This window comes from Allokutzneria sp. A3M-2-11 16, from assembly GCF_024213555.1.
Classification (GTDB): domain Bacteria; phylum Actinomycetota; class Actinomycetes; order Mycobacteriales; family Pseudonocardiaceae; genus Allokutzneria.
In genome coordinates this window covers 787,553-845,223 of sequence record NZ_JANAVO010000001.1, presented here as the reverse complement: position 1 = coordinate 845,223, position 57,671 = coordinate 787,553, and the positions used below count along the sequence as shown (strand labels likewise).

The window sequence follows — 57,671 nt, the reverse complement described above, 5'->3', positions numbered from 1 at the left end:
GATTCGGTGCCCCACCGGGGCAGGATGTGGTTGCGCAGGATGCTGCGGTAGTTCGTTTCCGTGCGGATGTCGACGTCGATCGTGTCGATCCAGACCGCGGCCCACTTAGTGACGGTGGTCTTGGCGTCGTCGGGGTCGTACCGCCGGCCTCGGCGCTTGTCTGCCTCGAGATCATCGGCGTAGTTGCGGGCTTCCCTCGCGCCCCGGAACCCTGCAACTGAGCCGATCCGGCCGTCCTTCTTCATGTAGCGGACCCGCCAGGAGTTCTTTCCGATCTTCTCTGTCCAGGCCATGGTGTCCTCCAGGATCAGGAGTGGTGTCTGGTGGGGGCAGACCTGTTATGCGCCCCCTCGGCGACAACCGCAATTCGATGTTTCTTGCTCGGAGCGGGTGATATCTGACGGGCGCGACTATGTAGAAGTTGTTGGTCTTACTTGATTTAAATGCTGAGATGTCGGCTTTCGCTTATTGTGGTGGGCGGCTACTTGTCGGACTTCGCTTGCTCGAAGTCAGTTCTAAGATTGCTGGTACCTTGACTTGGGTCTGAAGGTGATAACAATTCCAATTATTTCTATTCGAAGGAGCGCTGTTATTCACTGGGGCAGCGTCGGCTTCAGGGGTTGGTCAGGCTTGAGGCCGGCACTGCATGCCACGGCCTCCGTGGCAGTACTGGCGCTTGGGCTGGCGAGGATTACGGCAGCGAACTCGTTGATGTCCTACGTGAGGGGCGGCAGTCCTGGGTTGTGTGGACTGGTGGGAGCGCAACAATGCTCCGAATGTGGTTGCACAGCATGACGAGACTGGCGGGGCCGTCCCCTTGTGTTGGTGTGGATCGTGGCTTCCTTGCAACCGTCGGTGCTGCTCCGAGGATCGGCGCCGCTTCCTTGGTTGGCTTCTCGTAAAATTTGTTGCTTTCGCCGCCCAGGGGGCGATCTTAGATTTGCCTAGGCAGCAAAGATGGCCCCCAGGTCATTTCGAATGAACTGTTGAACATTTTGTCGCCCAATCGGGCAATGAAGGGCTGCTCCATTCAGGTGAGATTGGGTAGTTCCTGTGATTGGTGCTCGATTGACCTTCTTTTTGTTGGTCTTGCATAGTAAGACCTGGCGCATGGCGTTGGGCGAAAGTGCTTCTGGGTGTCTGTGGGCGCATAGCGGAAACAAGGCTGGGCATTGGCACGGCCTGGTGGACCATTTGCTCGGCGTAGCTCGGCAGGCTCAGAAGTTTGGTGAAGCGTTCGGTGCTGGCGCGTTGGCCTGGTGGCTGGGTTTGCTGCATGACCTCGGAAAGGCCTCCGAGGTGTGGCAGCTGGCGCTTCGTGCTGTGGCGGGCACGGGCAGTCCTGTGGGGGTGGACCACAAGGCTGCGGGTGCCCGGTTGGCTGTTCAGCTCGGGTTGTGGCGGTTGGCGATGGCGGTTCATGGCCATCACGGCGGCTTGACCAGTCCGGCGGACTTTCACCAGTTTCTGACCAGCTCAGAGCGGGATCGCGCAGTGGAGGCGGAGGCTGTTCAGCGGTTGGCGTCGTTGGTGCCGCAGTTGCGCCAACCGCAAGCTCCGGAGCTGCCGTCGTGGGTGCATGTGGATTCGTTGGCGGGGGAGATGCTGCTGCGGATGGTGTTCTCGGCGTTGGTAGATGCCGACTACCTGGACACTGCAGAGCACTTCGGCCGCTGTGATTCAGCGTGGCTGAGGGAATCGCTGGGGATGGCGGTGTTGCTTGACCGGTTTGAGGCTGGGCGAGGTGAGAACCTGGCGAATCGCCCCCCTTCGCCGCGTATCGATGGTGTGCGGCAACAGGTCTACGAAGCAGCGGTAGAGGCCGCACGTCGCGACCAGGGGTTCTTTCGCTTGGATGCGCCGACCGGGACGGGCAAGACATACGCGATGGCAGGGTTCGCGCTGCACCACGCCAAAGCGCATGCGCTGCGCCGGGTGATCGTGGCAGTTCCCTACCTGTCGGTGACCGATCAGAACGCCAAGGTGTACCGGGATCTTCTGGATCCAGACCGGACTGGTCAGGTGGTGTTGGAGCACCACAGCGCGATCGACGTGGAGGCGGTGCGACGCCGCACAGTGCGGGGCGAGCGCGGCCGGTCGGTGCGGTGGCAGCGATTCGCGGCCGAGAACTGGGACGCCGAGTTCATCGTGACGACCACCGTGCAGCTGTTCGAATCGCTGCACGCTCGGCAGCCGAGCAGGATGCGCAAGCTGCACCGACTAGCGAACTCGGTGATCGTCCTGGACGAAGTGCAGGCGATCCCGGTGCATGTGCTGGAGCCGGTGCTGTTGGTGCTGCGGCAGTTGGTCAAGCGTTTCGGTGTGACCGTGCTGCTCGCTTCGGCCACCCAGCCGGAGTTCTGGGAGCTGCCGGTGCTGAAGGGCGTCCGGCCGGTGAAGGTGGTGGAGGACGTCGAGGAGTTGCACTCGGCGTTGCGTCGGGTGCGTTACCGGTGGTGGATTCAGCCGCGGCCGTCGCTGGCGGAGGTGGCACGGGAATCAGCTACGCATCAGCAAGCGCTGGTGGTGGTCAACACGACCGATCACGCGCGTCAGGTGTATCGGCAGTGGACGGCCATGCAGGAGTCCGGCGTCATTGGGTCCACAGTGGAGCTCCGGCATCTGTCGACGCGCATGTGCTCGCGGCATCGCTTGGACACCATCGAATGGATCCGCCAGTTGCAGTCCCGCAAGGCAGCCAGCGACGAAGTGAATCTGCTGGTGGTGTCCACGCAGCTCATCGAAGCTGGCGTCGACGTGGACTTTCCCGTGCTGTATCGGGCAATGGCGCCGGCGGAGGCACTACTGCAGGCAGCCGGACGCTGCAACCGCGAGGGGCTCCTTGGCATCGAGGGCGGCCTGGTGGTGGTCTTCGAGCCGCACGAGCAGGGGCGGCCACCCAGTTATGAGGTGCCGTTGCATGAAACGCGCCGTCGGTTCGGGCCTCGGCGAGCAGCGCCAGACGAGCTGACGGCGTTGGCGGCCTACTACCCGGCCCTGTATGCCACGCTCGGCCCGGAAGCTCTCGGCTCTGCTGTAGTGCAAGCACGCCGAGAGTGGGACTTCATACGCACGGCCGAACTCTTCCGGATGATCCCCGAGAACAGCGTGCCGGTGCTGGTCGATTACATCCCTGTCGGTGAGCCCGCCCTGCGCGCCACAGCCGATCGCGTTGTAGATGAACTCCGCCGCGGCAACCCATTGGGGCCCAACGGTCTGCGCCACCTGCAGCCCTTCCTAGCGACTCTGCCCCGCGCAACGGCAGCACGTATGCCTAAGCAATTGCTATCACCACTGATCGGTGACCTGCATGTGTGGAGCGGCCCCTACGACTTGCACTGCGGCATCGACCTAACGTTGGAGGACAAGTGAATCGCCCCCTCAAACCAGCGACCACGGATATGCCAGTCGTCCTGGACGTCTACGGCGACTATGCGTGCTTCACCCGACCGGAGTCGAAAGCCGAGCGGATCAGCTACCCGGTCATGACGCCAAGTGCTGCGGTCGGGGTGCTGGAGTCGGTGTTCTGGAAGCCAGAGTTCGACTACCTGGTCCGTCGCATTGAGGTGTTGTGTCCGATCAGCTGGTTTCGCATCCGCCGGAACGAGACCTCCACGCCCCCCACCTTGTCCACCATTCTCAAGCAGGGCAACACGTTTCACTACGACACCGCCGAGGATCGAGATCAGCGGTTCACGCTGGGCCTGCGAGATGTCGGCTACCGGATTCGGGCCGACATGCAGCTCCGTCCACATGCGACAGCGAGCCTGGGTAAGTACCTGGCGCAGTTCCAGAAGCGTATCGACCGCGGCGCCTGCTTCAGCCATCCCTATCTGGGGTGCCGGGAATTCTCCGCACGCGACTTCGGGCCACCAGATCTCACTCAGCCTTCGGTCCATGGGGACGAAGAACTGGAAGAGCTGGGCGTGATGTTCCTGCGCATGGACCGCAGCACAGGCGCTCCTCGCTCGCTGTGGTTCACCGCGCAGCTGCACAGCGGTGTGCTGCACGTGCCGACCCAGGGGATCCACGACCCGGCACGTGACGCCCTCACTAACCGTGTCGGCAACGAGTCTGTCGCCGACGCTGTATTGCGGGATTGAGCGGTGTACCTCAAGCGTCTTCGAGATTTCGCGGAGAGCAGCGGCGAGATGCCGCCACCCTTTCACACGTGGTCCCCGGTGCGATGGCTGCTCGATCTCGACCCTCAGGGCAACCCGATCGGAGAGCTCGTCGACCTGGCAGTGCCCGATGAACCGTCCCGCCGCAATGGCAAACGGGAGCTCGTACCCAAGCTGCAGCGCTCCGGTACCGCGCCGCAACCTCTCCTTGCCTGTGACAATCTGCAGAACGCCCTCGGTTGGACCGACTCGTCACCGCGTACGCAGGCCGATGCGGACAAACAGGCGGCACGAGCCGAGCGGTGTTATCAGGCATTCACTGCCCTTGTCGCTGCTTGGATCGAGCAACACTCACATGACCACGCGGCCCAGGCATTGCACGCTTTCCTCGGCAACGGAGGGCCGCAGCGCTTGCCGCGCCCGGAGAAGTACCGGGCGAGCGACCTGGTGATGTTCCGTGTCAACGAAACCTTTGTACACCTGTCGCCTACGGCCCGCGACTTCTGGACGAACGTGGCGAGGGAACGCAAGAGCAGCAGCGGCAGGTGCGGGGTCTGCCTGGTTTGCGGACAGCGCGGCGACTTGGTCGACACCTTCCCGCGGCAAGTAACTGCTGGCCTGATTCCCGCACTCGGATACGACCCCGACAGCCGCTCTAAGAACCGCCCGCAGCCGTCGGCAGTCACATTGGCGAGCATGAACAAGCCCGCGCTGGGCTACGAACTCACCACTCAACTCGAACACGCACCCATCTGCGGCACGTGTGCCGAGTGGACAGTGGCAGCACTGGACCACCTACTTCGCAGTCGTGACCACCGACGGACCATCGGCGACACCGCTGTGACCTGGTGGCTGTTGGGAACACCAGAAGGAACTGTCGCGCCGATTCAACTTGTATTCGATCCCGACGAAGCCGCCATCGACGAGCTGCTGGCCGAACTCCCCCGTGACACCGGCCAACAGGTGGCACCGGACCCACAGCAACTGGTCAAGACCGTCGGCTCCATGCTCGACAGCCCCAAACAAGGCCGCGAGTCCGGTGAGATCGACACCGGCACCTTCTGCGCTGCCGCCGTCACGTCCAACAAGACCCGCCTGATCCTGCGCGACTGGATCGACGTGTCCCTGCCCGCCGCCAAGCAAGCCGTCACGTGCTGGTTCAGCGACCACGCAGTACTCGACCCCTGGACCGGGCGAATCCAACGCTTCTCCCTGTATCGACTCCTACTAGCCCTCGGCCGTTGGGACCGTCGAACCAATACCTACTTGCCCTTGGGAGATCCCCGCGCGCACCGGCCGATCTCCGCCCAACGAGACCTGTTCACCGCGGCGCTGCGCACGACACCGCTGCCACCCAGCATCGCTTTTCACTTAGTGCAGCGGCTGCGCGCCGACCGACATCTCGACGGCCCGCGTCTGGCGCTACTGCGTCTGCTGACCACACGAACCTTCAACACCACAGGAAGGACCACCCCATTGGCCCTCGACGACTCCGACGATGACCTCGGCTACCTGTCAGGCCGCCTGTTCGCAGTACTGGAGTCCCTGCAGTACGCCGCGACCAAGGTCGACAACAAGAAACTCAACACCACCCTCACCGACCGCTACCTCCCGGCCGCCTCCACAAGCCCTGCACGCGTGATGCCCGACCTGCTGCGTGGATCCCAGGCCCACCTGAAGAAACTGGCCAACCGCAAACGCGACAGCACTGCCACTGCGTACGCCAAGCTGCGTGACGAGCTGTGCGGGCGCCTCAAACCCTTTCCGCTCACTCTTGACCTGGCGCAGCAGTGCTCCTGGTTCAACGGCTATGCCGACCAGCGCAACCACCATTTCGCCAAGATCGCGGCCCATAAGAAGTCCGCTGAGCCCGGACTCGGCGCCCCTGAAGCAGACCCGATCCCAACTGACATCAGCTGATAAGCAAGGAGAAGCCGTGACCGACGCGCACCTCGACCCCAACCGACGCCACGACGCCGTCCTGCTCTTCGACGTCCTCGACGGCAACCCCAATGGCGACCCAGACGCAGGCAACCAGCCCCGCGTCGATGTCGAAACCGGCCAAGGCTTGGTCACGGACGTCAGCCTGAAGCGCAAGGTCCGTGACCAGATCCCCCTGATCCGTCCCGACGAGCCCCGCTACAAGATCTTCGTCGAAGCCGACACCGCCCTCAACACCAACATCATCCGAGCTTTCACCGCCACCGGTACACCGGTCAGCAAGAAGACCACGCCCGACCAGCGCCGCATCGTCCAAGAATGGCTATGCAACGAGTTCTTCGACGTACGGATGTTCGGTGGCGTCGTCGGCACCGGCGACGGCAACGCCGGACGCATCCGCGGCCCCCTCCAGATCACCTTCGCCCGCAGCATCGATCGTGTCCTCGTCCAAGGCCACGGCATCACCCGCATCACACAAACCACCGAAAAGGACATCTCCGAAGGCGGCGAGTCCACCGAGATGGGCAGCAAATGGACCGTCCACTATGGACTTTACCGGGCTCATATCCACTACAGCGCATCTCGAGGAATCCAGACCGGCGTCACATCAGAAGACCTTGCCATTTTCTGGCAAACCTTGACCAACCTCTTCGAACACAACCGCGCCAGTGGCCGTGGCGAAATGGACACCAAAGGTCTCTACGCCTTCACGCACGACGACGTCTACGGTCGTGCCCGCGCAAGCCAACTGTTCAATCGCATCACCATCAAGCCGCTCACCACCACGCCACGTACCATTAACGACTACAAGATCGATGTAGTGGAAGCCGAGTACTCTGGAGTCACCCTTACGACTCTCGTTGGATAGCGACATAACGCGCGCCTCGCCAAGCCTATCCATGGTCGGCCTTCAGCACCGCTGAGGATCGCAAGTTGATGAGGACGAGTTCGGTGCCGTTGGAGCTGTGCAGCACTGGCTCCCCGGGGACTGGTGAGGATCGCAACGGAGACGGTGTGCTGCGCACCGCCAATGTGATGGCAGCGCCGGCGGTGAGGATCGCAACCACCTCGCCTACCTCGCGGAGGAGTTGCCGCGTGTCGCGCAGCACCGGCCCTCGCGAACCGGTGAGGATCACAACCTGAACTACCGCATCGACGGGGCTGTAGCGGTCGCCCAGCACCATGGGCCTACCTGGAGCGGTGAGGATCGCAACAACGGCTCGGCGCCCTTCACCTCGCCGCCCGCCCTGGCATCACCAGGCCCTTTGTGACGGATGAGGATCGCAACATGGACAACTCGACCGTGGCGGCTGCCTGCCGCCTCAGGCAGCCCCGGCCCTCCCCGGGCCAAGGGGATCGTAACTCCGGAACCTATAGCTCATCGAAGACAGAGCTCAGGTAGGGCCTGAGGATCGCAAAAGCGTCGCGAAGACCGTCAGGATCGTCAAAACCCAGGCAGCACAGGCTCATCGGGACCGGTGAGGATCACAACGCCGTCACCTCCGGTACGGTGCACCCGCCGCAGCAGCAGGTGAGAATCGCAACGCGTGGCTGGATACCGCAGGGCTCGTCGCCTGGTCGCAGCTGCACCTGTCCTCCAGGGCCGGTGAGGATTGCAACTCGGCGAGGTACGCGGCAAACGCGGCCTGGATCTGGCAGCACCAGATCTTCAGGAGTGGTGAGGGTCGCAACAGTCAGAACGGAAGCTCGCGCTGGTCCGGCGGCAAGCAGCACTGGTCTTCCGGGACCGGCGAGGATCGCAACTACGCGGATGCAGCGCACTGGCAGGACTACGTGGACGCAGCACCGGCCTTCTGGGACCGGTGAGGATCGCAACACCATCCCAGCCAACAAGGTCCACCCGATCCTGCTGGTGGCACCGGCCGTCCGGGACCGGTGAGGATCGCAACGAGATCGACCCGGAGGAAGAGCAGCGGGCCGTCGGCAGCGTCGGCCCTCTGGGATCGGTGAGGATTGCAACTTGTGGCGCAACCGGTACAGCGGCCCCAACATCAGAAGTAGCACCGGTCCACCTGACCGGTGAGAATCGCAACACCGCCTGGGCAGGCGCCACCGGCGTACTGCTCGCCCAGCAGCACTGGCCTTCTGGGGCCGGTGAGGATCGCAACCTGCTCGGCGAGCGAAGCCACAGTCGTCATGTCCGCGCAGCACCGGCCCTCCGGGAACCCGGTGCGGATCGCAACGCCTGGATCTACAGTCTCGGCGGCACCCACGACCAGCAGCACCGGCTCTTCGGGGCCGGTGAGGATCGCAACGTCAAGGCGGTGCTGGATGCGTCGAAGGCAGCGGGAGGCGCCGGCCTTCCGCTGCCGGCAGGGATCGCAACATGCGCCACATGCGAGGCAGCAGCTTCGGCGACGGCTGCACTGGTCTTATGAGACCGGTGAGAGGCACAACAACCAGCTGCTCGGGCAAGCGATCTGAGCGCAAAAGGTCCGTGAGGCAACACCGGCCCTTCCGGATCGGCGAGAATCACAACGACGGCATCCGACACGCTGCGCTGGTGAACTACAGCACCAAGTAGCACCGACCCTTCGGGGCCGGTGAGGATCGGAACCACGACGCCGAAGACGACGCACACAAAGACGCCTGCGGCAGCACCGATCCTTTGAGGCCGGTGAGGATCGCAACCTGGTGGTCGCCGACCTCATCGCCTTCGCCCTCGACAGGCAGCACTGGCCCTTCAGGACCGGCGAGGATCGCAACGCCTTCACGCTGCCTGGCATGATCACCGTCGGCAACTGCACCGGCCCTCGGGGTCGGGGGAGGAACGCAACACCCCCATAGTCCATGACCAACCCGGGAAGAGGTGGGCAGCACCGGACCCGGGGCTGGCGAGGATTGCAACGATTGGCAGGAAGCCCGGACGGCTTGGACTACAAGGCAGCGCTGGCCCTCCGAGACCGGTAAGGATCGCAACATCGCGTTCTATGTCGGCCACATAGGGGGCGACCACTGGCAGCACCGGCCCTCTGAGACCGGTGAGGATCGCAACGGGGACCTCAAGCCGAGCACGTGTTCTGGCCCTAGCAGCACCGGTCCTCCAGAATCGGTGAGGATCGCAATATCAAGGGTGTGTGGGACGGCATCAAGAAGATCGCCGCAGCACCGACCCTCTGGGACCAGTGAGGATCGCAAAGGCTATGGGATTCGCCGGTCGGCGGGTGACGATGGGCAGCACCGGCCCTCCAGGGACCGGTGTGGATCGCAGCCGGAAGTTCGTCGGCGGTCCCGACTTCACCGCCGCGGCAGCACCGGTCCTCGGGACCGGTGAGGATCGCAACATCCAAGGCGAGTGGTGCCTCGCCGAAGGCGCCGTCTGCAGCACCGGCCCTCTGGAACCGGTGAGGATTCGTAACAACGGCTCGGCGCCCTTCACCTCGCCACCTGCACTGGAAGCACCGGTCCTCCGGGTGTCGACAAGGATCACAACGGCGGGACAGCGGCGCGGTCCTGCAACACGCGTACGGGCAGCACTGGCCCCTCTGGGACCGGTGAGCATCGTAACGAGGCGGGGATCGATGGCCAGAACCGGCTGAACCGCAGCACCGGCTCTCCGGGGCCGGTGAGAATCGCAATGGTCTGCGCGAAGCCGCGCACCGCAGCGCCATGTTTGCAGCGCCGGCCCTTCAGGTCCGGTGAGGATCGCAACCGGGCACACCACCGCGACGGGATGCCCTACCCGAGCAGTACCGGTCCTTGGGACCGGTGAGGATCGCAACGCCCAGTCGAAAGGGATCAGCTCGAGGATGCTTGGCAGCACCGGCCTTCGCGGGCTGGTGAGGATCGCAATCTGCGCCTGGGAATTGACCCAGACGTGAAGGTCGTGGAGCACCGCCAGCCCCTGGGCCGGTAAGGATCGCAACGTCAAGCTGTCCGGCCCGGCCCTGGGCGTGTGGGCGGCAGCACTGGCCCTCCGGGGCCAGTGAGGATTGCAATTCGATCCCGGCGAGCCCACCGGACCAGGTCGATACGCAGCACCGGCCCTGTGGGCCGGGGAGGGTCGCAACAGGATCAGCAGCTCCAGCTGCGTCGGCGTTAGTCACAGCTCCGACTATCCATCCGGGACTGGTGAGAATCGCAATGGAGAGCACCTGGAGGCCTAGAGCAAGCAACAAGAGAGCAGCACCGGCCCTCTGGGGACCGGTGAGGATCGCAACTTCCCGATCTTCCCGCTCACGCTGTCCAGTTCCGAGGGCAGCGCCGGCCTTCCGGGACCGGTGAGGATCGCAACGACTGCTCCAGCCTCGTGCGCTACGCCTACCACCAAGCAGCACCGGCCCTCTGGGACCGGTGAGGATCGCAACCGCGAGCAGCACGAGGGCGCCGCCAACGCCTATAAGCAGCACCGGCCCTCCGGGACCGGTGAGGATCGCAACAACTTCGCCCACGGCGGCATGATCGGCGCCACCAAGCGACACCGGCCCTCCGGGACTGGTGAGGATCGCAACCTCATCGACTGCTGGGAAAAGCCAGCAGGGCCGCGTGCAGCACCGGCCCCAGGGGACCGGTGAGGATCGCAACATGGCTCAACAGTGGGCAAAGGCCGCCCCGGTCGCGGAGTAGCACTGGCCCTCCAGGGGTCGGTGAGGATCGCACTTGATGACGAACATCGGTCGTTAAGCCCCCATCGCGCCAGCACCGGGACCGGTGAGGATCGCAACGAGCAGGACCAGCTGGCGGACTGGATGGACACGGCGGCAGCAACGACTTTCTGGGGCCGGTGAGGATCGCAACCCGCTGCTTGAGTCCTTCGAAATGACGGACACGAGCAGCACCGACCTTCGGGGACCGGTGAGGATCGCAACTGGAGGAACCGGCCGGACTCGAACGGGCCGATGAGGCAGCACCGGCCCTGCGGGACCGGTGAGGATCGAAACGACCTGATGCGTGAGGTCCTGTCCGCACTCGGCATCGGCTGTGGCAGCCGCGTTTGTTCGATGCGCCTGCGGGCTGTGCAAGGATCTTCGCTAGCCGCCCAGCAAGACATGTCTTCAGGGGTACGCGTAAGGGATGCCTTGTTCGCAGGGGCTGCATCGCGACTGTCTCAGGAGTACTCTCGAGACTGGTGACTGCCGCGCACTGCGCGGAGCGCTGTTTCACGCGGCAACAGGTGGAGCGAAACCGGAGCACGGGGACGCGTTGAACCGCATTGGACTGCGGTGAACGGTAGTCTTTGGAACCGGTTCCGCCTGCAGCGCAAGGGTTTCCGCTGGTGAGTGTCCTGTGTGGACTGTCCTGGCAGTGTGGGGGTCAGGGGTTCGAATCCCCTCAGCTCCACTTTGGAGAATGAGACCGGGTGATCTGCTCAGGCAGGTCACCCGGTTTCTTTTTGTCCATTGTGGACGATTCACTGTGGACTTCCCGTGTTGGCGGTGGGCGGCTAACTGGAGCAGATCGCCGAAATCGGCGAAATGGGGTCAGACTCTCTGCTCCGACCCATGTGAGGATGCCCAGATGTCAGCTCGTGCGCGTGTCGTGGATTCTGGTCGCCTTGCCCGGTGGTGCGTGGAGCATCTGGGCAGCCCGCCAGCGGAGGAGCTGTTCAGCTCCGGGCATCTGTCTGCCGTGATCGGGCTTCGGCTGGCGGACGGCCGTGAGGTCGTGGTCAAGGTTCGCCCGGACTCGCCGCGGATGGCGGCATGTGTGGACGTCCAGCGCCGCATGTTCGAGGCGGGTTATCCGTGTCCACGGCCGCTCACCGGCGCAGTTGCATTCGGCGGCGACGTCGCGACGGCGGAGGAATACGTTCCCGGCGGCGCGGTGCTCCCGAGCGCGGACCGCGCGGCTACGGCCTTCGCGGAGGCGTTCGCGCAGCTGATCCGACTGGCCCCCTCGCCGGACGAGGTGTCCACGCTCGACCCGGCACCGTCGTGGGCGGCCTGGAACCAGGGCGAGGACGGACTATGGCCGTGTCCGGAGGAGCGTGATGTCGACCTCAACGAGGTGCCCGGCGCGGAGTGGATCGACGAGGCCGGGCGCCGTGCCCGTGACCGGCTGCGAGGCAGCGGGTCGGACGCCGTGATCGGCCACTGCGACTGGCTTGCCGGCAACCTGCGCTGGAGCGGAGACGAGCTGCTGGTGGTGCACGACTGGGACAGCGTGATCGCCGAGAGCGAAGCCGTCCTGGTCGGCTTCGCTGCCGCGCTGTATTCGACCGTCAGTGCGGATGAGCTGGCCACCGTCGAGGACACGGAGCGGTTCCTCGTTGCGTATTGCCGTGCGCGTGGCCGGGAGTTCAGCGCGGACGAACTCCAACGGTCGTGGGCGGCTGGCGTCTGGACCAGGGCCTACGACGCCAAGTATCAGCACGCGGTCGGGCAGCCCATTACTTCACTGTCGGAGGATGAGGCCCGAGAGCGTCTCCGTCGTACTGGCACCGGCTCGCGGAGGCCATGACTTACAGCCACCTGCACTGGGGGGTGACATTGGTGTCGACGTACTCGGACCAGCGGATATTGATCGCGGCTCCGAGCCAGGTGTTGCTGAACGCTTTCACGCATCCGTAATCGTGGCCGCCGCTCGTGTAGTAGACGCGAATTCTGATCGAAGTGGGGCCGCAATGTCCGTAATAGGCGGAACCGTTTTCCTGGTGGTGTCCGCAGGAGGAAGCTGTGGCCGCGGACTGCGGATGCGGTGCGGCGTTCGCTGTCGTGGACGGAATTGTTCCCGCTGCGACGGCGGTCACGATCGTCAGGGCGGCCCGCAGGTTTCTGTTCATGAAAATCTTTCTTCCGACTAGTGGTTCATGCCGGACGGCACGCTATAGATAACCTTGAAGCGGCCGCAGCGACTTCATACCTGCCTGAAGCTGCTGTTTGCCGGCTCCAACCGGTTTCAGCGGGGGTGGCCGGGTAGCGCTGCCATACTGCACGGTCGACGGACCGTCACGTGGGGGAACCATGGGTAACGAGACGACCAGGACCGGACGCAGGGGGCGAGTGGCCAAGGCGCCCCAGGGTGATGCCCCGGCAGCGGTCTTCGCCCGGCAGCTGTGGGATCTCAAGCAGCACGCGGGGGACCCGTCCTACGACGTCATGCGCCAGGAACACGGCGCGCTGGCGTCGAAATCGGCGTTATCGGCGGCGGCGCGCGGCGCTCAGTTGCCTTCCTGGGACACGACCTGGGAGTTCGTCCGGTCGCTGGCGGTCGGCGTGCTCGGTCAGGACGAGCACCGCGTTCACGCGCAGTGGCGCCAGCGGTGGGATCAGGCGACGGCCGCGGTGCTGGCCCAACCCGCTCCCGCGCAACGTCCTCCGGCGTCTCCCCGGCCCAGGCGGCGCGGGTGGTGGGTGCTGGGCGCGGTCGCCGCGATCGGGGTGCTGCCGGTCGCCGTGCTGTGGCCGCGGCAGGAGCGGCCGGTGCTCGGCACGGTCGCCGAGCCGTGTGAGGCGACGTGGTTGTGCCTGTACCGGAACATCGGCTTTGACGACATGAATTTCCGGACCCAGCGGCAGAACGCGTGCTGGCGTCTTGCCGACTACAACTTGCAGGACGCGGTCTTCTCGTACGACAACAATCTTCCCGTCGCCGGTCATTTCTACGACGCGGCGAAAACACCTCTCGGGACCGTTCGTGCCGGTGACAGCAGCCAGGACAGCTCGGCCCTGCCCGGCGCACACTGGTTCTGCACCGGCTCCGCCAGGCCGTGACATGGCCGGACGGCTCCGCTGGGCAAAGCGCTGACCTGCGGATATGTTGGCGATTTGGCCATGGTCAAAGTGTGGCCGGAAGTGCGCTTCCCCTGTCGACGTAGCGCTTCCTACGGTTTCCCGGTCAGAAGTTCTGGCGATAAGGGGATAACCGTTGAAGATATCGTCTGTCGTGCTCAGTGTCTTGTTGCTCGGAGTGGTCGCCCCGGAGGCGATCGCGAACACCGCCACCCACGTCGAGTTCACGCCGCAATCGGTGCTCGCGCCGAAGGTGCCCGACAGGGAGCCGGGGCAGCCGGTCAAGTTCGACCAGGAGGTCAAGGCGCTGGGCAGCGTGCAGCTGGAGATGTCGGCGACGCAGACCGCCTACGTCCGATCGGTGATGCGCGGGAACTCGGCCACCTACCGCTCGCTGTTCGACAACGAGGTGCGGTGCACCTGGCCCGGTGGCGAACAGAGTTTCGTGACGGGGCAGAACATCCTGCAGAAGGGGGCGTCCCTGGAGCCGGACAAGGAAGACGTCCAGCTCACCACCCGCTTCCTGGTTCACCCGGGAGTCGCGACGAAGGTCACCTGCACCGCCTACGTCCGCGCCGCCACGTTGCGGGACAAGCTCGACGCCAAGTTCCAGTTGCACAGCGGGTTCATCGAGTTCGCGGCCACGTCCGTGGCCAACACCACGGCCGGTGTGCCCGCCCAGCGCTCCACTCCTCGTGGCCTCGTGCGTGTCGGGCCTGACCCCAAGGTCGTGGCGCGCGAGCCCGCGCTGCCGTTCTTCACCCTCGCGCCGGGCTTCACGAAGCTCAGTGTCTTCGCCGACACCGAGTACAAGACGTGCTACCCGGGGCAGAACAAGGACTGCAACAAGCCACCGACCTCGACGGCCACCTTCACGCTCTTCGTCAACCAGTGGAACGGCGACAAGCTCTGCCAGACCAACAGCGCCACCACGGAAACCCGTGAGATGTCGTACTCGGTGCACCACCACTACGTGCCGCTGCACCTGCCGGACTTCAAGGTCCGGGCCGACTGCGAACAGCGGTTCAACGCCTACGTCCTGGTGAAGTACAAGGGCGGCATGGACGGTGGGGTACAGGGCACCGCGGTGGGCCTGCCGGACTCGCGCGGGTCGACCAAGACCCACAACTCCGATATGAGCCACGTCTTCGTCGTCCCGCTCAAGAGCTGACGAGCTCCGCCTGCTCGGGGGGTGGTCGCCGACCGGCACTGGCCCGGTCGGCGACCACGCACGACGTCACCCGCAGCCCGCGGACCACGAAGTTGTACTGGTGTACCCGTCGACCCGGTAATGCTCTCGTCCCAGGATCGAGTTCAGGATGCGTGCGCTGCGCCATGCGGACAGGCTGAGGTTGGGATCGGAGACGCCGTGGGAGTGCTCAGCGAAGTTCTGCACGTAGATGCGCAGATTCGGCGGACCGTCCCAGTTCAGGGAATAGTCCGCGCGCACTTCGAAACCGTCCGCGGTGGTGGCGATGCGCTCACGCAGTGGTTCCAGGTAATCGGGGAAACGGCTGCGATACCCGGTGCAGAAGATCACCACGTCCACAGCACAATGCTCCGGACGGCTCCGATCCGCGTCGTGCAGGCCGACCGCCAATTGGTCGCCGTTCCGCCGCAAGTCGACCACACGTCGGTTGGCGACGAGCCGATGGCGTAGCCGTCCACCGCCGATGTCCAACTGGTACAGGCGCCGGTAGATCTTCCGCAGTAGCGACTCGGAAACGCCGTCACTCGCCAAGCGCTGATGCCCGAGCATGAACGAGCGACGCTCCGAGGACAGGGACTGGAAGTGGTCGACGTACTCCGGTACGAACCACTCGTTCGTAAAGGGCGAATCGTCGATCGGCTGGAACCCGGGTCGGCTGGAGACCCATGTCAGGGATTCCGGCAGGGCCGCGTCGTCGGAGATGAGGAAATTGACGACCTCGGCACCACTCTGCCCGGCGCCCACGACCATCACACGTCGACCACTCGTAGCGGGCCGGACCTGCAACAGTTCGCTGCTGTGGAGGACCTGATCACCCTTCAGCGTCGCGGCGAAATCCGGGACATGCGGTTCCTGTCCGGACCCGAGGGTGAGGGTGGTCGTCCTGGCGGCGTCCCCGCACTCGCAGGCGACCTCGAAGTGGTCCTCGACCAATGTCACCGACTTCACGCGCTGCCCCCAGCGGATTGAAGGGAGCTGTTCGGCGACCCACCGGTAGTACTGCTCGAACTCCTGACGCGAGGAGCTCAGACCGTTCGCGATCAATGCCCGGAAGATGCGGCCTTCATGATGGAGGAAGTTCAGGTACGAATAGGGGCTGGTCGGGTCGATGAGCGTGACCAGGTCTTTCAGGAAGGAAACCTGAAGTTCGGCCTCCGGGAGCATGAGCCCCGGATGCCACTCGAACCGCGGCTTGATCTCGTAGAAGCGTGATGTGAGTTCGTTGGCCGACTGTGCGAGCGCCGCGAGGCTCAGGTTGGAGGGACCCACTCCGATCCCGATCAGGTCGTAGCTCTGCATTGAAGGTTCCGGCCCGGTCATGGTGTCGGTTCTCCGCTCAGGATGCGGGTGGCGCGGGCTGCCACGGCTTCCACTGCCTGGAGCCAGCACTCGGCCAGCTCGCGGACCGCGTCTTCGGACAGCACGCCGACGGGCCAGAACCAGTGGGTCGACAGCTCCGGACCGTCCGCCCGGTCCTCGGTCACCGCGGCCACGCTCAGGGCACGGCCCTTGGGCATCGGTGGCTCCACGCCGAGGTCGGCCACGTTCTCCCCCAGCGCCGACCAGTCCGTGGACTCCGGGATCTCGAATCGACCCAGGTAGTTGAACTCGATCTCCGGTATGGCGTAACCGGCGAGGACGGGTCCGGTCCGCGGGTTGAGGTGGCGCAGCATCCCGTACCCCACCCCCTTGGCCGGGAGCGAGCCGAGCTGTTCCCTGACGCGTTCCAGCGCTCGCTCGACGGCCGGGCCCTCGGCGAGGTCGACCGGTCCGGGATCCAGGCGCACGGGGAAGACGCTGGTGAACCAGCCCACGGTGCGGGACAGATCCACCGCGCCCCCGGGGACCAGCTCCTCCTCGCGGCCGTGGCCCTCCAGGTCCACCAGCACCGCGCTGCCCGATCCGCCCCAGCGGCGCCGCCAGTCCGCGACAGCCAGCGCGAGTCCGGTCAACAGCACGTCGATGACACCGGCCCCGAAGGCTGCGGGCACCGTGGTCAGGAGCGCGGTGGTTTGCTCCACCGAGAGCCGAAGTTCCAGTCTCCGCACGCGACCTGGGTTGAGCGGCTGGTCCAAGGGGAGCGGCTCAGCCCCACCGAGGATGCCAGTCCACACCGGCAGTTCCTTCTCGCGCTCCGGGGCCCGCGCCTGATCGGCGAGCAGCCGTGCCCAGCGGCGGAACGAGGTGCCCACGGGTGGGAGTTCTGCTGGCTGGCCCACGGCCACCGCCCACTCACCGGCCGCGGCGAGATCCCGCTGCAGAATCCGCAGGGAGACGCCGTCCACGACCAAGTGGTGCAGGCACATCAACAGCCGGCCCGGCTTGCCCGGTCCGCAGTCGAACCAGACTGCCTGCACCATGCGGCCCGCGTCCGGTGCCAACCGCGCCCGGGCCGTGTGCGCCTGGGCCGACAGCGCCTCCCGGAGCCCGTCGGCGTCCAGCGCGGAGACGTCGAGGCGGCTGAGCCAGGACGCGGCGTCCACCGAACCGGCGGGACCGACTTCCAGAGACCAGTCTGACCGCACGAGCCGCGACCGCAGCATGTCGTGCCGGTCCGCCAGGGTCTGGAGGATCGCCACCAGCCCGCTCTCGTCCAGCTCGGCCGGGGTCTGCACCAGAAGCAGCATGCGGCAGTTCGCGAACGGCTCTCCCATCTCGCGCAGCCAGTGCATCACCGGGGTCAGCGGCACCGTGCCGGTCCCGTCGTCGGGTGCACGGGACACCGATCCGCCGTCCTCCACCGACACGGCGGCCAGCCCTGCCACTGTGCGGTGCCGGAAGACCTGGCGTGGCGTGATCCTGGCTCCCGCGGCGCGTGCCCGGTTCACCAGCTGCATCGCGACGATGCTGTCGCCGCCGATGGCGAAGAAATCCTCGTCGACATCGACCGATTCCAGGCCCAGTACCTCGGCGAAGACCTCGCACAGCGTCTTCTCCATCGGCGTGGTGGGTGCGCGCCCGGACACGGTGGCCCCGAAGTCCGGGGCGGGCAGGGCCTTGCGGTCCAGCTTGCCGTTGGCCAGCTCTGGTAGCCGGTCCAACGTCACGACAGCAGCCGGGACCATGTAGTCCGGCAGGACCTTTCCTATATGCACCAGCAACTCCGTCGCGTCCGCCGTCCGGCCCTCGGACGGGACCACGTACGCCACCAGCCGTGCCGCGCGCCCGCCGTCCTGACGGGCCATCACGAGGGAATGCCCGACCGCAGGATGAGTTGCGAGGGCTGCCTCGATCTCGGCTGGCTCGATGCGGAACCCCCGGATCTTCACCTGGTCGTCGGACCTGCCTCGGTAGTCCAGTTGCCCGTCCGTGGTCCAGCGCGCCAGGTCGCCGGTCCGGTACATGCGGGAGCCGGGCGGGCCGAACGGGGCAGCCACGAACCGCTCTGCGGTCAGCGCGGGCCGCCCCAGGTAACCGCGCGCCAGGCCGCCGCCCGCGAGGTACAGCTCGCCCGTCACACCAGGCGGCACGGGCTGCAGCGCGTCGTCGAGCACGTACGCCCGGGTGCCGCCGACCGGCCGCCCCACGACCGGGACTTCGCTGTCGTGCACGCTTGCGATGAGCGCGTCGACGGTGGACTCGGTCGGCCCGTAGAGGTTGAACGCCTGCGTGCCGCGCAGCTCTCGCAGCCGGGACCAGAGCGCCGCGGGCAACGCTTCGCCGCCCATGGTCACGACCGCGAGGGGACACCGGTCCTCCTCGATCAGACCGGCATCGGCCATCTGCGCGAAGAGGGACGGCGTCACCTCCAGGAAGTCGAAGCCGTGTTCACGCACAGCCGCCGTCAGCAGCTCCGGGTCGCGCCGGATCTCCTCCGAGACGACGTGCACGGCGTGCCCGTCCAGCAGCCACAGCTGCGGCTGCCAGGAGGCGTCGAACGAGAACGACCACGCATGCCCGGCGCGCAGATGGCCCCGCCCGGTCATCGCCTTCGCCGTCGCGTGGAGCATGTGGCGGTGGCTGTGGAAAAGGTTCGCCACCGACCGGTGCGTCACCACAACGCCCTTGGGCTTGCCGGTCGAGCCGGAGGTGTAGATGACGTACGCCGGGTGGTCCGGCGACAGCGGCCCGATCCGGTCGGCGTCGGTGAGGTCCCGTGCCTGCTGCGCGTTCATCCGGTCGAGGGTGTCGGCGGCGTCGAGGAGCAGCAGCGGCACGTCGGACGGCGGCAGTTCGGCTGCCAGGTCCCGTGTGGTGAGCAGCAGCAGGGGATGAGCGTCGTCGAGCATCATCGCCGTGTGCTTGGCCGGATTGTTGAAGTCGATCGACAGGTACGCCGCGCCCGCCTTCTGCACGGCGAGGATGGCCAGCAGGTATCGGGCCGTGCGGGGAAGCGCCAGAGCGACGATCCGCTCGGGACCCGCTCCGTGCTCCACCAGCAGCCGCGCGAGCCGGTTCGCCTCGGCGTTCAGCTCGGCGTACCGGAGCTCCAGCCCGTCGGACACCGCCGCGAGCGCCTCCGGTGACGCGCGGACCTGCTGCTCGAAAAGCGCGGGCACGGTCGTCGCCGGCGGCAGCACGAGCGCCGACGCGTTCCACTCGGTGAGGATGCGGCGGCGCTCGACCTCGTCCAGGATGTCGATGCGCCCGATCCGGGCATCCGGATCAGCCGCCATCGCCTCCAGAACCCGAACAAAACGCTCCGCGTGCGCGGCAAGTTCTTGGGCATCGTAGAGATTCGGGTTCGCGTCGACGTCCAGTCGCATCCCCTGCCCGTCCTGCCGGTCATAAATGATGAACTCCAGGTCCTCGACCGGACCAGCGCTGAGATTGTGGGTCTTGGTCGGATGGCCGCCGAAGCGCACGTCGTAGGCGAACGACATGACATTGACTCCGGTCAGCCTGCCTATTTCGCCGACCAGATCCAGTTCTCGCTGTAGTTCTTCATAACGGAAGCGCTGGTGGCGTAGTGCCTCCCGTGCCGCAGTGTTGGTCTGATCAATCAGTTGGGCCAGACTCACATCGGGACGCACGCTCAACCGCAGCGGCACAATATTGGAGACCATGCCGGGCACTGCGCGCATCGTTCGCCCCATCCGGCCCGTAACGGGCAGACCGAGAATGAGGTCGTCGACCCCGGTCATACGGTGGATGTAAGCGGCGGTTGCCGCCATGACCAACACCGGCCAAGCAACCTTGTTCCGTCGGGCGGATGTCCGCAGCGCGGCCACCCGCTCCGGGGAAAGCTCGATCGAACGGCGCAGGTGAGTGTGGGAAGCGGGTGCGACGCGGCCCGCGAGGCTGACCGGTTCAGGACGGTCCCCGAGCTTTTCCCGCCAGTGCTGGCGATCCAGCGTGTACTGGTCGGAGGCTCGGTAGTGCGCCTCCTCCTCCATGAGGTGCCGGAAGGGTGGGAGGGCATTGTTGGTGTCGGGCTCTCGCTCCTGGGTCAGGGCGTCGTAAACCTCGGCGACACGGCCCACGATGAGCTGCAAGCTGTAGCCGTCCACCAGGCTGTGATGGACTTGCTGATACCAGAAGTAGTGGTCGGCCGCCGCCCGGAACAGCGCCTGGGTGAAGCCTGGGCCATGTTCTGGGTTGAGCTGCCTGCTCAAACTGGCCCGCATCCATGCCTGCGCTGTTTCCCACGAATCAGGCTCAGCACTGACATCCAGCACGTGCAGCGGCCAGTCGGCGAAAGGCTTGATGGCCTGCCGTACATTTCCAGCAGTCCCTGTGAAGCGCAGGCGATACGTCTCGCACTCACCAATGACCCGACGCAGCGCGGCCTCGAAGAGGACCGGATCTACAGGCCCGTAAATCTCCACGCATTCGGCGACCTGGTAGGCCGGATTCTCCGGATCCATCTGCTGTGCGAGCCACACGCTTGACTGCGCGGTCAGCAGGGAGAACGTCTCAGTCACTGAGTCCAACATCTCCTCGGCGAGGCTGACAATAAATGCATGCAGTCGACAAAGAGCACGTTTTGCGTGCTAGTGCGAGCATGCCCGCCACGGCGAGGTAATGTCCAAGACTAGGAACTTCTGCTTCTCATAATCTAAACTTATTCGATGTTTTTGTGTCAGATGGATTGTTTTGTCTTCGGGGGAGGTTCGAATCTCCTCGGCTCTACCTGGGCCGCGCCGCCTCCGGGCACGGCTTGCGCAGGATCGACCCCGAGGTTCCCGGCAGGCTGACCGAGGACACCTGCGCGCCCAGCTCGTCGATGTAGTCGCCGCCCAGTGGGAGCGTGACGGGTCCGCTGGCGGTCGGGTTGGCGTTCACCACGACGGTGCCGCAGGCGAAGTCGCGGCGGTAGACGTTCGTGCCGACCGAGCTGTACGGGCCGGACGGCGCGCCGAGATTCCAGTCGTACTCGGTGTGCCAGGGACTCGGATCGCCGTAGCCGTCCATCTTCTCGATCTCGGCGATCGCGGACTTCGTGGTGCTCGCGGCCATGTAGTACGAGGCGAGCGCGTAGCGGAAGGGGCGCTCGGCGGTCTTGGAGAAGTGCGGCTGCACCAACGTGATCTTGCCAGCGGCCTCGTTGTCGGCGATCTGCTGGACCTGGCGTCGCCAGCCCTCGGCGTAGTCGGGGAGCTGCTCGGTATCGGAGAACGACAGCCACCACTCGTCCCAGCCGCCGTCGAGGTTGGCCATGTAGGCGTTCCACCCGCCCTCGTGCAGTCGGGCGTTGGTCATGTTGGCCACGGTCTTCAGCCCGGCGGCGGTGAACGTCGACCGGGTGTTGGCGAGGAACGACGCGTAGGCGCTCTGGAACGCGGCATTGTCGCGGTACTTCGCCGGACACGTCCCGGGGTGGTAGGCGTCGCAACTCCACAGCGCGTTGTCGATCAGCACTCCGTCGAAGACGCCCTTCGTGGCCGCGACGACGTTCTCGGCCCACTCCTGCTGGTATTTCGGGTCGCCGATGTCCATCTGCCAGTGCCCGGGGTATCCGGAGTACTCGAGCCGCTGGCCGTCCGGTCCCTTCAGGAACCAGTCCGGACGCTGCCGATCGGCGTAACAGAAACCGATTCCCGCCGGCAGGACGCTCTCGTCCCTGCCATCGCGGCACGCGTAGGAGCGGGTGGACGACATGTCCTTGTACACCAGCACCGTGATAGCTGGATTGGCTGCCTTCAACTTCGGGACGAAGCTCGCTTCCCAGGCGTTGAGCAGGACGTAGTCGCGCTTTTTCGCCTCCGCCGCGAGCATGTCGTCGGTCACCGGAGTGCTGTTCCAGTGAATCCAGAACGACCGCGTTCGAGTCGGCGAATCCTCGGTGGCGAAGCCGGGGACCGCGGTCGCGGTGGCGAGCAGAAAGACGACGAGCAGCGCGGGAATCGCTTTCACGTGGTTCCTTCGGGGCTGGCGGAGGGCGTCGACCGTACTTCTTGGAAGGCTCTGCGCCAGGGGCTGCTGAACCTTTTTGAAGGTGGACCCGAAGGAAGTCGTGGCCTATTTCAGGGACTCGTGAAGTCTGTTGTGGTGGCGGATGTGTGCGTGGAGGGGGTTCCGGGCACAGCCGAACTTCAAAAATTCCAATATGGAGCCTGAGCTGGGCTTTGTGCCTTTGCTGTGCGAAACCTGTGCGTTTGTCCGCGAATCTGGGGCCCGTTGGAGATTCCACGGGAGGAACGCACAGATGACCACCCCGCAGGACAACGCCGTCGCGCGAGCGATCCTGGGCCGGGTGCTGTTGCACCAGCGCCGGTCCCCGATCGGACGTCAGTGCGCCGAGGCCCCCTGCCCGCACTGCGCCGACACCCACCTCGACCGGGTTGCCCGCTACGTCGCGGCCGGGCGTGCGGTGGAGTTCGTCCTGCCCGCCTTTCCGACGAAGTCGCCGAACCCGGCGAAGGTGCTGGGGGTGCGCCCCGACCTGGCCGAGGAACTCGCCCTGCGGTTCCTCTCCGAACTCTGCCGGGACATCGCGAAGATCCACGAACCCGGCGCCAAGGTCGTCATCTGCTCTGACGGCCGGGTGTTCGGCCAGCTCATCCGCGTCTCGGACGCCAGCATCTCCACCTACCAGGACGGCATGCGGGAGCTGGTCGACAAGATCGACCCGCGGCACCTGGAACTGTTCAACCTGGACGACGTCTGCCCCTCGCACAGCCACGACGAGATGCGCTCGAAGATCGATGTCGAGTACGGCGAGTCCCTGGAGGAACTGCGCGCCGAGATCAAGGCCGACGACAACGCGCTGGCCATGTACCGGGGCATCGTCCGCTTCCTGGTCGAGGACCAGTGGAACTCCGCCTACGAGGGCACCAGGTCCGCGCTGCAGCGCGAGTGCCGGGCCCGCGCGTACGGCGTGGTCGGCCGCAGCCGCTCCTGGGGCAAGCTGCTGGCCGAGCGCTTCCCGGACGCCGTGCGGCTGTCGATCCACCCGCAGCCCTGCGCCTCGGAGAAGATCGGCATCCTGCTGGCCTCCGCGGACGACGTCTGGCTCACGCCCTGGCATGCGGTGGCGGTCGAACAGGACGGCGGCTTCACGCTGATGAAGCGCGAACACGCCGAGCAGGCAGGAGCTCGCCTGGTCTTCGTGGACGGTCACCCCAGCCACTACGTGTTGTCGGTGACCGGCCCTGGTCGACCCCCGGCACCACTACGCTCGCCCCTGGCGGCCCGGTGACCTCCTGGTTGCCGACAGCCACACCCCGCTGCCAGGCATTCCGAAACCCTGCTATCTCCGGAGAACTGTCATGGGCGCCTTCACCACAACACGCAACGAGCCGTTCGGGGTAACGATCGCCCCCGCCGAACCGGGCGCGGACTTCAGCGTCGTCCCGGCCGCGACCCTGGTCGAGCTGGCCCGCGAGCACCACATCGTGCTGCTGCGCGGCTTCACCGGCATCGAGGGCGCGCCCGCGCTGACCGAGTTCAGCGCCACCCTCGGTGAACTGGTCGAATGGCCCTTCGGGTACGTGCTCGAGCTCGTCGAGTCCGACAACCCCAGCGACCACATCTTCGACCACAGCTACGTGCCGATGCACTGGGACGGCATGTACATGCCGAAGGTCCCGGAGTTCCAGGTCTTCCACTGCGTCCTCGCCCCCGGCGCGGCCGACGGCGGCGAGACCACCTTCGCCGACACCACCCTGGTGCTGGGCAACGCCACTCCCCGGGAGCTGGAGCGCTGGGCCAAGGTCACCGGCACCTACCGGCGCAAGATGGAGTTCTACGACAGCCTCACCATCGCTCCGCTGATCGCCGAGCACCCGCACACCGGCACCCCGGTGATCCGCTACAACGAGCTGACCTCGCCGGAGGACGACACCTTCATCAACCACCCGGACCTGGAGTTCACCGGCCTGCCGGAGAGCGAGCTCGCCGAGGTGCACGCCGAGGTCACCAAGGCCCTCTACGACGCGGCGAACTTCTACGCGCACACCTGGCAGGACGGCGATCTCGTGATCACCGACAACTTCACCCTGCTGCACGGTCGCAACGCGTTCACCGCCAAGGCCCCGCGCCACCTGCGCCGCGTGCACGTCGGGGGCATCGCCAACCCGCACCTGGTGACAACGTGACGGCGCAGCCGGACAAGATCGATGTCCTCGTCGTCGGAGCGGGTCCGGTCGGCCTGCTCTGCGCCCTCCTCGGGCGGCTGTACGGCCTGAACGTCCTCATCGTCGACAAGTCCTCGGGACCGATCACGGTGGGACGGGCGGACGCCCTCAACGCCCGCTCGCAGCAGCTGCTGGAGATCGTCGGCGCGCACGCGGAGCTCCATCCGCGGGGAAAGGTCGTCAACACCAGCTCGGTGTGGGCGGACGGAGAGTTCGTCTCCCGCCAGTCGGCGTGGTGGGAGGCACTGGAAGGGTGCTTCCACAAGCACTTCCTGATGCTCGGCCAGGCCGACGTCGAGGCGCTGCTGGACCGGAAGGTCGCAGAACTCGGCTCCCCGGTGCGGCGCGACACCGCGGTCGTCGCGGTGGAGACGGTTGACGGCGGCTGCCGGTCGACCCTGTCCACCGGTGAGGTCGTCGAGTCGAGGTTCGTCATCGGAGCGGACGGCTCGCGGTCGCTGGTCCGGACGGCCTTCGGCATCCCGTTCGGGATCACCCGCCCGGAGATCGTCTGGGCGGTCCTGGACGCCGTCGTGGACACCGACTTCCCCAAGGTCCCGGAGATCATCGTCTTCCAGGCCGAGACCTCGGACGTGGCGTGGATTCCGCGTGAACGGGACATCGACCGCTTCTACATCAGGATGGACGTCAAGGAGTTCACCCAGGACGAGGTGCTCGCCAAGATCAACAGGGCGATGCACCCGCACCAGCTGACGGTGAGAAAGGTCGAGTGGTTCTCCCAGTTCTCCGTCAAGGAATCCGTCGCGGAGCGATTCTCCTTGGACGACAAGGTGTTCCTGGCGGGCGACGCCGCGCACATCCACTCGGTGAACGGCGGGCAGGGGCTCAACACCGGTCTGGCGGACGCGTTCAACCTCATGTGGAAGATCGGCATGGTCGCGGGCTCCGGTCTGCCGACGGAGATCCTGCGAACCTACGAGCAGGAACGCAAGCCGGTCGCGCTGAACGTGGTGCAGGCGTCCGGGGCGCTGGTGCGTGCGACCAAGTACTCCGAGAGCGGGACGCACGCGGTGGACTACGTCAAGATCGTCGAGCGCCGGGCGGGCTACATCACCGGCATGGGAATCCGGTACGGCGACGAAGGACCGGTCGGTTCCCGGTTCTTCGACTTCCGCGTCCGCAACCACGACGAGCAGGAATCGCGGATCTACTCGGTGCTCGACTACCAGTACTTCACGCTGCTGGTTTTCGGCGACGAGCTCCCGGACCTCGACCTGCCGCCATTCGTGCGGGTCATCCACGTCGGCGATGCCCCGGGCAAGGGTGACTACTGGTCGCAGGACTGCCCGTACTCGAACCAGGTACTGCTGGTGCGGCCCGATTCCTACATCGCCGCCTGGTCCTCGCTCGCGGACACGGCGCCGGTCGCCGAGCACCTGCACGCACTGACCGCCGCTCGGGAGGCTGCCCGGTAAATGGCCATCTGGGGCGGGGTGTTCGAGTTCGACGAGCAGCGTTTTCGCGAGGTCGTCGTGCCCGCGTTCTATGCGGGTGAGCACCACCCGGTCATCTCCTCGACGGTCGATGCCCTGGTGGGGTACGGCTGGGACGATCTCCTCACCGGGACCGACCTCGCGGCGGCGCTGGCGTACGTCGGTGACCAGCTCAGCGAGTGGCCGCTGCACGAGGACGAACTCCGGGCGCAGGGCTGGGATTTCGAGTTCATCTGCGTGGTCTACGAGTGGGTCGTCATGCGGGAGACGGTCCGGTCGTACTCCCGGCTCGGGAGGACCGGGCGCGACCTGGACGCGCTGTTCGGCCTGCGGGCGGGCGCTTCCCGACTGGAGGAGCTGGTCGCCGCACTCGACCCGGGTCCGCACGCGCCGCCCGGCTTCTGGATGCCCGGGATCGACGGAAGCTCGATCACCGGCTGGCTCGACGCCGCGCGGACCCGCGAGCTGGCGGCGCTGCTGCCCAGGCCCTTCGCACCGCCGAACTCGTTGGAACTCGATCGGCAGGCTGTGCTATTCCGTGCCGGAGCACATGTTCACCGACCGGACACCGCCGGTGGAGGTTCGGCCGTACGAGGGGAACAGTGCCTAGCCAGGGACCCGGGCCAGCGAGTGTCCTTTGTGGACGAACTAGCTCACGGTTTCCTGGCGACGCCCGCGTAGAGGTACTGGTTCCACTGGGAGTCCTCGGTGACGTCACCGGGACCGGCGGGGCGCCAGTTGCCGCAGCCGACCAGGCCGGGTTCGACCAGCTCCAGTTCGCCGAACAGCGCGACGATCTCGTCGTGCGAGCGGGGGATCGGCTCACCGGCGCGGTGCTCGACCATCATCCCGGTCATCTCGGTGATGTGCTCACGTCGCGCGTCGTCGGTGAGGTGGCTGACCGCCATCATGCTGCCCGGCACCAGCGGTTCCTGGTAGGCGCGGACCAGCCCGGCGGGGTCGTCGGAGTCCTCCAGCCAGTGCAGCATCAACAGGAACAGCAGGCCGACCGGCTCGTCGAAGTCGATCAGGCGCCGCACCTGCGGGCTGCCCAGCACGCCCTCCACGTCGCGCATGTCCGCGTGCACCATGGCGGACTGCTCGTCGCCCGCCAGCAGGAGGTCGCTGTGCGCCACCGCCACCGGTTCCCGTTCCACGTAGACAACGCGGGCTTCCGGGTTCACCTGCTGGGCGATCTCGTGCACGTTGCCGACGGTCGGGATGCCCGAGCCGATGTCGATGAACTGCTTGACCCCCTGCGAAGCCATGTACCGCACGGCCCTCGCCAGGAAGGCGCGGTTGAGCCGCACCGACTGCCGCACGCCCGCCATGTTCCCTTCGAGCTTGTCCGCGGTGGCGCGGTCGATCTCGAAGTTGTGGCCGCCGCCGAGCCAGTAGTCGTAGATCCGCGCGATGCTCGGCGTGTTCGTGTCGACGTCGGGCGGAATCCAGTTCCCGGTGCGCATATCGTCCCACCTCGCTTCACGGAGGCGGCCCAGAGTACCCATCGCGCTCGGCCGTCATGACGATGGCTTCCCACCCCATCGGGTGCTGTCCGCAGGGCCGAATGGCCCCTAGAGTGGCGGCCTCTCCGCAAGGTCTTACTGAGGAGCACACATGTCTGTCCGGGTGGCCCCGGGACGGTGGCCGCTACTGGGACACGCGCCAGCTCTGGCCCGCGAACGGGTTCGGTTCACGGATCGGTTGTACGAGCACGGCGATGTGGTGAAGCTCTGGCTGGGACCGCTCCAGACCTACTTCCTCACGAACCCGGAACTCGTGCACCGCGTGCTGGTGACGGACTCGTCGAGTTTCGGAATGGGCATCCTGTTCCAGAAGTTCCGGCCCTACGCGGGAAACGGGCTCGCCCTCTCCGACGGTCCCTTCCACCGCAGGCAGCGCAGGTTGATGCTGCCCGCGTTCAGCAGGCAGCGGCTGCGGCAGTACGCCGAACCCATGGTCACCGCGACCGAGGAGCTGCTCGGCTCCTGGCGGCCGGGGGAGGTCCGCGAGGTCGACGCGGACATGAAGGCCCTTGCCGTGACCAACGTGGGCCGCGCGCTCTTCGGCACCGAACTGGGCGAGGAGGCGATCCGGGAGGCCCGGCGCTCGATCCCGCTGGTGATCAAGCTGGGCATGGTCCGGGTGTTCACCCCGGGCTTCGTGGAGAAGCTGCCGCTCCCGACCAACCGCGGGTTCGACGAGGCCACCGCGCGGATGAAAGCGGTGGTGCGCAAGCTGATCGCCGAGCGGGAGGACACCGACGCCGACACCGGCGACCTGCTTTCCCTGCTGCTGCGGGCCGAGGACGCCGAGACCGGGGAGCGGATGACCGAGCCCCAGGTGCACGACGAGGTGATGACCCTGCTGACCGCGGGCATCGAGACCACCGCGCTCATCCTGTCCTGGGCCTGCCACGAGCTGGGCCGCAGCCCGGGAATCCAGGCCCGGGTCGCGGCCGAGCTGGACGAGGTGCTGGCCGGGCGCCCGGTCACCTTCGACGACCTGCCCGAGCTGACCTACACCGGCCAGGTGGTCAACGAGGTGCTGCGGATGTACCCGCTGTGGCTCATGATGCGCCGGGCCGAGCAGGAGGTGGAGCTCGGCGGGCTGCGCGTCCGGCCGGGCCAGGAGCTGGCGATGAGCCCGCACGCCCTGCACTACGATCCCCGTTTCTGGGACCGCCCGGAGGTTTTCGACCCGGACCGCTGGAGCACCGACCGGGTGCGCGAGCTGCCGCCGGGAGTGTTCATCCCGTTCGGCAACGGCATCCGCCAGTGCATCGGGAACTCGTTCGCGCGCAACGAGGTGCTCATCGCGGTGGCCACGATCTTCGCCCGCTGGCGGCTGGCTCCCAGCGGCCCGGTGCGCCAGCGGCACCTCACGATGCCTTACCCGAGCCGTCTGAACATGACGGTCATGCCACGAGATTAGTTGGTACTCAAGACAAAGGAGGTCTTTCTGTGCGTGTGCTCCTGCGCCGCATGGCCGCCGCGGTGGTGGCCGTGCTCAGCACCGGCGCATTGCTGATACCGACGCCGGCGTCGGCCGCCGAGGCGGCCTGCCGGGACGTCAACGTCCCGGTTTCCCTGCTGCCGGTACCGCTTCTGGGCCTCAACGACCAGAACGTGTACGGCAGGCTGTGCGTCCCGGCCGGCAGCCGCACCCTCCAGGTGCTGGTGCCCGGCGGCACCTACAACTCGGCGTACTACGACCTGCCGAACGCCCCGGAGAGCCGCTCCTACCGCAAGGCCATGAACAAGCAGGGCTACGCCACCCTGGCGATCGACCGGCTCGGCACCGGCCGCAGCTCCAAACCGCTCGGCGCGCTGCTCACCGCGAGCGCGCAGGCCAACGCGGTGCACCACGTGATCCAGGCGATGCGCAACGGCACGGCCGGTCCGAAGTTCGACCGGATCGTCCTGGTGGGTCATTCGTTGGGTTCGGCGACGGTGATGATCGAGGCGGGCACGTACCGCGACGTCGACGGTGTGGTGATCACCGGTTTCACCCATCGCATCGCGGCTCTCACGGTGCTGCCGACCTTCGCCTCGCTCACCCCGGTGCTGCTGGACGACGCGATGTCCAAGGTCCCCAACCGGGACCCGGTCTACCTGACCACCACCAAGGGCATGCGCTACACCGCTTTCCACAACCAGAGCCCGTTGGACCAGAAGATCATCGACGCGGACGAGGCGACCAAGGACGTCATCGCCCCGGGCGAGATGGTGGACGCGGTGCTGCTCGGTGTGGTGCTCCCGTACACCCGGCTGATCAACGTGCCGGTGCTGGTGGCCATGGGCGAGCGCGACTCCGCTTTCTGCGGTCTGCTCGCCAGTGACTGCTCCACCGCGGAGAGCCTGCGCGGCGGCGAGGCGCCGTACTACTCGCCCGCGGCCAAGCTGCGCACCTTCGTGCTGCCCAACTACGGACACTCGATCAACTATGCGCCGAACGCGCCGCTGCTGTACAACGCGGTGTCCGACTGGGCGAACGAGATGGTCGGCCGCTAGCTGTTCCTGTTGGCAGAGCAAGAAGAACCCGGGGACCGCGCTGGTCCCCGGGTTCTTCGTTGTCCGGTCTAGCGCCCGACCATCTCCTGCGACCACCGCGCGGCGGTCCGGAAGAACTCGTGCGCGTTCGGCGCGAAGTTGAGGGCGTGGCCGTAGTTCGGCAGCACGAAGGTGCGCAGCTTCGCCTCGGGGGCGAAGTTGGGGCCCTCGAACCGCATCAGCGACTCCGCCGTGGAGCAGTCCCCGCCGAGCAGGCCACCGCAGGCGGCTCCGTCGTTGGACGCCATCGCGACCAGCACCGGCACCTTGACCTTCCGGCTGTACGGCAGGAGCACGCCGAGCAGGGTCGCGTCGAGCAGCTCGCCCACGGCGAAGACGTCCTTGGTCGCCTCGTCCGCGGCGACCGCCGAGGCGTCGTACGGCCCGCCCAGGTGGAAAGCGTTGTAGCGCATGCCTTTCGTCGTGGTCAGGTACGTCGGGTCCATGTTCCGGAACTCCGGCTTCCCGTCGAGCAGCACCGGGCTGAACGTAGTGAGCGGCGGGATGGCGCCGAGCAGGTTCAGCTTGTGCACCATGCCGGTGGCGATCACGCCGTCCACGTTGCCGTGGGTGGCCGCTGCGATGATCGAGATCGCCGTGCCCGCCGAGTGCCCGGCGAGGACGACCTTGGCGAACTTCGGCCCGTGCGAACCGGACTTCATCGCCTTGACCACCTGGCTGACCGCGTTGGCCTGGCCGAAGGCGGTCAGCAGCGCGCTCAGCGGTTTGGAGCTGCGCCCGGTGCCGATCCGGTCCACCGCGAGCGTGGCGAACCCGGCCTGGTTGAGCACCTTCCGGTAGGACCGGGGCGTCGAGGTCCCCGCGATGTCCCAGTACGAGCTGTTGTAGGAACCGCCGGGCACCAGGACCTGCACGGTGTTGCTGCCGCCCGCCGGGACGCACAGCCTGCCGTGCATGGTCTGGTCGAGCTTGAGCACCGGCAGCTCGATCAGGGACACCGGGATGTCCAGGTCCCGGCAGGTGGCGTCGGCCGCACCCGCTGGAACGGGCGCGAGCAGCGCGCCGAGGACGAGGCAGGCCGCCGTCGCCGTGCCGATCCGGCGCCAGAACAATCGCACGGGAAACCTCCGTGTGGGGTCGGGGAAGGGGGACAACCGCTAACGCGGAGTCGCCGTCATGGGGAGTTCGCTGGGGTGCGCCACGCTGGTGAACTTCACCCGCACCGGGCGATCGGGCACCGGGACGAGCCGCCAGCGGGCGACCACCGACGCGACGACGATCAGCATTTCGGTCATGGCGAAGGAGTTGCCGAGGCACTGCCGGATTCCGGCGCCGAAGGGGATGAACGCGCCGTCGGGCACTGTAGCGGCGCGGTCCGGCGACCAGCGGTCCGGGTCGAAGCGCTCCGGGTCGGGGAACGAGTTCGGGTCGAAGTGCAGTGCGTGCGGGCTGAGCAGGACCTCGTCCCCGGGCCGCACGCACAGCCCACCGAGGTCGGTCTGGCGGATGGCCCGCCGCATCAGCACCCAGATCGGGTACATCCGCAGCACCTCGGTGATCACCCGCCGGGTGTACTCCAGCTTCGGCAGGTCGGCGAAGGTGACCGGGCGGTCGCCCACCACCTCGTCGACCTCGTCCCGCACCCGGGCCTCGACCTCCGGCCGGTTGCCCAGTTCGTGGAAGAGCCAGCCCAGCGCCAGCGCGCTGGTCTCGATGCCCGCGGAGAGCAGCGTGATGACCTCGTCAAAGACCTCCCGCTCGGTCATGCCCTCGCCGGTTTCCTCGTCCCTGGCCAGCAAGAGCAGGGACAGCAGGTCACCGTTGTCGGTGCCGTCCCAGCCCGCGACCACCTTGGCGACCACCTCCCGCATCCGGGTCACCGCGGCGTCGAAGGCCCGGTTTCCCGGCAGTGGCAGGCGTTCCACGAACGAGGGGGACAGCGCCCGGATGGTGCCCTGCTTGACGATGACCGGGATGGACCGGCGGGCCTCCTCGATCGCGGCGCCGCCCAGCTGCGTGGAGAACAGCGCCTCACCGACGATGGTGACCGCCACCCGCTGCATGTCGGCGGCGATGTCCCTGACCTCGCCGGGCTGCCAGGACCCGGCCAGCTCGGTGGCCGCCCGCACCATGTTCCGGGCGTAGTGCTCGATCCGGCCGTGCGCGAAGGCGGGCAGCAGCAGCCTGCGCTGCCGCCGGTGCAGCGGGCCGTCGGACATCGCCACCCCGTTGCCCAGGTACGGCCGGAGCTTGTGCAGAAGTGCGCCCTTTCCGAAACCCGCGCCTTCGGTGACCAGGACGCGATGCACCAGCTCAGGGCTTGTCAGGAAATAGGTCCGGAGCGGTCCGATATACAACTCGACAACGTCACCGTGCGCCCGCAGGCCGTCGGTGAACCGAAATCTTCCGAGCAGCAGCGATGGTGTGTGGCCAAGTAACGGCCACCGGCCGGGTGCCGCTCGAACGGACATGCGCACTCCTTGTGTGATAAAAGGAGTGCGCCATCCTAGGGCCCATTCGGCCGGACCCGACAGCACCCGATCAGGTGGGTGGGACGGCCCCATCTCCCGCGAATCGAGGCGCTTTTCCCATGGCACGGACACCGGCTCCGGACTGGGTGCCGCCCAGCATCGACATGACCGTGCCGAGCGTCGCCCGGATCTACGACTGCCTGCTCGGCGGCAGCCACAACTTCGCGGTCGACCGGGAGACCGCCGCCAGCCTGGAGCGCTTCGAGCCGCACGCCCGCGCCGCCGCGCGGCTCCAGCGCGCCTTCATGGGCAGGGTCGTGCGCTACCAGGTGTCGCAGGGGGTCCGGCAGTTCCTGGACATCGGCTCGGGCATTCCCACGGTCGGCAACGTGCACGAGATCGCGCACCAGGTGGACCCGTCCTGCCGGGTGGTCTACGTGGACTTCGACCCGGTGGCGGTCGCGCACAGCGAGCTGATGCTCAGGAACACCCCCGGCACCGGCGTGGTGCAGGCGGACCTGCGCGATCCCGACGCCGTCCTGGGCAGCACCGCGGTCCGGCGGCTGCTCGACTTCAGCCAACCGGTCGGGCTGCTGTTCATGCTCGTGCTGCACTGGATTCCCGGCGAGACGCGGGCACTGGCCGACCTGCTCGGGCACTACCGCGACCCGCTCGCCCCCGGCAGCCACCTCGCGCTGAGCCACATCACCCGGGACGGGCAGGAGGGGCGGGTGGACGGGGTGGCCGACGTGATGCGGGAGTCCAGGAGCGCCGACCGGTTCACCGCTCGCGGCTACGACGAGATCATCACGCTGTTCGGCGAGTTCGAGCTGGTCGAGCCCGGGTTGGTCGGCTGCGCCCGGTGGCGGCCGGACGGCCCCGGCGCCGTCACCGAGATCCCGTCGATCAACGAGTACGGCTACGGGGGCCTGGCCAGGAAGCCCTGAGCCGTCGAACATGAAGTCCTTTTCGGGACTCGCCGGTGCGTGAGTTCCGAATGCATTAGGAATATGCCTGAAGTGGACCTCACGCGCTTGACAGGGTCTTCTTCTTATTGAATTTCGGCGCTTGGAAAGCGCCCGAACGGGTGCACAAGGTGGGAGAACGCCGCACCGGTGTTACTTCCGGAATCGGTATGCTGGGTCGCTTCAACGAATGGAGGTGGGGAAGAGATGCGGCACGGACCGGGGATTCCCCGCCGACGCGGGCGCGGACGGGAAGTCCTGAGCTGATGTCCACTCCCGGCCGACACCCGGAAGAACCGGCGCTGGTCCCCGAGAACCGGCAGCGGCGAACACTGGCGCGCAAGCTGGCCTACCTGCTGGCCGGGACGAACTACGTGCCGCTGCCGCACGAGCAGTTCGAGGCCGCGCTGACCGAGGTCGTCGACGAGCTCTGCGCGGCGGCGCTCGCCGAGCCACCCCAGCCGGAACGGGCGGCCCTGGCGGGTGCCCGGCTGGTCGAGCTGAACTGCACCAGCGACAAGAGCCTGTCGAGCACGATGGACGTCCTGGTCCAGGGTCTGCTCGCGCTGCCGGAGCTGCGACCGGTCGAGCGCTTCGCCGAGCCCGTGGTGCGGGTGGTCGGCGCGCTGGCCACCGGCTACGTCTCCGCCGCGCAGCGGGAAACCCTGGAACAGCAACAGGGTATGCACGCTTCCTTGCTCAAGGCGGTGCGGGACGCCAAGTACAACCTGCGTTCGGCCCAGGCCCGCTTCGACGAGGTGGCCACCTCCTCGGCCAGCGGAATCCTGGTCACCGAGCTGGACGGCACCGTGGTGCAGGCCAACGGCGCGATCGCGGCCATCCTCGGCCACCCGCCCGCGGAACTGACCGGGCGCAACCTGTTCGACCTGGTGCACCAGGACTACGCGCCGGTGCTGCGCGAGGACTACCAGGCGGTGCTGGACGGCCGGACCGAGCGGATCAAGCAGTCGCAGCGGTTGGTGCAGCAGAACGGAGATCCGGTCCAGGTCTCCATCACCGCCTCGCTGCTGCGCGGGACCGACGAGGAGCCCAGCCACTTCGTCACCGTGGTGGAGAACGACACGGAACTGGTGCTGCTGCAGAACGAGCTCAGCAGGCAGGCCCTGCACGACGTGCTGACCGGGCTGCCCAACCGCCAGTACTTCACCACCCAGCTGGAAACCGCGTTGCACCAAGCAGATCCGCACTACGGCCTCACCCTGCTGCACCTGGACTTGGACGCCTACCCCGCGGTCCGCGACGGGCTCGGCGAGCAAGTGGGCCAGCAGTTGCTGGTGCTGGTGGCACAGCGGCTCAGGACGTCGCTGTCCGGGGAGAAGGCCGTGGTGGCCCGCTTCGACGGCGCCGAGTTCGCGCTGCTGCTGGAGAACACGCCGACCACCCCGCTCCCGGCGAGCCTGGTGCACACCCTGCGCCAAGAACTCGCCGAACCGGCTTACGTTGGCGAGCACGGGCTTCCCGCCTCGGCCAGCATCGGCGTGGTGCACCGGCCGCCCAGGGACCGCGAGCCCCGCGAGCTGTTGCGGGACGCGCACCTGGCGCTGCGCCGGGCGAAGGCGGCCGGACCCGGTCAGTGGGAGTTGGCCCACCCCGAGCAGATCCGGCGGGACCGGGAACTCGACGCGCTGGCCGCGACCATGCCCGGCGCCTTCGAGAACGGGGCGGTGGAGGCGAACTACCGGCCGCTGACCCGGCTGGCCGACGGAGCGGTGCACGGGGTGGAGGTGCTGCTCCGCTGGAACCACGCCGAGCTGGGCCCGCTGCCGGACGAGCGCTGCCGGGAGCTGGCCGAGGTGTCCGGGCTGATGCTGCCGCTGGGGGAGTGGTTGCTGCGCACCGGATGCCAGCAGACCGGGTGGTGGCGGCGGCAGCTGGGCCGGGACCTGCTGCTGACGATCAGCGTGACCCCGCACCAGGCCGCCGACTCCGATCTGGTGAGCCGGGTGCTCGACGTGGTGGAGGAGACGGCGTTCCCGCCGGGACGGCTGCTGGTGGCGCTGCCCTCGCTCGCGTTGACCACCGACCTGGGCGAGGCCAGGGGCAACCTGGCCGGGCTCGCCGACGTCGGGGTGCGCACCGCGATCCGGGACTTCGGGCTGGGCAGCGCCGAGCTGGCCGCGGTGGTGGACCTGCCGGTGGACGCGGTGTGGCTGGACCGCGCGCTGACCGGGCGGGCGAAGCTGCCCGACTCACCGGTGACCGAGGCGCTGCGCCTGCTGCCCGGACTGGTGCACCGGGCCGGGGCCGAGGTGATCGTGGACGGTCTGACCACCGCGGACGACGCCGGGTTCTGGTTGGCCGCGGCCGCCGACCTCGGCATGGGCGCGCTGGTCGGGCGGCCGGGCCGGGCGGACGAGCTGGCCGCCACCTTCGGCGACCCCCGCTGGCGATCCTGAGCCCCACCACGAAAGCGACCCCCGCCCCACCCCACGCCCCCACACACCCTCATCCCGCCCCGAGGTCGCCAAAGAACCCGTTTCGTACTCTTGCCGGGATTTTGGAGCGCTCTTTTTCCCGTTATGAGTACGAAACGGGGTTCTCTAGACGGCGCCCGCGGGGGATGGGGTGAGCGGGCGGGTGGAGGGCATGGGACAGAGTTTACTTGGTGTGCGGAGTGCGGGCGGGGCTTGCGGGATAGGGGTTAGCCGCCCGGCCTGGTGGAGATGGGGTCGCGCGAGTCGCGGACGAGCGGGCCGCGGTCTGCCGGACGCCAGTCGAGCGCGGGCGGGTCGAGCTGTTGGGCCGCCGAGCGCGCGGTGCCCGCGTCGAACGGGCCAACGAACGATCGGACGGCGTAGGTGCTGGCCGTCCACGGGGCCGAGCCCCTCACGGGCTCCAGCGTGATCGCCAGCTTCTTCTTGCCCGAGGTGAACCTCGCCGGGATGGTGAAGGTGTCCTGGAGCCACCGCTGGGAGGCGTTTCCGGTGACCTGGAGCCAGGTTCCCGCCTCCGCGCCGTCCACCAGGACCTTGACCTCCTGGTAGGGGCGGGCGTGGTCGGCGGTGCGGACGAGCTGCACGCCGGTGTTCGCCTGGTCCGCCGCGACGGTGAAGCTGATCTTGCCGGTGGCGGAGGTGATGGTGCCCGTGGCGTTGTCGTGGTCGCTGTCGCCCTCGAAGCTGGAGGTCAGCTTGGCCGTGGTCTCCGCTTCGGCGCGGTAGCCGTGCTGGTCGCGCTCCGCGGTGTTGGTGAGGTCGATCCGGTCGGTGCTCCGCAGAGTGGTCTGCGGTTTGCCGTACCAGTAGGACGTGGCGCTGTAGTCGGCGGCGACGTCGGCGAGCGGCCCGGACTCGATGCCGAAGCGGAAGGCGCTGTTGAACGGGATCGCGTCCGTCACCATCAGCCGGTAGGCGCCGGTGCAGTCGAGCTGACAGCCGTCGCCGCCGACCTCGTGCGCCGGGTATCCGGCCGTGGGCATCCCGAAGGTGCCGGTGCGGAAGTACCACCCGGACTCGTAGAAGTCCTCCGTGCCGGTGCCGTACTGGAGCGGCGTGAGCACGCCGTCGGAGTAGATCCGCTCGTCGCCCTCCAGGTACAGCCGGGGGACGTCGGTGCCGAGCGGGAGCTTGCCGCGCATGCTGTGCGTCATCCCGTAGTACACGCCTCGGCCCGAGGCGTCCACGGCGATCCAGTCCTTGTCGCGCTCGGCGGCCCCGCTCCGGTGCGTCGCGTGGAAGTAGCCCAGAGAACCGTTGGCGCGCAAGCGTTCCGCCACGGTGCTGTCCGGCGCCGAGGTGACCTCGACCGAGGCACCCGGGATGGCGGTCCCGCTGCCGTTGACGACCTCCACGACCGCGTTGCGCGCGAACGGCATCGGCCACCACGAGGTGTACCAACCGTCCTTGCCCGGGTCCATCGCGAACATCAGCGACCGCACGTCGAACTCGCCGAGGCCGGAGCCGAAGAACTCGCCGATCGGAGCGTCCACAGTGGTCACTCCGTCGAAGCTGATCCGCAGGCGCGCCCCGGTCAGCACGGCGTCCGACGCGGCCACCTGACCGGCGTCGACGGGGTAGTAGGAGGAGCGGCGCCCACTCCACGTCTGCTTCTCGACCTTGTAGCCGTGCGCGGACTCCTCACCCGGGTGGTGCGGGCCGAGGTCCATCACGTCGGTGCGCACCCACGAGCCGTCGACGAGGCTGTGCACGTCGTAGCGGAACTCGTTGAAGTCCACCTCGGAGGAGACGAACTCGGTGCGAACGGTGATCTTCGACTTGTCCGAGGTGAGCGCGGGAGCGACGTCCAGGCTCTGGTCGGCCCAGGTCAGCGGGCCGAGCCGGGTCTTGTGCTGCCACTGCCCCGCGGGCTTGCCGTCCACGAGCACGTTCGCCAGGGTGTTCTCCACCTCGGGGTCGAAGCGCCGGGTCAGCCGCACCCCGGTGTTCTTCGGGTGCACCGCGGCGGTGAAGGTGCTGGAGCCGCCCTTGCCGTAGGCCCTGCCGTCGTCGTTGACCGTGGGGCTGGGGATCACCTGGGGCAGCCGCACCCGCAGCTGGCTGATCTGCGCGGGCCCGGACAGCTCGGCGACCTTGGCCGCCGCGCCCGGCTGGATGTCCACAGTGGACTTCTTGGTGCTCGCGCCCCGCTTCGCGGGCTTGGGGTCGGTGAGGCCGGACGCCCGGAGCCGGGTGATCACGTCGGTCGCGGGGTCCTTGGGGTCGAACGCGGGAACCCCGTCCGCGTCGGCGAAGCTGCGGTAGACGACGTGGTGGAACTGCGGGTTGTGCTGCGTGGTGACCCGCATCGACGTGCGGAACGGCATCGGGACCTTGATCACCACGCCGCCGGAGGTGTCGTCGCGGTTGCCCACCAGCGGCCACATGAACGGCGCGCCGAGCTTGCCGTCCACCACGTCCTGCAGCGGTGCTTTCAGGACGGTCTTGCCGTCCAGTTCGATCTTGATCCAGCCGGTCTTGGTCACCACACCGTGGTCGCGGGTGAACCAGATCGACTCGATCTCACCGGCCCCCGTGCGCTCGGCGATCACGCAGTTGGTCGCGGTCGTCCGCAGGCACGCGTACTTGCCGTCGAAGCCGTCGTTGTTGCGGCCTTCCCTGTCGTAGCTGGAAAACTGCCGCGTCTCGGTGGCTCCGCGCAACGCTGCCATGCCGTCGAGCTGACGGTAGCCCGCCCAGCCGATGGGTCCCTTGTCCCCGGTGGGCGCCGCAGTCTGCGGGGAGGCCGCCGGGGCTGTACCCAACGTCACGGCGGTGACCACGAACAGCGCGGCGGATGTCCGCCCGATGACGTGGCGAAAGCGATGGATGCCGCGCACGGCGCCCCCTTGCGTTGCTTGTCCATAGTGGACAGCGGTGATTCTGAATGGACACTCTGCCTGACGGCTCAACAGGGGAAAGGTTTGCCGCCGAGCTGGCCTTTCGTCCTGGAACGAAGTCTGGTGAGCGTGCGACACTCGGGGAATGTCGTTCCAGGGCACCAAAACGCATGACGAGATCGACAACCTGCCCTCGCTCGTCAGACGGGCCGTGGACGCCGCCGGTCGCCACGGCTTCGAGTTCTCGTGCCGCCCGGAGCAAGGGCGCCTGCTCCAGGTGCTTGCCGGTGGTGCCCGGCGACGCATCGGTGAAACGGGGACCGGGTGCGGCGTCGGCCTGGCGTGGCTCGCCTCCGGCGCCGCTGACGGCGTGGACCTGGTCAGCGTGGAACGCGATCCGGAGCGCGCCGCCATCGCCGCCGAGGTCTTCGAGAACCACGACCGCGTAGAGGTCGTGCGCGGTGAATGGCAGCGCATCGCGGACTACGGCCCCTACGACCTCCTGATCCTCGACGGGGGCGGACAGGGCAAGGACGGCGCCGCCGCCGATCCCGTGCAGCTGCTCAATCCCGGTGGTGTGGTGGTGATCGACGACTTCACGCCGACGACCACCTGGCCGCCCCTGTACGACGGCTCGCCGGACGTGGCTCGCCTGCATTGGCTGGAGCACCCCGATCTCCACGCGACCGAACTCCGCCTCGCACCGGATTTCAGCGTGGTCGTGGGCACCTACGTGCCCGCGCACCGGTAGAGCGGTCTGCCCGCGAAAGACCACCAGTTCACGGGCACCGCTGCCAGATGGATTCCTGGACAGCAACATCAACGCGAGCGCTCTGAACAGGAACGGCCGGTTCAGCCTGTCGAGCACAACGAAACCAACGCGATCCACCGCTTCACATTGGTTAGGACGTGAACAACATGCACGACTCGTTCCGCGAAACCGGGGCGGGAGCACCGTGCGCGCGTGGATACTCAGCGCGTGGATCTCTTGGTGTTCCTTCCGGCCGTGTTCGTGTTCGTGTTCGTCGGAATCCTGTTCCTGGTGGCCTACAACAGGAAGGGGTCGGTGGCGACGGTCCAGATGAGCAAGCGGAGGCTCGTGGTGCAGTCCCCGGCGCCGCCGCAGGTGGTGTACGGGTGGCTCGTCCAGCACTGCCCAGGCGGGTACGCGGTCGAGGATCACGATCCGTCCCGGGGCATCGTGCTCCTGTCGTCCCGGCCATCGGCCTTCACCTGGGGGTTCTTCTACCCGGCCGTTGTCTCCGCGGACGGGGCCGGGACTCGCGTGGACCTCGGGATCAAGTCGAAGGCGTTCCAGTACGGGCCGCTGGTGACGCGGGCGCACCGGAAGCTCGCGGGTGCGCTGGCGGGCCTGGTCCAGGGCCGCGTCGCGGAGTGACCCTCTCGCCCACAGCGCGAGCGAGAGGGCGGCGGTCCGCTACCAGGTGACTGGCAGTGCGTGGACGCCGTAGATCCGCATGTGGGACCTGACCCTCACCTCGTCGGCGGGGGCGGCGAGGGCGAGGGTGGGGAAGCGGCGGAGCAGTCCGGCGAAACCGGCGCGCATCTCGATGCGGGCCAGCTGCTGGCCGAGGCATTGGTGGACGCCGTGCCCGAAGGACAGGTGACCGCGGGCCTTGCGGTGGACGTCGAGGGCGTCGGGGTTCTCGAAGCGCTGGGGGTCGCGGTTGGCGGCCAGCAGCGACACGATGACGGTCGAGCCCTTGGCGATCTTCTCGCCGTGGAACTCGATGTCCTCCGCGGCGTAGCGGTAGAAGATGTCGGCGATGGACAGGTAACGCAGGAGTTCCTCGACGGCGTCGGGCATCAGCTCGGGGTCGGCGCGGAGCGCGGCCAGCTGCTCGGGGTGCTCCAGGAGCGCGAAAGTGCCCAGTGCCAACATGTTCGCGGTGGTCTCGTGGCCCGCGAGCAGCAACAGGAACGCGATGCCGGTCAGTTCCTCGATGCTGAGGTCGTCCTGGCGGGCCAGGTCGGACAGGATGTCCTCGCCGGGCTCGGCGCGCTTGCCCGTGACCAGTTCGCCCAGGTACCCGGCCAGCGCGCCGTAGGCGGCGATCTTCTCCTCGAACGGCAGCGTGGTGTCCATGAACCTGGTGGAGTTGACCTGGAAGGTCTCCCGGTCCGCGTAGGGGACACCGAGCATCGCGCAGATCACCAGCGAGGGCACCGGAAGCGCGAACTCCCGCACCAGGTCGACCGGCGGGGTCAGCCGGGCCAGCTCGTCCAGCTGCCGTTCGACGATGTCGGTGATGTGCTCTTCGAGCTGCCTCATGCGTTTGACGGTGAAGGCGCCGGTGAGCTTGCGCCGCAGCCGGGTGTGGTCCGGCGGGTCCATGGCGATGAACATGCCGGGCGGCACCGGGGACGGCTCGGCGAAGTCGGGCATCCCGGGGACCTCGAACGGTTCGTGCAGGACACCGAGGTCCTGACGGGAGCTGAACCGGGTGTCGGCCATGAGCTGGCGGACCGCCTCGTAGCCGGTGACGAGCCAGCCCTCGTGACCGTCCGGGAAGACCATCGGGCTGACGGGGCGGGCCTCGCGCAGCCGGGTGATGTCGCGGGGCGGGTCGAAGGGGCCCGCGTCGCGTTCCCTGGGCAGGCCGTGCGGAACGGGAACCGGGTTGCTCATCGCGTGTCCTTTCGAAGCGGTCGTTGCGGCCACTTTCACGCGCGGACCTGACACGCGACCGCCACGGCCCTGACACCGGGTGTGTCAGGGCCGTGGCGGAGGAGTGTCAGCCCGGCCGCCGAATGTTTGCCGCATGAGTTCAGCGATTGCGGTTTCGGGACTGCGAAAGGCTTTTGGGGACAAGGTGGTGCTCGACGGCATCGATCTGGATGTCCCGGCGGGCACGATCTTCTCCCTGCTCGGCCCGAACGGGGCGGGCAAGACGACGACGGTGAACGTGCTGACCACCTTGATGAAGGCCGACGGCGGCACCGTCCGCGTTGCCGGGCACGACGTCGCCACTGACGCGAAGGCGGTGCGCGCGGCGATCGGGGTCACCGGTCAGTTCGCGGCGGTCGACGAACTGCTGACAGGGCAGGAGAACCTGCAACTGATGGTGGACCTCTCCGGCGGTGGCAAGCGGATCGTCCCCGAGTTGCTGGAGCGCTTCGACCTGGTGGAGGCGGCGCGCAAGCCCGCGTCGACCTACTCCGGGGGCATGCGCCGCAAGCTGGACCTGGCGATGACGCTCGTCGGGAACCCGCGGATCATCTTCCTGGACGAGCCGACGACCGGCCTGGACCCGCGCAGCCGCCGCACGATGTGGTCGATCATCCGCGACCTGGTGGCCGATGGCGTGACCATCTTCCTCACCACCCAGTACCTCGAAGAGGCCGATCAGCTCGCCGACCGCGTCGCCGTGCTCGACCAGGGCCGCCTGGTCGCCCAGGGCACGCCCGAGCAGCTCAAGCGGCAGATCCCCGGGACGCACGTCCGGCTCCGCTTCACCTCCGTCGCCGAGCTGGACGCGGCCGCGCCGCTGTTCCCCGGCTCCACGCGGGCCGACGAGGCGCTGACCCTGCGCGTGCCCGGCGACGGCGGGACGGCCTCGCTGCGGGCGCTGCTGGACACCCTCGACGGGCACTCGCTCAGCGCCGAGGAGTTCTCCGTGCACACCCCCGACCTCGACGACGTCTTCCTCGCCCTGACGGGCCACACCACGGAGGCCGCATAGTGAACATCAAGACGTCGAGCACCACGTCCCAGTCGATGGTGATGTTGCGCCGCAACTTCAAGCACATCTCCCGGAACCCGATCTCGGTGTTCAACGCGGTGCTGATGCCGATCATCGTCATGTTGATGTTCGTGTACATGATGGGAGACGCGTTCAGCGTCGGTGTCGACTACATCGACTACGCGACGCCGGGACTGATGTTGCTGGCCGTCTGCTACGGCCTGGGGGCCACCGCGACGTCGGTGAACTCGGACATGACGAAGGGCATCATCAACCGCTTCAAGGTGATGGACGTCTCCCGGGGCGCGGTGCTGACCGGCCACGTCGTCGCCAGCCTGCTGACCAACCTGATCGCCATCGCGGCCCTCGTCGGAGTGGCTTTCCTCCTGGGCTTCAGCCCGGCGGCGGGATTTCTGCACTGGCTCGCCGTGGTCGGAGTCGTGGTGCTGCTCGGTTTCGCGGCCGGTTGGTTCACGATCGCCCTGGGACTGGCGGCGAAGTCCCCGGAAACGGCGGGCATGGCCGCTGTGCCGCTGGTCATGCTGCCGTTCTTCAGCAGCGCGATCGTCCCGGCGGAGAAGATGGGGCCGGGTCTGCGGGAGTTCGCGGAGTACCAGCCCTTCACGCCGATCATCGAGACCCTGCGCGGTCTTCTCAACGGCACACCGTCCACGAGCGTCGCGGTCACCGCACTCGCCTGGTGCGTCGGCATCGCGGTCGTCGGCTACCTGTGGGCTCGGTCCACGTTCACCAAGCGCGCCTGACCTCACCCTCGTACGAAACAAAAGGAGACTTGTCATGTCCGCATTCGCCACCCCAGGACCCGTCGCCGCGACCGTGGAGGTCGCCGGAGCCCAGGTGCGGATCGCCGCGAGCGACCGGACCGACACCGTGGTGCTGGTCGAACCCATCGACGCGACGAACCGCTCCGACGTGAAGGTGGCCGACCGGACCAAGGTCGAGTTCACCGGCGGCAAGCTGTCGGTCAAGACGACCGTTTCCGGGAGCAAGAACGGTTCGGTCGCCATCACGATCGAGCTGCCCAGCGGCTCCAGCCTGGCCGCGTACCTGGCGCACTCGGCCGTGCGGGCGGACGGCGCGCTCGGCGCGTGCGAGCTGCACATGGCGTCGGGTCAGGTCCAGCTCGACAGCGTCGACGCGTTGCGTGCCAACGTCTCCTCCGGTGAGGTCGCGATCGGCCGCATCGCCGGGCGCGCCGACGTCGACGGCGGGGCGTTCGCGATGCGGATCGGCGAGGTCGGGGGCGCGGTCAAGCTCTCGAACTCGGGCGGGCAGGTCTGGATCGGCCACGCGTCGGCCGACCTCGACCTGAGCAGCGCGGGCTGCGACTTCGCCATCGACCGCGCCGATGGCGACGTCACCGCCGGGACCGCCACCGGTGCCATCCGGATCGGGCGGATGACCGCCGGTCAGGCGAAGCTGACGAACGGCTCGGGCAATATCGAGGTCGGTGTCAGCGAGGGCGCCGCCGCCTCCGTCGACGTCCGGAGCGAGCGCGGAGCGGTGCACGATTTCGTTTCACCGCAAGGGAATCCCACCTCGGCGGAGCGCAAGGTCATGGTGCACGCCCGCACGCGGCACGGCGACGTCGTCATCCAGCGCGCGGCTTGCTGACCCTCACGAAGCGAGCGCGTCCTCGACCAGCTGGGACCAGCTCGTCTCCGTGCCCTCCCGCGTCACCTCGGCGAACCGTTCTTCGCCGAGGTGACGTCGTGCGTCCCGCTCGATCCGGACCGCGTCCGGGTGGGAGCGGTCCGGCAGTCCGCGCACGCCGACGCTGGCCGCGAGCAACCGCGCCGCCTGCTCGTACTGGCCGAGGCGAACCGCCAGGTCCGCGACCCCGACGAGCATCCGGGCGATCACCATCGGATGTCCCGCCTCGGCAGCGGCCTGCCAGGCGGCCATGCGGTGGGTGCGGGCCTCGCGGAGGTCGTCGGCCAGGTAGCCGAGCACGTCGTGCACATCCGCGCGGATGTTCGCCTCCTCCGCGTCGGTGCCCATGAGCGCGGTCGCGAGGCCGAGCTGCCTGCGGGCTTCCCCGGCGTCAGCGCCCAGGCGCGCGAGCTCCGCCTTGGCGAGCGCCAGTTCGACCAGCGCGTGCGGCCAGGTGACGCCTTCGGCGAGCCGCTCGGCCTCGGTGATCGCGGCCGCGCTCGCGTCCCGATCGCCGTCGAGCCAGCGCAGCACCGCCTGCTGGGTCCACAGCCGGATGACGTCCTCGACGGCGCCGACCTCGTTGACGGCCACCATCGCCTGCCCGTAGTACTCGCACGCACGGGCGAACTCGCCGCGCATGGCGAGCTGGCTCCCCAGCTCGGACAGGGCCAGCGAGGTGCCGAACCGTTCGCCGAGCGCGCGGAACTCCGCGAGCGCCAGCTCCAGGTTGGCCTCCGCCTCCCGACCGCCCTCGCCGATCATGAACCGCATCTTGCCCGCCTGGAACCGGGCCAGGGCGCGCACCCAGGGATCTTCGTTGTCCAGCAACGACTCGAACGCGACCACCGCGGAGTCCGGTTCGCGCAGCATGCGTTCCAGCGGGGTCATCAGGTCCAGCAACGGGTTGTGCTGCTCGCTCTGCTGCCCGAACCGGTGCGCCTTGCGAATCCATTCCGCGCCAAGCTGTTCGTCGCCCCGGCCGGAGGTCACGAAGTGCGCGACCAGCCCGTAGGCCATGCCCCGGACGTCGTCGGTCACCTCGCCGGGAACGCCGGTGGCCGCGATGATCAGCTCCAGGCCCTCGGCCCGGCGTCCGCCGAGCCACCAGTACCAGCCGGTCGCCGCCGCGAGCCGCATCGCCGCCTGCGCGTCACCGGCCGCGATCGCCCCGCGCAGCGCGGCACTGATGTTGTCGTGGTCGGCCTCCAGCGTGGCGAGCCATTCCACCTGCTCGGCTCGGCGCAGATGCGGCTCCGCGGTCTCGGTGAGATCGGTGAAGTAGGCGAGATGCGCCTGCCGCGCCAGGTCCACCTCATCCGCCTCGGCGAGCCGGTGCGCGGCGTATTCCTTGATGGTGCCGAGCATCCGGTAGCGCGGTGCGCCTTCGCCCGCGGCGACCAGTAAGGACTTCTCGGTCAGCGCGGTCAGCAGTTCGAGCACCTGCTCCTGCTCGACGGCGTCGCCGACACAGACCCGCTCGGCCGCTTCCAGGCTCGCCCCGCCGGAGAACACCGAGAGCCTGCGCAGCACCGTCCGCTCGGCGTCGGAGAGCAGCTCCCAGCTCCAGTCGACCATCGCGCGCAACGTTCTGTGCCGCGGCAACGCCGTACGGCTACCACCGGTCAGCAGGCGGAAGCGGTCGTCCAGCCGGTTGGCGAGCTGCTCGATGGACATCGTGCGCAACCTGGCCGCGGCCAGCTCGATCGCCAACGGCATCCCGTCCAGCGCCCGGCAGATCCGCGCCATCGTCGACAACGCGTCGGCGTCGAGCACGAGGTCCTTGCGCACCGCGCTCGCCCGGTCCCGCAACAGCTGGACGGCCGGTGCGGATGCGATCTCCGCGTCTCCCTCCGGCAGGGCCAGCGGCTCGACCGGCCACAGCGCCTCGCCGGTGATGCCGAGCGGTTCCCTGCTCGTGGCCAGGATGCGCAGCCGCCTGCACTCCCCGAGCAGCCGGTGGGCCAACGTCGCCGCCGACTCGATCACGTGCTCGCAGTTGTCCAGGATCAGCAGCGTTTCCCGCTCGCGGATCGCCGCGACGAGCCGGTCCGTCGGCTCCATGTTCGACGCCTCGCCGAGCAGGGCGTCCCGGAGGCGGAACCCGGCGAGCGTCGCCTGCGCCACGTCGTCGTCCGCGCCGATCGCGGCGAGCTCCACCAGCCAGGCCCCGTCCGGCAGGTCACCGAGCAGCGTGCGCGCGGTTTCCGTTGCGAGCCTGGTCTTCCCCGAGCCACCCGGCCCGATCAGCGTGGTGAGCCGGTGCTCGGCGATGAGCTCGCGGACCGCGGCGACGTCGGCGTCCTTGCCGACGAAACTCGTCAGCTCGGCGCGCACGTTGGTCTTCCGGTTGTCCTCCGGCCGTCCCACCTCGCCCCGCAGCAGAGCGACGTGCAGGGCGGACAGCTCCGGCGACGGGTCGACGCCCAGCGTGTCGGCCAGGGTTTCCCTTGTGCGCTGGTAGGTCAGCAGCGCGTCGGTGTTGCGACCGGCCGCGGCGAGGGCCCGCATCAGCGCGGCCACAAGCCTTTCCCGCACCGGGTTCGCGGCCACCAGGTCCGTCAGTTCGGTGACCAATTCCGCGCCGTGACCGAGGCTGATCTCCGCGTCGAACCGGTCCTCCATGGCGGTCAGGCGCAGCCCTTCGAGCCGCGTGACCGCCGCGTCGAACGCTTCGCTGTCCGGCAGACCGACGTCCTGCATGGCCGCGCCGCGCCACAGCTTGAGGGCTTCGCGCAGCAGCCGCGGATTCTCCTCGTCGCGGGCCTGGCCGACGAGGCGTTCGAACCGCACCGCGTCGACAGCGTCCGGTTCCACCACCAGCCGGTAGCCGTTCGTCCGCCCCTCGATCGACCCTTCCGGCAGCACCTTCCGCAGCCGGGAAACCAAGCGCTGCAAGGCATTCGTCGCGTCGGCGGGCGGGTGCTCACCCCAGATCCAGTCGATCAGCGCCGCCTTCGGGACCACGCGCGACGGCTTGAGCGCGAGGGCGATCAACAGCCCGCGCAGCCGCGCGCCCGGCACGTCGGCGACCACGCCGTCGTCCGCACGAACCTCGAACGGTCCCAACATCCCGATCTGCACCCGGCCGATCCTGCCATGGGCGATCGGGCAGATCCGCGAGATCTACCTGTTGCGCCAGCTCAGCGGGGAGGACTCGAAGTCGTTCCCGCGTTCGGGTGTGGTCTATGCGCGAGCGTGACTGGAGCCCGCACCAGCACCGACGTCCGTGGTATTCCTCCAAGCATGAAGGCGCACAAGATCGCAGGTTGCAACAAGGCCGACTGCCCCACCATCTACATAACCGACGTGGGCACCGCCCTGGCCCAGGGCACTCCAGTCGACGACGTGGACGGTGTCGCGCTCGGTCCAGGAGAGATCGCCGTGCAGCTCCCGCTGCAAGTACTCAAGGACGCCGTCGCGGCTCTGGAGGAGGGGCGGGGCGCGGAGTGACCGCGCTCGACGGCCCGCGGTTCTGGGCCATCTTCGAGAACTTCCGGCGTAGCGCGTGGCGTTGGGAGGCACAACCCGCCTACAGCATCCCCGACGAACAGGCTGATCTCGCGCGGTTCCTGGCAGGCGAGCCCGAGCCCCCGGGACACAACTCGGACTGGCACGAGGAAGTCCGTGCTTGGGCGGCGGAAGGCAAACGGGTGAGTCGTGTTCGTGCGATCACGCCGCCGCTGACCGACTATCAGCGGTACCAACTCGCCTGGGGTATCCCGGGCAACGTCCGTGCGGGCGAGGACGTACGTGTTCTCGATCTCTCGATGGACCCGACCATTGTTGTGCCGCAACGAGATTTCTGGATATTCGACGATGTGACCGTGGTGCACCTGGACTTTTCGCCGGACGGGGTCTTGCTGGGGCGAGTCCTGGTCGAGGACCCTGACCTCGACATGTACCACCAGTGGCGCGATCTCGCGATGAGTCGCGCCGTACCGGTGCGGGAGTGGAGTGCTAGACCCTGACCGTCTGCCCCAGGATCGCCGCGACCTGGCGGCGGGCTTGCGGCGGTTGCGGCAGGCGGCGGGTCTGTCCGGTGAGCGCCTCGCCGCCCGCGCCGCCATGTCCCAGACCAAGGTTTCCCGGATCGAGACCGGGCGTGCCGTGCCAACGGTGACTGATGTCGAGCTGATCTTGAAAGCCTTGGACGCGCCGGCGGAGGTGACGGCTGAACTGCTTGATCTGGCGCGGGTGACATCGTTGGGGTACCGGTCGATGCGCGCTTACGCCGAGATGGGGCTGTGGCGGGCGCAAGAGGAGATCACCGCGCTGGTCCGCTCGTCCGCGGAAGTCCGGCAGTTCCTGCCGGTCATCCCCTCAGGGCTGCTCCAGACCCCCGACTACGCGCGATGTGTGCTCACCCCGACCATTCCCGGGGATGTCTCCTGGGACACTGAGCGAGCCGTGGCAGCTCGGCTGGCGACGCAGGCCACCCTCGACGACGCCTCGCGGCGGTTCTCCTTTCTGCTGACCGAGCACGCGGTTCGCTGGCCCTGCGCCCCGCCCGACGTGATGGCGGGCCAATGCGCGCACATGGCCCGGGTGGCGGAGCGCGGCAACGTCGAGTTGGCGGTGATCCCGCAGAACACGATGGTGCCCGCGGTGCCGATGAACTTCTTCGTCGTCTACGACGATCGTTTGGTCGCGGTCGAGCTCTTCTCCGGCGAGGTCGTGTTACGTGACCCGAAAGACATTGCGTACCAACGAAATGTGTTCGACTTCTTCTGGTCCCACGCGGCAGTCGGGAAGCAGGCCGCAGAGTTGTTGTCCCGCATCGGCTTGGAGTTCATGCCGGACCGTGACTGAATCTGGCGACGTGTTCGGAGCAGGTTCTACGGTGGGTTTCCCCGCGTTCGTCGACACCATGTCGATCTACCGTTTCCTCACCGGGAGCTGTGATGGACCCGAACATCTCCGCGTTGCGGCGCCTGGTCTTGGCCGGATGGCTCGGCGTACCGATCGGCGACCCCCACGAGCCCGACATGCTCGTCTACACCCGCGTCACCCCGGTCGTGGAGGACTCGATCCGCGTCAAAGCCCACGACGACGCGATCGCCTTTCGTCGCGTGGCCGGGGCGATCACCGCCACTGCCGAGGGCACCGTGGTCGACGTTGTCACCACCGTGCTCGGCTGGTCGTCCTCCCGCATCATCACGTGGTAGTTGAGACGAGGGGGCATCAGCGTGTTGTGGCAGCCCTGCGAAATCATCTGAACGGGTCCGGCAGGATCTCCCACCATGGTCGCGGAGGAAGTCCTGTCCGGCGGGAACATGACCAGTGTCGTGAGGGTGGGGGACACGGTTCGGCGTGCCTCGGGGCCGTGGACCCCGGCCGTGCACGCGTTGCTCGGTCACCTTCGGCGCTGGGGGTTCGACCGCGCGCCGGAAGCGCTCGGGATCGACGAACAGGGCAGGGAGATCATCAGCCTGCTGCCGGGTTCGGTGGCCACCTATCCGCTGCCGGAGCACGTGCTGACCGATCGGACGCTCGTCGCGGTCGCGGAGTTGTCGCGGGAGTACCACGACGCCACCGCGGACTTCGTGCCGCCGACCGGAGCCAGTTGGCAATGGCCAGCGCACGATCCGGTGGAAGTGTTGTGCCACAACGACTTTGCGCCGTACAACCTGATGTTCGACGGGGATCGGGTGTCGGGCGTCATCGACTTCGACACCGCGTCCCCGGGGCCGAGGGTGTGGGATTTGGCTTACACGGCCTACCGATTCGTGCCGTTGACCGATCCCGCCAATCCGGATGTGCCGTACCCGGGCATCGCGGAGCAACGTCGGCGCCTTGAACTGTTCGTGGAGTCCTACGGAGTCGGCATCACGCCCGGCGACGTGGTGGCGGCGACGATCCGCAGGCTCCAGGAGCTCGTCGATTTCATCGTCACCCAGGCGCGCAACGGTGACGCGGCCCAGCAGAAGGTGCTCGATCGCGGCGACACCTTGATCTACGAACGGGATATCGTCTACCTCAAGGCGAATCCGATCGGCTGAGCGCCCCCGCGGAATCCTGGTCAACGCCGATGGCGCCGTACCCCGGTGAGACGTCCCACCGCTCTCGGAGAGAAGCGAGTTCGGCGGTCTTCAAGCACACCCAACCCCGCCCCCAGAAGTCGCTAACAACACCCAACCCCCGTCCCGCCAGTGGCCCCAACGCAGCGACACCTCCGCCCCCTCTTTCCCCCGAAACATCACCCGCGCAGCCCAAAATCCCGTTTCGTACTCTAAACGGGTTTTTGGAGCGCTCTTTTTCCCGTTATGAGTACGAAACGGGGTTCTCTAGACGACGCCCGCGGGGGTTGGGGTGTGCGGGCGGGTGGGGGGCATGGGACGGAGTTTACTTGGTGTGCGGAGTGCTTGGAGGATTTGCAGGACAGGAGCTAGACCCGCCACCACCAGTCGATCGAGGCGATTCCGGGATTGCCACTGGTGAGGCGGTGGGTCTGCTCGGGAACGTCGATGACCTGCCCGGTGCGCCACTCCGAAAGCACGCCCTCGACCTGCTCGGTCATCGAACGCCGGTAGTCGTCCACGCGGGGGCGGTGGAACGCGGGCTGCACCAATCGCCGCTGCCGCCGGTGTTCCTGGTGGCCGCAGGTCACCAGACCGTTGCCGACGACCTCCCGCGCCTTGTCGAACAGCGGGCCGCCCTTGTCGTAGGTGCGGTCGTCGCGCAGGACCTCGGCGACCAACTCGGGATGGCAGACAACGTATCCCCGCAACGAACCCAGCCGGACGCGGACGAGATCACCGTGCGCGGGCAGTGAGGTCAGGAACCCGACCAGCCCGTGGCGGAGCCGCAAAGCGTGCCTCAATACTCGGCCCGCGGGCTCCACCGCAAGGGACCGCCGGACGCGAGGTAGAGCATTCGAATCAGTCCACTGTGGACGCCAGGAGGTCGTAGGAGCGCAGTCGATCGTGGTGGTGGTAGATCGGACTGGTGACCATCAGCTCGTCCACGCCGGTGTCGTCGAGCACGGCGCGCAGCTTCCTGGTCACAGTTTCTGGGGACCCGACGAGAACGCTTCCGGAGCGTGCGGCAATCTCGGCCCGGTCGTCCTCGGTGTAGGGGTACGCGGCCGCGTCTTCCGGGCTGGGCAAACGAATGCGCGTGCCACGAATCCTGCTGAGCACCTTCAATCGCGTGGAGCCAGCGAGCCATTCGGCGCGCTCATCGGTGTCGGCGACGATGACGGAGACGCTGACGAGCATTTCCGGGCCGCGGTAGGTGCGCGCTGCCTCCGCGGTAGCGGCGGGGTTGAGGTGATGCGCGAAGGCGTACCGAAGGCCGCGCGCGCCGGCGAGCTGGGCACTGGCCGGAGAGGAGCCGAGCAACCAGATCGGCGGCGCGTTCCCGATCGCGGGGATCGCCGGGGAATCCGGGGTGAAGTAGCTCAGCAGCTCGTCGAGCTGTTCGTCGTACGTCTTCTCGGTGCGGCCGCCGCGCACGACCTCGACGGCTGAGGGAGGACCACCCGGCGCGCGGCCGATTCCGAGGTCTATCCGCCCCGGGTGGAGGGCTTCGAGCGTGCCGAACTGCTCGGCGACCACGATCGGCGCGTGGTTGGGCAGGAGCACGCCGCCGGAGCCGACGCGGAGGTTCCTGGTGGCGTTCGCGAGTTCGGCGACGAGGACAGCGGGTGCGGAGCTGGCCACCCCGCGCATGCCGTGGTGCTCGGGGACCCAGTACCGGTGGAACCCCAGCTGATCGGCCAGCCCGGCCAGGTCGACCGTGTTGCGCAATGCCTGCTGGGCGGTGGACCCCGCCACGATCGGCGAGGTGTCCAGGACCGACAGGCGCACGAAGCATCAACTTTCGCTCTGCGGAAGGGAGGTTATTCGAACAAAGAATAGTTGATGACCTCACTGGCGCCGGAACGGAAATGGCTAGCGTCGAGCGCATGTCGGTCAAGTGGGTCAACGCCGCGTGGGCGCTGGTGCTCGGCGTCAGCGCGGTGGCAGCCGTTTCCCCGTCGGCGCTCGCCGATCCACGGGATGCCAAGGTGCGTCTGGTCGCGGACACCAACCGGGACGGGAAGGTCGACGCTGACGCCGACGAGGCCGGGAAGCAGCTCTGGCGCGAGGGCCGGGGCGCGATCTTCCTGCCCAACCTCGACGACGACGGCAAGCGCTGCACGGTGTCCGAGGCCGATCTGAAGAACCCGGACATCGCGGTCGACACGCGCATCGCCGCCTGCCACGACGCTCAGGACGAGGAGCTGAACGGCCCCAACGACATCGCCGACCTAGCTCCACTGTGGACGATTCCCAAGCCGGAGTTGTCAGCGGGCACCACGGGCACGGTTTCGCTTGCGCCGCAACAGGAGAAGTACGCGCGCTTGTGGATCAACCGTGGCGGCGCCTGGGCCCCACTGACCGGAAAGCTCACCGAGCAGGAGTTGCGCGCCGGGGCGCAGCTGGCGCTGGAAGGTCTGGACGTGGTCCGCGACCGCGCGGTGTGGGACGGCGTCGTGACCGTCACGCTGGTGGTCGGCAACTCCAGGGACTCGGTGCAGCTGAAGGTCGCGCCGATCATCTTGCAGACCGATCTCAAGCCCGCACAACGGGTTCTGACCTCGGACACGCCCGATGCCATGCCGGGGTACACCGAGTTCGTGCGCGATCTGCGCACAGCGGTGGAGCGGTCCGGCCTGCCTGCCTCCGAGCTCTCGATCTGGAGTCACCGCGACCGGTGGTTCCAGGACTTCGTCGAGCCCGCGACGGTGAGCGCGCCGGGTCCGAACGGCCCGCAGGTGATGCGAATCCTGTTGCGCAGCAGCAACTATCGCGTGTACCCGGGCCATCCGTCGCACACTCTCCGGCCGGTCGGGCGCCTGTTGTTCACCCACCTGCGCGGACCCGGGATCGGGGTGGTGCAGCAGTTCACCGCCGATCGGGCGGACACGGTCGCGGACACCCTGAACTCCACCGGGAACTTCGACAGCATCCCGCCGGACGCCCGCAACCCGTTGGGCAGGCCGTTCTTCGGGTCCGCCGCGTCGCGGCACCCGGACCCCAGCTTCACCAAGATGCTCAGCTCGCAGCACGCGCAGCCGGTGGTCGTGGACACGTCGTGGCTGCTCGTCGGGCACGTCGACGAGACAACTCACGTCATCCCCGCCACCACCGCGCGCGGCTGGACGATGATGGTCGCCGATCCGCGGCTCGCGGTGAACCGGCTCAAGGACGCCCAGCGGGCCGGGCACGGTGCGGCGCGGTTGTTCGACAACACGGTCGAACCCGTGAAGCCGACCATCGACGAGTCACTGGCGAACCCGGCCTTCCTCACGGTGAACGAGACGGCCGCGCGGCACATCGATGCCCAGATCGACGTCCTGACAAGGGAAACCGGCCTCAAGGCCACCGAGCTCGTCCGAGTTCCGGTGCTGTTCAAGGAATACGACCCCGAAGCGGCGGCCGACGCCCCGGAGACCAAGCGCATGGTGGAGTCGGGCAAGCTCACCGTGCAGGACCTGGAAGGCTTGCGGAAGCTGGCGCGCACGGGCCGGGCTCCGGCGAAGTTCCTCGTCGCCTCGACCGCCAGCATCGTGAACGGCTTGTCCATCAAAGCAGGCGTCTTCGCGGCACCCAAGCCGCACGGGCCCGTCGTCAACGGTGTCGACCTGTTCGAGCGGGCCACCGAGGATGCGCTGGCCGGGTATCCGGTGCGCCTGTCCTGGGTCGAGGACTGGGCGTACCTGCACATGCTGATCGGCGAAGTCCACTGTGGAACGAACGCCCTGCGCGAGCCGACCCGGGCGGACTGGTGGCGCGCGCTGCGATGACGTCCGGGCTCACAGGTCGCGGTGCAGGGTCTCGGGTGCCTTCGCGACCGCGATCATGGTGATCAGCGCACCGAGCATCACGTAACCCGCGACGAGCCACCACCGCGTGCCGCCCGGCCCGGCCAGTGCGGTGGCGATGAACGGGGTGAGCCCGCCGGACAGGATGGACGCGATCTCCCGCCCCGCCGCGGCTCCCGTGTACCTGCGCTCGGTGGGGAACAGTTCCGCGAAGAACGGGAACGCCATCACGAAAACCACTGCGGCGCCGAAGAAGTAGACCGGGCGCCTGCCGATGCGGGCGGACAGCAGGGCGAACAGCCCGTGCGAGGCGAACGACAGCACCGCCACGATCAGGATCACGTTGTTCAGCGTGCTTTTCTGCATCCCGAGCGTGGAACTGCCGTAGGACAACGCGAACACGGTGAGCAGGAAGTAGGGCAGCGCCTAGGCGAAGACCAGCGTGATGAGGATCTGCGCGGAGAACCCGCCGGTGTTGGGCCACGCGGTGAAGAAGCCCCTGCGGTTCGGCGGCGCCGACTCCAGGACGATGATCATGGAGCCGCCCCATTCGCCGCCGACCGCGAAGCCCTGGAGCAATCGCAGCACCACCAACAGGATCAGCGCCCAGACCCCGATGCTGGCGTAGCTCGGCAGGAGTCCGATGAGGATGGTGCTGACGCCCATCACGGTCAGCGTGACGATCAACGTGGACTTGCGGCCCTTGGTGTCGCCGCGGTTGCCGAAGAACAGCCCGCGGCCGAGAACTACGACCGGCCGAAGCCGCTCGGTCAACGGTTAACCGTCGACGTTGACCGTTGACCGACGACCGCTTACTGTGGGGACCGCTGATCGAGAAGGAGCCGTGGATGATCGTCAATCCGTTGCGCCAGTCGTCGCTCGGGGAGCTGCTGCTGGACCAGCTGCGCGCGTTGATCGTGCGGGGTGAGCTGGCCGCGGGGACCCACCTGGTCGAGGGCTGGATCGCGGAGCGCTTCGAGGTCAGCCGCGGTCCGGTGCGCGATGCGTTGCGCCAGCTGGAGATCGAGGGCCTGGTCGAGACGCGCAGGCGCGGCGTGTACGTGCGCGGCCTGAGCGACACCGACCTCGTCGAGCTGTACTCGTTGCGCGGGGCCCTGGAGAGCCTGGCGATCCGGGAGACCATCGCGCGCGGCGACGACGCCGACTGGACTCCGTTGGACGAAGCGGTGGCCAGGATGCGCAGCGCCGCCGAGAGCGCCAGCGCCGCCGAGTTCGCCGCAGCGGATCTGGACTTCCACAGCGGGTTCTACGTCATCGGCGGCAATCGCTGGCTGACCGCGACCTGGGAGCTGCACCGGCCGTTGTTCGCCGCGGTCCTCGACATCACCAACACCGACCGGGACCTGCGTCCGATCGCCGAGGACCACGCCGAGTTGGCCGCGGTCGTCCGATCCGGGGATGTCGCGGCCGCGCTCAGCACGCTGACCACGCACCTCGACGGCTCCTGCGCGCGCATCCGCACCGTGCTGGCGGAGCGCAGGGGCGCTCCCTGACCCTGCCGACGACGAGCGAGGCTCCGCCATGCCCGAAATCCTGACGGCCACCCCCACGTTCTTCGACGACGCGGGTGAACTCGACCGGGACACGACGAAGAGGCACCTCGCGGACCTCGCCGAGCACGTCGACGGCGTGTTCGTCGGTGGCACCACCGGGGAATTCCCCGCGCTCGATCTCCGTGAGCGCCAGGAACTCGCCGAGCTGGCGCTCGCCGCCTTCGGCCCGGCAAGGGTTGTCGTGCACGTCGGCGCGGCGAGCACCCGCGACGCGGTGAAGCTCGCCAGGGGCGCGGTCGCGGCGGGCGCGCGGCGGCTGGCCGCTCTCACGCCGTACTACCTCCCGGTCGATATCGCCGCTGTGACAAGGCATTTCGCCGCGATCACCGCCGTCGAGGGGTCGGCGGAGACCTACGGCTATCTCTTCAGCGAGCGCAGCGGCGTGGTCGTGGAACCCGCGGAGTTCGCCAGGATCGCATCGGATACCGGGCTCGCCGGGGCGAAACTGAGCGGTTCGGCGGCCGATCGCTTCGACGAGTACCTCGCCGCGCTGCCGCCGGGGACGCCTCTGTGGTCGGGCGCCGACACCACGCTCGCCGGGGTGATCCGCAGCGGAGGAGAGGGCGTGGTGTCCGGCTTGACCGCCGCGTTCCCACGGCCGTTCAAGGCGCTCGCCAACGCCGTGGTTTCTGGCGATGCCGAGGCCGAACGCCTTGCGCAGCAAAAGGTTGACGATGTGCTCGATGCGTTGGGCGGCACGATCGAGGGCATCAAGGCCGCGCTGCGCCACCTCGGCTACGGCAACGGCGCGCTGCGCATGCCCGCACCGGTTCTCGATTTCGCCGCGCAGCAAAGGATCGCGCGCCTCCGGTGATCCGGCGCAGGTTCGTCACGACCGACGCTCCGAGCTGGTAGTGTATCGATTTACCGCAGTTCAAGCGCCAGGCCCTGGAGATTCTCGGGCGCATCGCCGAGCGCACGGACGCCGATGCCGCGCGCGAGTTCTACCGCCGGGCGCTGACGTTGTTCGAGCTCGTCGACGCGCCCGACGCGAACCGGCTGCGCGGCATCATCTGACGGGTTCGGTCAGCGTTGGATCTCAGATCCGGATCTCAGCGCAGGGCCTGCCGAGCAGTCTGCCGTTCTCCCACGCCTCGGCGCAGAAAACGGAACGGTCGGGGAAATACTTCTTCACGTCGATCTGCCACTTCGACTTGTACCTCCAGTGCTGCGTCGGGGATTTCATGCTGAAGCCGACCCCGTAGAGGTGGAAGTGCCCGAAGTAGGGGTGCTGGTAGTTCTGGGCGTGGGCATAGCTCACGTAATCGCTGTGGCCGTTGACGTAGATGCACACCGTGCCGCTGCACCCGTGCACGGTGGCCTGGGCGGGGGTTGTCAGTGTCGTAGCGGCCACGACGGCGACACAGGCAGCGAACGAGAATAACTTTCCGAAGTGCATGGACGACCCTTTCCGTTGCAGAAGTGGATCGATGCACCAACATAGGGCCAACAAGGCACCTGGTCAATCATGTGAAAATCTAGTGTGAATGCTCGTCTTATTCGTGGAGCCAGGACGCGGGAATGGTGAGCGTCTCCTCGGCCAGCACCTGGACGGGCTCGCCGGACCTCGCGTCCTTCAACACCCCTTCGACCACGTACTCCACGCCCGGGGACAGGCCGAGCGCGGCTGCCACCTCCGGTGACAGGGGAGTGCTGACGCGAGTGGTGTCCACGACCTTGACCCCGGTGACCGCTGGCTCGCCCGCGAGCACCTCGCCGACGGAGGTCAGCGTGATGTCGAAGTCGTCGCTGAGCCCGTCGCCGTGGACGAACGCCATCTGGAGGAACATCAGGTCCGCCTCGCCCCGGCCCGGACTGCCGGTGACGTACTTGGCGGGACTCTCGTCGCGAGGGATGCGGACCCGGTAGGTGCGGCCGATCCGCGGCTCCGTGGGCGTCATGGGGCTCAGCATGCCGGTGCTGGGAACTCCTAGCGCCACCGGATGGCGTGCGCCAGGACGTCGCCCGCGGCGAGCTGGATCTGCTCGCTGACGAACCTGATCCGCGAGCACCGCGCGCGGGCCCACAGCACGTTCCCGAGCCGCAGCAACGGCGGTCCCAGGCGCCTCAGCGCGAAGCCGGGCTCGGCGGCGCGGGTCACCGGGAGCACGGGATCGGCCCCGTACGGCACGAGGAGCTCGCCGAGGGTGATCTCCACGAGGCGCCAGGCGGTTCGGGTGACGTTGATCAGGTCACCCGTGGCGACACTGGGGCGCAGCGCGAACGCC

Annotated in this window: 48 protein-coding genes (2 of these 48 running past the window's edge); 28 read left to right on the top strand and 20 right to left on the bottom strand. The window is 67.7% G+C overall.

All coding sequences use genetic code 11. The annotated features are described in order from the left end of the window. A protein-coding gene (locus NLX83_RS04185) for a tyrosine-type recombinase/integrase (RefSeq protein ID WP_254233544.1) crosses the window boundary here: on the bottom strand, positions 1-293 show its start. Its footprint begins 880 nt before the window's first position; 293 of the gene's 1,173 nt are visible here — the first part of the coding sequence; its start codon is at positions 291-293; the stop codon falls past the left edge of the window. 817 nt (positions 294-1,110) lie between these two features. Between NLX83_RS04185 and cas3 the strand changes: the two genes are divergently transcribed. Genes cas3 through cas7c form a run of 4 tightly spaced genes read left to right on the top strand, consistent with a single transcriptional unit; the run spans position 1,111 to position 6,930 of the window. Then, positions 1,111-3,372, top strand: a complete 2,262-nt coding sequence (cas3, locus tag NLX83_RS04180) for a CRISPR-associated helicase Cas3' (protein WP_256562972.1) — start codon at positions 1,111-1,113, stop codon at positions 3,370-3,372. A 29-nt stretch (positions 3,373-3,401) separates the two neighbouring features. Further along, entirely contained in the window at positions 3,402-4,103 is a 702-nt protein-coding gene (cas5c, locus tag NLX83_RS04175; RefSeq protein ID WP_254233542.1) for a type I-C CRISPR-associated protein Cas5c, read from the top strand. Between the two features lie 3 nt (positions 4,104-4,106). After that, positions 4,107-6,041: a type I-C CRISPR-associated protein Cas8c/Csd1 gene (cas8c, locus tag NLX83_RS04170; protein WP_254233541.1), complete on the top strand. Its 1,935-nt coding sequence runs from the start codon at positions 4,107-4,109 to the stop codon at positions 6,039-6,041. A gap of 16 nt (positions 6,042-6,057) precedes the next feature. Beyond that, the gene (gene cas7c / locus NLX83_RS04165; protein ID WP_254233540.1) at positions 6,058-6,930 is read left to right on the top strand and encodes a type I-C CRISPR-associated protein Cas7/Csd2; all 873 of its coding nucleotides are present in this window, start codon (positions 6,058-6,060) and stop codon (positions 6,928-6,930) included. 25 nt (positions 6,931-6,955) lie between these two features. Here the strand turns inward: cas7c and NLX83_RS04160 are convergent, their stop codons facing one another. Together NLX83_RS04160 and NLX83_RS04155 are read right to left on the bottom strand one after the other, a co-directional pair. Then, on the bottom strand, positions 6,956-7,246 hold the full coding sequence (locus tag NLX83_RS04160; protein ID WP_254233539.1) for a hypothetical protein: 291 nt from the start codon (positions 7,244-7,246) through the stop codon (positions 6,956-6,958). 828 nt (positions 7,247-8,074) lie between these two features. After that, positions 8,075-8,221 (bottom strand): hypothetical protein, encoded by a 147-nt coding sequence (locus NLX83_RS04155; RefSeq protein ID WP_254233538.1) that lies wholly within the window; start codon positions 8,219-8,221, stop codon positions 8,075-8,077. A gap of 3,319 nt (positions 8,222-11,540) precedes the next feature. Here NLX83_RS04155 and NLX83_RS04150 point away from each other — a divergent pair. Then, complete coding sequence (locus tag NLX83_RS04150; RefSeq protein WP_254233537.1) at positions 11,541-12,482, top strand: phosphotransferase; 942 nt, start codon at positions 11,541-11,543, stop codon at positions 12,480-12,482. Position 12,483: 1 nt separating this feature from the next. Here NLX83_RS04150 and NLX83_RS04145 read toward each other — a convergent pair whose 3' ends face one another. Then, positions 12,484-12,804 carry a DUF6355 family natural product biosynthesis protein gene (locus tag NLX83_RS04145; protein WP_254233536.1) on the bottom strand — a complete coding sequence of 107 codons (321 nt, stop codon included), beginning with the start codon at positions 12,802-12,804 and terminating at the stop codon, positions 12,484-12,486. Positions 12,805-12,985: 181 nt separating this feature from the next. Here NLX83_RS04145 and NLX83_RS04140 point away from each other — a divergent pair, with 181 nt between their 5' ends. Both NLX83_RS04140 and NLX83_RS04135 read left to right on the top strand, forming a co-directional pair. Beyond that, positions 12,986-13,735, top strand: a complete 750-nt coding sequence (locus tag NLX83_RS04140) for a peptidase inhibitor family I36 protein (protein ID WP_254233535.1) — start codon at positions 12,986-12,988, stop codon at positions 13,733-13,735. Between the two features lie 172 nt (positions 13,736-13,907). Further along, on the top strand, positions 13,908-14,924 hold the full coding sequence (locus tag NLX83_RS04135; protein ID WP_254233534.1) for a hypothetical protein: 1,017 nt from the start codon (positions 13,908-13,910) through the stop codon (positions 14,922-14,924). 66 nt (positions 14,925-14,990) lie between these two features. Here the strand turns inward: NLX83_RS04135 and NLX83_RS04130 are convergent, their stop codons facing one another. The 3 genes from NLX83_RS04130 to NLX83_RS04120 all read right to left on the bottom strand — a co-directional run bounded on the left by NLX83_RS04130 (position 14,991) and on the right by NLX83_RS04120 (position 22,259). Beyond that, positions 14,991-16,283, bottom strand: a complete 1,293-nt coding sequence (locus NLX83_RS04130; RefSeq protein ID WP_254233533.1) for a lysine N(6)-hydroxylase/L-ornithine N(5)-oxygenase family protein — start codon at positions 16,281-16,283, stop codon at positions 14,991-14,993. After that, on the bottom strand, positions 16,280-20,827 hold the full coding sequence (locus NLX83_RS04125) for a non-ribosomal peptide synthetase (protein WP_254233532.1): 4,548 nt from the start codon (positions 20,825-20,827) through the stop codon (positions 16,280-16,282). The genes NLX83_RS04130 and NLX83_RS04125 overlap by 4 nt, the downstream gene beginning before the upstream one ends. A 205-nt stretch (positions 20,828-21,032) precedes the next feature. Further along, positions 21,033-22,259: a putative glycoside hydrolase gene (locus NLX83_RS04120; protein WP_254233531.1), complete on the bottom strand. Its 1,227-nt coding sequence runs from the start codon at positions 22,257-22,259 to the stop codon at positions 21,033-21,035. A gap of 292 nt (positions 22,260-22,551) precedes the next feature. On the opposite strand from NLX83_RS04120, the gene NLX83_RS04115 reads away from it, so the two are divergent. The 4 genes from NLX83_RS04115 to NLX83_RS04100 all read left to right on the top strand — a co-directional run bounded on the left by NLX83_RS04115 (position 22,552) and on the right by NLX83_RS04100 (position 26,616). Then, a complete protein-coding gene (locus NLX83_RS04115; protein WP_254233530.1) occupies positions 22,552-23,544 on the top strand; it encodes an L-tyrosine/L-tryptophan isonitrile synthase family protein in 993 nt (330 codons plus the stop codon). Between the two features lie 70 nt (positions 23,545-23,614). Beyond that, a complete protein-coding gene (locus NLX83_RS04110; protein WP_254233529.1) occupies positions 23,615-24,442 on the top strand; it encodes a TauD/TfdA dioxygenase family protein in 828 nt (275 codons plus the stop codon). Then, positions 24,439-25,917: an FAD-binding protein gene (locus NLX83_RS04105; protein WP_254233528.1), complete on the top strand. Its 1,479-nt coding sequence runs from the start codon at positions 24,439-24,441 to the stop codon at positions 25,915-25,917. The genes NLX83_RS04110 and NLX83_RS04105 overlap by 4 nt, the downstream gene beginning before the upstream one ends. After that, the gene (locus NLX83_RS04100; protein WP_254233527.1) at positions 25,918-26,616 is read left to right on the top strand and encodes a hypothetical protein; all 699 of its coding nucleotides are present in this window, start codon (positions 25,918-25,920) and stop codon (positions 26,614-26,616) included. It begins immediately after the preceding gene. Here the strand turns inward: NLX83_RS04100 and NLX83_RS04095 are convergent. Next, complete coding sequence (locus tag NLX83_RS04095; RefSeq protein WP_254233526.1) at positions 26,589-27,401, bottom strand: SAM-dependent methyltransferase; 813 nt, start codon at positions 27,399-27,401, stop codon at positions 26,589-26,591. The two genes, NLX83_RS04100 and NLX83_RS04095, sit on opposite strands and share 28 nt — an antisense overlap. Positions 27,402-27,552: 151 nt before the next feature. On the opposite strand from NLX83_RS04095, the gene NLX83_RS04090 reads away from it, so the two are divergent. Further along, positions 27,553-28,869 carry a cytochrome P450 gene (locus NLX83_RS04090; protein ID WP_254233525.1) on the top strand — a complete coding sequence of 439 codons (1,317 nt, stop codon included), beginning with the start codon at positions 27,553-27,555 and terminating at the stop codon, positions 28,867-28,869. 29 nt (positions 28,870-28,898) lie between these two features. Further along, positions 28,899-29,948 (top strand): alpha/beta hydrolase, encoded by a 1,050-nt coding sequence (locus NLX83_RS04085; protein ID WP_254233524.1) that lies wholly within the window; start codon positions 28,899-28,901, stop codon positions 29,946-29,948. Positions 29,949-30,016: 68 nt separating this feature from the next. Here the strand turns inward: NLX83_RS04085 and NLX83_RS04080 are convergent, their stop codons facing one another. Further along, positions 30,017-31,066, bottom strand: coding sequence for an alpha/beta hydrolase (locus NLX83_RS04080; RefSeq protein WP_254233523.1), 1,050 nt, complete (start codon positions 31,064-31,066; stop codon positions 30,017-30,019). A gap of 39 nt (positions 31,067-31,105) precedes the next feature. Continuing rightward, entirely contained in the window at positions 31,106-32,419 is a 1,314-nt protein-coding gene (locus NLX83_RS04075) for a cytochrome P450 (RefSeq protein WP_254233522.1), read from the bottom strand. Positions 32,420-32,538: 119 nt separating this feature from the next. Here NLX83_RS04075 and NLX83_RS04070 point away from each other — a divergent pair, with 119 nt between their 5' ends. Both NLX83_RS04070 and NLX83_RS04065 read left to right on the top strand, forming a co-directional pair. Continuing rightward, positions 32,539-33,366 carry an SAM-dependent methyltransferase gene (locus tag NLX83_RS04070; protein WP_254233521.1) on the top strand — a complete coding sequence of 276 codons (828 nt, stop codon included), beginning with the start codon at positions 32,539-32,541 and terminating at the stop codon, positions 33,364-33,366. 284 nt (positions 33,367-33,650) lie between these two features. Beyond that, positions 33,651-35,801, top strand: coding sequence for a putative bifunctional diguanylate cyclase/phosphodiesterase (locus NLX83_RS04065; protein WP_254233520.1), 2,151 nt, complete (start codon positions 33,651-33,653; stop codon positions 35,799-35,801). 245 nt (positions 35,802-36,046) lie between these two features. Here the strand turns inward: NLX83_RS04065 and NLX83_RS04060 are convergent, their stop codons facing one another. Continuing rightward, complete coding sequence (locus NLX83_RS04060) at positions 36,047-38,680, bottom strand: glycoside hydrolase family 172 protein (protein ID WP_254233519.1); 2,634 nt, start codon at positions 38,678-38,680, stop codon at positions 36,047-36,049. Positions 38,681-38,825: 145 nt separating this feature from the next. Between NLX83_RS04060 and NLX83_RS04055 the strand changes: the two genes are divergently transcribed. Then, positions 38,826-39,431: an O-methyltransferase gene (locus tag NLX83_RS04055; protein ID WP_254233518.1), complete on the top strand. Its 606-nt coding sequence runs from the start codon at positions 38,826-38,828 to the stop codon at positions 39,429-39,431. Positions 39,432-39,644: 213 nt separating this feature from the next. Further along, on the top strand, positions 39,645-40,079 hold the full coding sequence (locus NLX83_RS04050; RefSeq protein WP_254233517.1) for a hypothetical protein: 435 nt from the start codon (positions 39,645-39,647) through the stop codon (positions 40,077-40,079). A gap of 39 nt (positions 40,080-40,118) precedes the next feature. Here the strand turns inward: NLX83_RS04050 and NLX83_RS04045 are convergent, their stop codons facing one another. Beyond that, positions 40,119-41,330, bottom strand: a complete 1,212-nt coding sequence (locus NLX83_RS04045) for a cytochrome P450 (RefSeq protein WP_254233516.1) — start codon at positions 41,328-41,330, stop codon at positions 40,119-40,121. Positions 41,331-41,463: 133 nt separating this feature from the next. Between NLX83_RS04045 and NLX83_RS04040 the strand changes: the two genes are divergently transcribed. From NLX83_RS04040 to NLX83_RS04030, 3 genes are read left to right on the top strand one after another with little or no spacing between them, the layout of a single operon-like run. Continuing rightward, on the top strand, positions 41,464-42,384 hold the full coding sequence (locus NLX83_RS04040) for an ATP-binding cassette domain-containing protein (RefSeq protein ID WP_254233515.1): 921 nt from the start codon (positions 41,464-41,466) through the stop codon (positions 42,382-42,384). A 41-nt stretch (positions 42,385-42,425) separates the two neighbouring features. Continuing rightward, entirely contained in the window at positions 42,426-43,148 is a 723-nt protein-coding gene (locus tag NLX83_RS04035) for an ABC transporter permease (RefSeq protein ID WP_254236071.1), read from the top strand. Positions 43,149-43,182: 34 nt separating this feature from the next. Further along, positions 43,183-44,019: a DUF4097 family beta strand repeat-containing protein gene (locus tag NLX83_RS04030; protein WP_254233514.1), complete on the top strand. Its 837-nt coding sequence runs from the start codon at positions 43,183-43,185 to the stop codon at positions 44,017-44,019. A 3-nt stretch (positions 44,020-44,022) separates the two neighbouring features. Here NLX83_RS04030 and NLX83_RS04025 read toward each other — a convergent pair whose 3' ends face one another. Continuing rightward, positions 44,023-47,142, bottom strand: coding sequence for a BTAD domain-containing putative transcriptional regulator (locus NLX83_RS04025; RefSeq protein WP_254233513.1), 3,120 nt, complete (start codon positions 47,140-47,142; stop codon positions 44,023-44,025). Between the two features lie 162 nt (positions 47,143-47,304). Here NLX83_RS04025 and NLX83_RS04020 point away from each other — a divergent pair, with 162 nt between their 5' ends. The 5 genes from NLX83_RS04020 to NLX83_RS04000 all read left to right on the top strand — a co-directional run bounded on the left by NLX83_RS04020 (position 47,305) and on the right by NLX83_RS04000 (position 50,060). Beyond that, a complete protein-coding gene (locus NLX83_RS04020; protein ID WP_254233512.1) occupies positions 47,305-47,511 on the top strand; it encodes a hypothetical protein in 207 nt (68 codons plus the stop codon). Next, complete coding sequence (locus NLX83_RS04015) at positions 47,508-48,029, top strand: DUF6879 family protein (protein WP_254233511.1); 522 nt, start codon at positions 47,508-47,510, stop codon at positions 48,027-48,029. Before NLX83_RS04020 ends, NLX83_RS04015 begins: the two co-directional genes overlap by 4 nt. After that, positions 48,016-48,870, top strand: a complete 855-nt coding sequence (locus tag NLX83_RS04010) for a helix-turn-helix domain-containing protein (protein ID WP_254233510.1) — start codon at positions 48,016-48,018, stop codon at positions 48,868-48,870. Before NLX83_RS04015 ends, NLX83_RS04010 begins: the two co-directional genes overlap by 14 nt. A gap of 92 nt (positions 48,871-48,962) precedes the next feature. Continuing rightward, positions 48,963-49,226 (top strand): hypothetical protein, encoded by a 264-nt coding sequence (locus NLX83_RS04005; protein WP_254233509.1) that lies wholly within the window; start codon positions 48,963-48,965, stop codon positions 49,224-49,226. Positions 49,227-49,301: 75 nt separating this feature from the next. Continuing rightward, a complete protein-coding gene (locus NLX83_RS04000) occupies positions 49,302-50,060 on the top strand; it encodes a phosphotransferase enzyme family protein (RefSeq protein ID WP_254233508.1) in 759 nt (252 codons plus the stop codon). Positions 50,061-50,446: 386 nt separating this feature from the next. Here NLX83_RS04000 and NLX83_RS03995 read toward each other — a convergent pair whose 3' ends face one another. Continuing rightward, on the bottom strand, positions 50,447-50,869 hold the full coding sequence (locus tag NLX83_RS03995) for a cytochrome P450 (RefSeq protein WP_254233507.1): 423 nt from the start codon (positions 50,867-50,869) through the stop codon (positions 50,447-50,449). 70 nt (positions 50,870-50,939) lie between these two features. Further along, entirely contained in the window at positions 50,940-51,869 is a 930-nt protein-coding gene (locus NLX83_RS03990; RefSeq protein WP_254233506.1) for an LLM class flavin-dependent oxidoreductase, read from the bottom strand. A gap of 98 nt (positions 51,870-51,967) precedes the next feature. On the opposite strand from NLX83_RS03990, the gene NLX83_RS03985 reads away from it, so the two are divergent. After that, positions 51,968-53,851 carry a protein-arginine deiminase domain-containing protein gene (locus NLX83_RS03985; RefSeq protein WP_254233505.1) on the top strand — a complete coding sequence of 628 codons (1,884 nt, stop codon included), beginning with the start codon at positions 51,968-51,970 and terminating at the stop codon, positions 53,849-53,851. A 9-nt stretch (positions 53,852-53,860) separates the two neighbouring features. On the opposite strand, the gene NLX83_RS03980 is transcribed toward NLX83_RS03985, so the two are convergent. Then, on the bottom strand, positions 53,861-54,271 hold the full coding sequence (locus tag NLX83_RS03980) for a hypothetical protein (RefSeq protein ID WP_254233504.1): 411 nt from the start codon (positions 54,269-54,271) through the stop codon (positions 53,861-53,863). Positions 54,272-54,295: 24 nt separating this feature from the next. After that, the gene (locus NLX83_RS03975; protein WP_254233503.1) at positions 54,296-54,643 is read right to left on the bottom strand and encodes an MFS transporter; all 348 of its coding nucleotides are present in this window, start codon (positions 54,641-54,643) and stop codon (positions 54,296-54,298) included. A 74-nt stretch (positions 54,644-54,717) separates the two neighbouring features. Between NLX83_RS03975 and NLX83_RS03970 the strand changes: the two genes are divergently transcribed. Both NLX83_RS03970 and NLX83_RS03965 read left to right on the top strand, forming a co-directional pair. Next, positions 54,718-55,383 (top strand): GntR family transcriptional regulator, encoded by a 666-nt coding sequence (locus NLX83_RS03970; RefSeq protein WP_254233502.1) that lies wholly within the window; start codon positions 54,718-54,720, stop codon positions 55,381-55,383. Between the two features lie 28 nt (positions 55,384-55,411). Continuing rightward, on the top strand, positions 55,412-56,257 hold the full coding sequence (locus NLX83_RS03965; RefSeq protein WP_254233501.1) for a dihydrodipicolinate synthase family protein: 846 nt from the start codon (positions 55,412-55,414) through the stop codon (positions 56,255-56,257). 225 nt (positions 56,258-56,482) lie between these two features. Here NLX83_RS03965 and NLX83_RS03960 read toward each other — a convergent pair whose 3' ends face one another. The 3 genes from NLX83_RS03960 to NLX83_RS03950 all read right to left on the bottom strand — a co-directional run. Next, positions 56,483-56,797 carry a hypothetical protein gene (locus NLX83_RS03960; protein WP_254233500.1) on the bottom strand — a complete coding sequence of 105 codons (315 nt, stop codon included), beginning with the start codon at positions 56,795-56,797 and terminating at the stop codon, positions 56,483-56,485. Positions 56,798-56,939: 142 nt separating this feature from the next. Further along, the gene (locus NLX83_RS03955) at positions 56,940-57,344 is read right to left on the bottom strand and encodes a hypothetical protein (RefSeq protein ID WP_254233499.1); all 405 of its coding nucleotides are present in this window, start codon (positions 57,342-57,344) and stop codon (positions 56,940-56,942) included. Between the two features lie 29 nt (positions 57,345-57,373). Then, positions 57,374-57,671, bottom strand: the 3' portion of a protein-coding gene (locus NLX83_RS03950; RefSeq protein ID WP_254233498.1) for a hypothetical protein. Its footprint extends 164 nt past the window's final position; only the last 298 of its 462 coding nucleotides appear in the window; the start codon falls outside the window, past its right edge — the gene reads right to left on this strand; its stop codon occupies positions 57,374-57,376.

What these genes read in the sequence shown, in the direction of transcription:
- cas3 (WP_256562972.1), top strand. Translation starts at nt 1,111, where the DNA reads ATGGCGTTGGGCGAAAGTGCTTCTGGGTGTCTGTGGGCGCATAGCGGA.
- cas5c (WP_254233542.1), top strand. Translation starts at nt 3,402, where the DNA reads ATGCCAGTCGTCCTGGACGTCTACGGCGACTATGCGTGCTTCACCCGA.
- NLX83_RS04160 (WP_254233539.1), bottom strand. Translation starts at nt 7,246, where the DNA reads ATGGTGCTGGGCGACCGCTACAGCCCCGTCGATGCGGTAGTTCAGGTT.
- NLX83_RS04155 (WP_254233538.1), bottom strand. Translation starts at nt 8,221, where the DNA reads ATGACGACTGTGGCTTCGCTCGCCGAGCAGGTTGCGATCCTCACCGGC.
- NLX83_RS04150 (WP_254233537.1), top strand. Translation starts at nt 11,541, where the DNA reads ATGTCAGCTCGTGCGCGTGTCGTGGATTCTGGTCGCCTTGCCCGGTGG.
- NLX83_RS04145 (WP_254233536.1), bottom strand. Translation starts at nt 12,804, where the DNA reads ATGAACAGAAACCTGCGGGCCGCCCTGACGATCGTGACCGCCGTCGCA.
- NLX83_RS04140 (WP_254233535.1), top strand. Translation starts at nt 12,986, where the DNA reads ATGGGTAACGAGACGACCAGGACCGGACGCAGGGGGCGAGTGGCCAAG.
- NLX83_RS04130 (WP_254233533.1), bottom strand. Translation starts at nt 16,283, where the DNA reads ATGACCGGGCCGGAACCTTCAATGCAGAGCTACGACCTGATCGGGATC.
- NLX83_RS04115 (WP_254233530.1), top strand. Translation starts at nt 22,552, where the DNA reads ATGACCACCCCGCAGGACAACGCCGTCGCGCGAGCGATCCTGGGCCGG.
- NLX83_RS04110 (WP_254233529.1), top strand. Translation starts at nt 23,615, where the DNA reads ATGGGCGCCTTCACCACAACACGCAACGAGCCGTTCGGGGTAACGATC.
- NLX83_RS04100 (WP_254233527.1), top strand. Translation starts at nt 25,918, where the DNA reads ATGGCCATCTGGGGCGGGGTGTTCGAGTTCGACGAGCAGCGTTTTCGC.
- NLX83_RS04095 (WP_254233526.1), bottom strand. Translation starts at nt 27,401, where the DNA reads ATGCGCACCGGGAACTGGATTCCGCCCGACGTCGACACGAACACGCCG.
- NLX83_RS04090 (WP_254233525.1), top strand. Translation starts at nt 27,553, where the DNA reads ATGTCTGTCCGGGTGGCCCCGGGACGGTGGCCGCTACTGGGACACGCG.
- NLX83_RS04075 (WP_254233522.1), bottom strand. Translation starts at nt 32,419, where the DNA reads ATGTCCGTTCGAGCGGCACCCGGCCGGTGGCCGTTACTTGGCCACACA.
- NLX83_RS04070 (WP_254233521.1), top strand. Translation starts at nt 32,539, where the DNA reads ATGGCACGGACACCGGCTCCGGACTGGGTGCCGCCCAGCATCGACATG.
- NLX83_RS04065 (WP_254233520.1), top strand. Translation starts at nt 33,651, where the DNA reads ATGTCCACTCCCGGCCGACACCCGGAAGAACCGGCGCTGGTCCCCGAG.
- NLX83_RS04055 (WP_254233518.1), top strand. Translation starts at nt 38,826, where the DNA reads ATGTCGTTCCAGGGCACCAAAACGCATGACGAGATCGACAACCTGCCC.
- NLX83_RS04045 (WP_254233516.1), bottom strand. Translation starts at nt 41,330, where the DNA reads ATGAGCAACCCGGTTCCCGTTCCGCACGGCCTGCCCAGGGAACGCGAC.
- NLX83_RS04040 (WP_254233515.1), top strand. Translation starts at nt 41,464, where the DNA reads ATGAGTTCAGCGATTGCGGTTTCGGGACTGCGAAAGGCTTTTGGGGAC.
- NLX83_RS04035 (WP_254236071.1), top strand. Translation starts at nt 42,426, where the DNA reads ATGTTGCGCCGCAACTTCAAGCACATCTCCCGGAACCCGATCTCGGTG.
- NLX83_RS04030 (WP_254233514.1), top strand. Translation starts at nt 43,183, where the DNA reads ATGTCCGCATTCGCCACCCCAGGACCCGTCGCCGCGACCGTGGAGGTC.
- NLX83_RS04020 (WP_254233512.1), top strand. Translation starts at nt 47,305, where the DNA reads ATGAAGGCGCACAAGATCGCAGGTTGCAACAAGGCCGACTGCCCCACC.
- NLX83_RS04005 (WP_254233509.1), top strand. Translation starts at nt 48,963, where the DNA reads ATGGACCCGAACATCTCCGCGTTGCGGCGCCTGGTCTTGGCCGGATGG.
- NLX83_RS04000 (WP_254233508.1), top strand. Translation starts at nt 49,302, where the DNA reads ATGGTCGCGGAGGAAGTCCTGTCCGGCGGGAACATGACCAGTGTCGTG.
- NLX83_RS03985 (WP_254233505.1), top strand. Translation starts at nt 51,968, where the DNA reads ATGTCGGTCAAGTGGGTCAACGCCGCGTGGGCGCTGGTGCTCGGCGTC.
- NLX83_RS03970 (WP_254233502.1), top strand. Translation starts at nt 54,718, where the DNA reads ATGATCGTCAATCCGTTGCGCCAGTCGTCGCTCGGGGAGCTGCTGCTG.
- NLX83_RS03965 (WP_254233501.1), top strand. Translation starts at nt 55,412, where the DNA reads ATGCCCGAAATCCTGACGGCCACCCCCACGTTCTTCGACGACGCGGGT.
- NLX83_RS03955 (WP_254233499.1), bottom strand. Translation starts at nt 57,344, where the DNA reads ATGACGCCCACGGAGCCGCGGATCGGCCGCACCTACCGGGTCCGCATC.